Origin of the sequence: Pseudomonas sp. Marseille-Q5115 (assembly GCF_916618905.1) — a bacterium.
Taxonomy (GTDB): Bacteria; Pseudomonadota; Gammaproteobacteria; order Pseudomonadales; family Pseudomonadaceae; genus Aquipseudomonas; species Aquipseudomonas japonica_A.
Map to the genome: position 1 here is coordinate 3,850,001 of NZ_CAKAKI010000001.1, position 57,671 is coordinate 3,907,671.

A 57,671-nucleotide genomic window follows, 5' to 3' on the forward strand; every position below is an offset into this window, starting at 1 on the left:
GGCCACTAGGAAGGCGGCGTTCTCGCGCCTGGGTCCAGCGCGGATGATCAACCTGCGGATTGACGTTGGCGTAGAAGCCATATTCGTCCGGTGCTATGCCCTGCCAGGTGGTGCGCGGCTGTTCGGTAACCAGGCTCATTCGAACGATGGATTTGATCCCCTTGAAGCCATATTTCCACGGCACGATCAGGCGCAGTGGCGCACCATTCTGGTTGGGCAGCTCCCGCCCATACATGCCTACCGCCAACAAGGTGAGAGGGTGCATGGCTTCGTCCAGGCGCAACCCTTCTTCATACGGCCACTGTATATAGGAGAAGCTCGAGCGCTGACCTGGCATTGTGGCCGGATCCTGCAGGGTCTCGAAGCGCACATAGCGAGCTTTGGAGGTGGGCTCTACCTGCTTGAGTATGCTGGCCAGCGGGAAGCCAAGCCAGGGAATGACCATCGACCAGGCTTCGACGCAACGCAGCCGATAGATGCGTTCTTCAAGCTGACTGGGCTTCACGAAGTCTTCAAGTGCATATTTGCCGGGCTTGCCCACTTCCCCATCAACAACGATCGACCAAGGTTCGGTTTTCAGGCTACCCGCGTTTTGCGCAGGGTCGCCCTTGTCGGTACCGAACTCGTAGAAGTTGTTGTAGTGGGTGGCATCCTTGAAGGGAGTAATGGCTTCGCCCTTGGCCGTGATTGCCTGCCAATGGGTTTGCTTGAGTTTTTCCTGGAACCAGGCCGCAGGCTTGCCGGGTTCGACGCCTTCGTACGCGGACGCGCTGGAGGAGTCCGCCCAGGCCGGAAGCGATGCCCCGGCTGCCAACGCGGCAGCGCCTGCCATAAGGGTTCGGCGAGAGAGATAGGCAGCTTGAGGGGTAATTTCAGATTCGTGGCAGGCGGATGCCTGGCTAACCTTGATAAGCATTGGGCACACTCCGAGCGATCAGTTGCTGGATCGTGAGACGAAGTGTGCCCTGATTTATTTCATCTGTGCCGACGAAGGCGCAACAAATGTTGGATCGGCCCGGATGCCGCATAGATGAGGAAGATCAACAGAAGGATCTTCGGCGGGTCGATGAACACAACGGCGAACACCAGCACAACCGCCAGGATGGCAACAAAAGGCACCCTCCCCTTCAAGTCGAGCTCCTTGAAGCTGTTGTACTTGATGTTACTGACCATCAGCATGCCGGCACCGGCCACCAGGATAGCCACCAGGAACGACAGCTTGGCTCCAGGGATTTCCAGGTCGCTCATCGCCCACACTGTCCCGGCCACCACCCCTGCCGCCGCAGGGCTCGCCAGGCCAATGAAGTAGCGCTTATCCGCCTTGCCTACCTGAGTATTGAAGCGGGCCAGCCGCAGGGCAGCACCGGCAACGTAGATAAAGGCGACCATCCAGCCCACCTTGCCCATGGCACCCAGTGCCCAGACGAACGCCAGCAGCGACGGCGCCATTCCGAAGGCAACCATATCGGACAGCGAATCGTACTCCGCGCCGAACGCGCTTTGGGTATTGGTCATTCGCGCTACACGGCCATCAAGGCCATCGAGCACCATCGCGACGAAGATCGCAATGGCGGCAAAGGAGTAATACTTCACTGCCTCGGCCGAATTGCCCGCGCTCAAGGCGCTCTGGGCTGTGATCGAGTTGATGATGGAATAGAAACCGGCAAACAGGTTTGCGGTAGTGAAGAGGTTAGGCAGCAGGTAGATCCCACGGTGCCGCACTCTACGCCCTTCGGCATCCTGACCCTCTTCAACATGCTCGTCGACAGGGAGCAGGCTATCGGCGTCGGGGACCGTGTTCGGCTCTTCAGGGCGTTCGCTCATAAACAGTACCTTGCAACGTGTGAAAAATTTCGACAGACGCTCGAGACGAGGGTTCGTCCGCAAACGTTGCAGCTTTATACCAGAAGGCCACGCTGGAAACGAAAAAACGCGGCCGAGGCCGCGTTTTCCGTTGTAACAAAGCGCGATCAGTTCTTGGCTTTGTCGACGATCTTGTTCGCCGAGATCCAAGGCATCATCGAACGCAGTTGCTCACCGATCACTTCGATGCCGTGCGCTGCGTTGTTACGGCGGCGAGCGGTCATGGACGGGTAGTTGGCGGCGCCTTCAGCGATGAACATCTTGGCGTACTCACCATCCTGGATGCGCTTGAGTGCATTGCGCATGGCCTGACGGGATTCGGCGTTGATCACTTCCGGGCCGGTAACGTACTCGCCGTACTCAGCGTTGTTGGAGATCGAGTAGTTCATGTTGGCGATGCCGCCTTCGTACATGAGGTCAACGATCAGTTTCAGCTCGTGCAGGCATTCGAAGTAGGCCATTTCCGGGGCGTAGCCAGCTTCTACCAGGGTTTCGAAACCGGCTTTCACCAGTTCTACCGCACCGCCACACAGAACGGCCTGCTCGCCGAACAGGTCGGTTTCGGTTTCGTCCTTGAAGGTGGTTTCGATGATGCCGGTACGCCCACCGCCCACGCCGGCAGCGTAGGACAGCGCGACGTTCTTGGCATTGCCCGAAGCGTCCTGGTAGATAGCGATCAGGTCAGGAATACCGCCGCCCTTGACGAACTCGGAGCGAACGGTGTGGCCCGGTGCCTTGGGGGCGATCATGATCACGTCCAGGTCGCTACGCGGAACAACCTGGTTGTAATGGATGGCGAAGCCGTGGGAGAAGGCCAGGGTCGCGCCCTGCTTCAGGTTCGGCTCTACTTCGTTCTTGTACAGTACCGACTGGAATTCATCCGGGGTGAGGATCATGACCAGGTCAGCAGAAGCAACGGCGCTGGCCACGTCAGTGACTTTCAGGCCATGGGCTTCAGCCTTGGCGACGGTAGCCGAACCCTTGCGCAGGCCGACGACGACATCAACACCGGAGTCTTTCAGGTTGCACGCCTGAGCATGGCCCTGGGAGCCGTAACCGATGATGGCGACTTTCTTGCCCTGGATGATGGACAGGTCACAGTCTTTGTCGTAGTAAACTTTCATGAAATTCCCCTGATTATCCTGGCCCTTGGGCCGCCTGCAAAAATGATTTGATTAAATGCTGAGTACTTTGTCGCCGCGCGCGATACCGGTAACGCCACTGCGCACGGTTTCGAGAATGGACGCGGTGCCGACGGCCTGGATGAAGCTGTCGAGCTTGTCGCTGGTACCTGTGAGCTGAACGGTATAAACGCTGCTGCTCACATCCACGATCTGCCCGCGGAAGATGTCGGTGGTGCGCTTGACCTCGGCGCGCTGAGCGCCGGTCGCCTTCACTTTCACCAGCATCAGCTCACGCTCGATGTGTGCACTTTCCGAAAGGTCGACCAGCTTCACCACTTCCACCAGCTTGTTGAGGTTCTTGGTGATCTGCTCGATCACCTCATCATGGCCGATGGTGGTGAGGGTAAGGCGCGACAAGGTCGGGTCTTCGGTCGCGGCAACGGTCAGGCTTTCAATATTGTAGTTGCGCTGCGAGAACAGGCCGACCACCCGGGACAGTGCGCCCGGTTCGTTTTCCAACAGCAAAGAAATGATGTGCCGCATGGTCAGGTACGCTCCGTCTTGCTCAGCCACATGTCACGCATCGAGCCATCCTTGATCTGCATCGGATAGACGTGCTCGCTGGTATCCACCTGAATGTCCAGGAACACCAGGCGGTCTTTCATGGCAAAGGCTTCGGCCATCATGGGCTTGAGGTCCTTGAGGTCGGTAATGCGCATGCCGACATGGCCGTAGGCCTCGGCCAGCTTGACGAAATCTGGCAGCGACTCCATGTACGAATGCGAATGGCGGCTGCTGTAGTTCATGTCCTGCCACTGGCGCACCATGCCCAGTACGCCATTGTTCAGGTTCACGATCTTCACCGGCAGGCCGTACTGCATGCAGGTAGAGAGCTCCTGGATGTTCATCTGGATGCTGCCCTCTCCCGTCACGCAGGCAACGTCGTTGTCCGGGAAGTTCAGCTTCACACCCATGGCAGCTGGGAAGCCGAAGCCCATGGTGCCCAAGCCACCCGAGTTGATCCAGCGGTTGGGCTTGTCGAACGGGTAGTACTGGGCCGCGAACATCTGATGCTGGCCCACGTCGGAGGTCACGAACGCATCGCCCTGGGTAACATCCCACAGAGTACGAATCACGGTTTGAGGCTTGATCAGCTGACCATCGCCTTGCTCGTAGGGGAACAGGCCGCGCTCGCCACGCCATTCGTCGATCTGCTTCCACCAGGCGGCAACCGCTTCCTTGTCCGGGGTTTGCCCCAGCTCTTTATAAGCGGCAACCATTTCAGTCAGCACGCTTTCTACCGGGCCCACGATTGGCACATCGGCCTTGATCGTCTTGGAAATGGACGCCGGGTCGATATCCACGTGAATGATCTTGGCGTTAGGGCAGAACTTGGCCGCGCCATTGATCACACGGTCGTCGAAGCGCGCGCCCACGGCGAAGATCACATCGGCGTGGTGCATGGTCAGGTTGGCGGTGTAGCTACCGTGCATGCCAAGCATGCCGACGAACTGACGATCAGTGCCTGGGTACGCGCCCAGCCCCATCAACGTGTTGGTGACCGGAGCGTTCAGCAGCCGCGCCAGCTCGGTGAGTGGCGAAGACGCACCGCCAAGGATCACCCCGCCACCGGCATAGATAACCGGGCGACGCGCGGCCACGAGCATTTCGGCGGCCTTGCGGATCTGGCCCGAATGGCCCCGCACGGCAGGTGAATAGGAGCGCAGCTTCACCTTTTTGGGGTAGACGTATTCGAATTTCTCCGCCGGGTTGGTCATATCTTTCGGGATATCGACCACAACCGGGCCAGGCCGGCCAGACTCAGCCAGGTAGAACGCCTTCTTCAGGATCTCCGGAATTTCCGAGGGATGCTTGATCATGAAGCTGTGCTTCACGATAGGCCGGGAGATACCGATCATGTCGGTTTCCTGGAAGGCGTCGGTGCCTACCATGGTGCTCGGAACCTGACCAGACAGCACCACCATGGGGATCGAGTCCATGTAGGCCGTGGCGATCCCGGTAATGGCGTTGGTTGCGCCAGGGCCGGACGTTACCAGCACCACACCCGCCTTGCCGGTGGCGCGGGCATAACCGTCGGCCATGTGAGTAGCGGCCTGCTCGTGGCGAACCAGGATGTGCGAGACATCAGGCTCTTTGAACAGGGCATCGTAAACATGAAGGAGAGCACCGCCAGGGTACCCGTAGATGTGCTTGACACCCTCGTCACGCAAAAAGCGGACGATCATCTCAGCGCCGGATAAGAGCTCCACGTTGTTCACCTCAAAAACGCCAGAATACCGCCGGGAGGCGGGTCCATTAGGTTTACTGCCAAGCAGAGCATGAGCGACGGTGGTCGCCGACTACGTCAGCACTGACTGAGCAAGTATTGGGACTTCCCCAAAGTGTTGCGGGGGTTTCCCACCCAGCGCGAGGTAACGCGTTGCGGGTGTAACAGGTCGGCGCGGGTATGCGCCTCATGATCTGCTGAGCGGGTCTGCTTCTGGCAGTCCCTTCACAGCGGACTTTGGATTGTTGTGAATAGCCCCTCGCAAGTCAAGTCATCTGTCGCCTTTCTGCTTCTGTGGTAATTTTGCGCAAAGCCCTTTGGACGAACGGAGCGGACATGCGCCTTACATGCCTGGTGGCCAGCGTGATGCTGGCAGCAATGGGGTCGCTGCAAGCGGCCCAGGTATACAAATGGGTGGATGCCAACGGCGTGACTCACTTCGATGCCAAGCCGCCGACCGGCCAGGCGGCCACGCCTATCGACACTCACGCGCCGCCGCCTGCCAGCCCTGCGAAAGGTTCGCAGAACGAGGACGACGTGGATAACGATCCCGAGCAGAAAGCCGCAAACGATCGTGTTCGGCAGCAGGTGACAGAGCAGGAAGCGCAGACGAAGGAGTTCTGCGACCAGGCGCGTACCAACCTCGCCCAGTTGAACAACAACCCGAGGGTGCGCCAGGAAGTGGATGGCGAATTAAGGCGCCTGACCGAGGAAGAGCGGCAGGCGAAGATTACCGAAACCCGCAAGGCCATCGCTGATCAGTGCCACTGACCGGCAGCCCTTCCCTGCAGTCAGGCCTGGCTGGCGCCAGTGATGAGAAGGTCGAACTCGCGCAGGCAGGCCATGAGGGCAAGGCCCTGACCGGGCCTGCTGGCGTAGACCATTTCAGCCATGGCGAGGATGCCGGAGGCATTTGGCAAGGCCAGGCCGTTCTCCAGGATTAGCTTCATTCGTGGCAGGAAGATCCATTGCAACCACTCCTCGAAGCTGAGCGTGTCCACGCAGAACGGCTCCACACTGGCCAGTGCCTGCTCGCTGGGCGGCTGGGCGGCCCACCATCCAGCCTGACGAAGGGCGCGTTCGATCAGCAAAAGCTGATCGGCAATGGCAGGAAAACGAGCGTCCATTTCCTTGGTCACCCTCGCGCATTCTGACGGGCCTGCGCCGCGCCTGCCGCATCACCCTGTTTCTCGCGCGCCTGCGCGATGGTTTCCCACAGCCGCGCCTGGAGATCCGGGCGCCCATTGGCGTAGCTCAACGCCCGCCGGGCAAACTGCTCGGCCTGGGCAGCGTCACCCTGTGCCAACCTTACCTGGGCGAGACGAAACAGCACCTGAGGCTCACGCGGCGCTATGCGCTGGGCACGCTCCAGGCTGGACGAGGCGCCATTAAGGTCGCCGCCGCCCTGCTGTTGCTGGGCGGTAGTGAGCAGCGCCAACACCGGGCCGTCCAGCTGCTCATCCGCTGCCAGGCCTCCGCTGGAACGCGTGGCCGCAGGAATACCGCTCGGGGCAGACGGCGCAGGTGTATACAGGCTGCCGCTGGCCGCAGGCGTGGGCGGTGTATAGGCAGGGCCATTGGTTACCGGCCCCGGAGTGATCGGGCTGGTACTGATAGGCGCTGCGCTGGCCTGAATCGGAGCACTGGAGGTGGGCACCATCACCATGACGCCGCTGTCTTCGGGGGCAGCCTGCGTAGGGGCCGCCGCGACCGGAGCGCGGTAAGCGGTATTACGGTTGGCCGACACGCGTTCGCTATTAGAAACCCGCGCGCTTTGATCAACTACAGGTATCGAGCCGTGAGGCACGCTTGCACAGCCTTGCAACAGGACTGTCGCGGTCAGCATTGAAAACCACAACTTCTTCACGTCAGTTCCTCAGTCAATTCAGCCAGCCCTTGATCCAGTCCATCACCGGAGCCGCCGGGGACTCGGAGCCGGAATTACATGCCACGCCAGGGGCTGGTTCACTACCTCGAATATAAGGCATCTGCACGGCGTTCGGGCAGCCTTCCGCCGAGCCTTGCCCAGTCTGGGCGTCCACCCAGGCGAGCACGACGTTATCCGGTACCGCCATGTTCAGCGGGAGCGGATCGGCCTTGCGCATGAAATTGGTCCACACCTGCAAGGCGCCGGTGGCACCGGTGTAAGGGGTTTTACCGTTGTCGTCGCGCCCCATCCACACCACCGCCAGCAAATCCTGGCTGAAGCCGGCGAACCAGCTGTCGCGTGAATCGTTGGTAGTGCCGGTTTTCCCGGCCAGGTTCAACGACGAGGGCAACACATTGTAAACCGAGCGCGCGGTACCTTCGCGCACCACACGCTGCATGGCGGTCTGGATCAGGTAAATGCTGCCTGGATCGAAACGCTGCTGGATCTGGAAGGGGTAACGCTTCAACGGCTGGCCTTCGGCGGTCAACACGCTGCGAATACCCCGCATCGGCGTGTTGTAGCCACCGTTGGCAATGGTTTGATAAACCGTCGCCACTTGCATCGGCGTGAGCGCGCCTGCGCCCAGCAACATGGAAGGGTACGCCGGCCAGTTCACATCCACGCCCAGTTTGCCAAGGGTTTTGAAGACATTGGGAATGCCGAGATCAAGGCCGAGGCGAGCACTGGAGAGGTTGTAGGAATGCGCCAGCCCCTGGTAAAGGAAGATGGTGCCGTTGGAGCCTTTTTCGTAGTTCTGCGGCGACCACACCTGCCCATCGGCGCCCTTCACCGAGAAGGGTTCGTCCTTGATCCAGCTGGTAAGCGTGTACTGGCTGGGTTTTTCAAGGGCGGTAAGGTAGATCGCCGGCTTCACCAGCGAGCCGATTGGCCGCACCGCATCCAGGGCCCGGTTGAAGCCGGCAAACCCTGCCTGGCGGCTACCCACCAACGCTTGTACCTCACCACTTTCCGGATTGGTCACCACCATTGCGGTTTCCATCGCGTCACCGCCCTTGCGGGCCGAGAAGCGCTTGAAGCTCTCGCTGACGGCCGCTTCGGCTTTCATCTGCAGGATGGGGTCGAAACTGGTGAATATCCGCAGGCCTTCGCCAGTAAGGTCTTCATCCCGGTAATCTTCGCGCAGCTGGCGCTTGACCAGGTCCAGGAAGCCCGGGAACGAACTGTCTGCCAGGCTACCGCGCTGGGTAACGCCCAAGGGCATTTTCTTCGCGGCGGCCACGGCCTCGGGTGTGGCCACGCCCTGCTCCTGCAGCAGGTCGAGCACCAGGTTACGGCGCTCCAGCGCCCGCTCGGGATATCGACGGGGGTTGTAATACGAAGGGCCTTTTACCATTCCGACCAGCAATGCAACCTGGTGCAACCGGAGCTCTGACAGGGGCTGGCTGAAGAAGAACTGGCTGGCCAGGCCAAAGCCGTGCACGGCCCGTTGGCCATCCTGACCGATGAACACTTCGTTCAGGTAGGCCTCGAGGATTTCCTGCTTGCTGTAATGCAGCTCAAGCAGCACCGCCATCATCGCTTCGGTCAGCTTGCGGCTGAGGCTGCGCTCGTTGGTGAGGTAGAAGTTCTTCACCAGCTGTTGCGTCAGGGTGCTGCCGCCCTGGCGCATCTGCCCCGAGGAGGCGTTGATGTATACCGCCCGCGCGATGGACTTCGGCGATACACCGAAGTGGTGGTAGAAGTCGCGATCTTCTACGGTCACCAGGGTGTCGATCAGGTAAGGGGGCACCTGATCGAGCTTGATGAGAATCCGGTCTTCGAGGTTTTTCGGGTAGATCCCGCCGATCAGCAACGGCTCGAGCCGCACCACGGGGAGCTTTTCGCCGCCGTTGCCAGCCAGGTCGCCAACGTAGTCGCCATTGAAGCGCACCCGAACCGGCCGGGCCTGCTCCAGCCCCTCATAGAACTGGAAACCACGGGTATTGAGCGAGACAGTATTGCCGGCCACCGCAACCTGCCCGGGACCATCCACGGCATTGACGCGGCGATAACCCAGGGCGTCCAGTTCGGTAAGAAAGTCTTTGAGTTCGAGCTTTTGCCCCACGAACAATTCGAGCGGCCGGCCATACACCTTGGCGGGGATGGTCCAGCGCTTGCCGGAAAACTTCTCCTGCACCACGGCATCGAGGTAAATGGCAACGCCAGCCAGCGCCACAAGGCCGACCAGGCTGAGCTTGAGCAGCCAGCCGAGCCACGTGCGGGCGCGATTTGAAGCGGGACGAGAGGGTTTGCGGGGGGATCGGCTACGAGTCATGGCGGCGGATTATACGCAGTTTGCCCCCCCACAAACAGAAACGTTGTTACGGTTTGCACCACCGGCGGTAGCCGCCATAATGAACGGCAATGCCCCTCGACCGCATAAGGATTTTCCGTGAGTCAAGCCCTCGTTGCCGCGCTGCAGAACCCGGCGCTTTACCCTCACCCGGTTGAAGCGTTCGAGCTGATCGAAACACATATCTCCTGGGTTATCCTGACCGGCCCCTACGCCTACAAGATCAAGAAGCCGGTGAATTTCGGTTTCCTGGACTTCACCACCCTTGCCGCGCGCCAACACTTCTGTCAGGAAGAGCTGCGGCTCAATCAGCGCCTGACCGAGGGGCTTTACCTGGATGTGCTGAGCGTGACCGGGAGCGAGCAGGCTCCGGCCCTGGACGGCGAAGGCCCGGCAATTGAATACGCCCTGAAAATGCGCCAGTTCCCGCAAAGCCAGTTGTTGAGCACACTCCAGGCCAATGGCGAACTGGGCAACGAGCATATCGACGCGCTTGCGCAACAGATCGCCGAATTCCACCTGGCCGCACCGCGGGTTCCGCTGGAGCGCAGCGAAGGTACGCCCGAGAGCGTGATGGCCCCGGTGAGCCAGAATTTCGAACAGGTTAGGCCGTTCCTGTCCGACCGCGCCGACCTGGTGCAGCTGGATGCACTGCAGGCCTGGGCGAGCGCAGAGTACGACCGCCTCCTGCCGCTGCTGCAGGCACGCAAGGCCGAAGGGTTCATCCGTGAGTGTCATGGGGATATTCACCTGGGCAACGCAACGATCATCGATGGCAAGGTAGTGATCTTCGACTGCATCGAGTTCAACGAGCCCTTCCGCTTCACGGATGTGTACGCAGATATCGCTTTCCTGGCCATGGACCTCGAAGACCGTGGCCTCAAGTGCCTGTCCCGCAGGCTGGTAACCCGCTACCTCGAGATCACTGGCGACTACGCAGGCCTGCCGCTTCTCAATTTTTACAAGGCTTACCGCGCCATGGTGCGGGCCAAGGTCGCGCTGTTCAGCATGCCGGCCAACGCCGATGGCCTGCAGCGCGCAACCTCGCTGCGCCAATACCGGAACTACGCCACGCTGGCAGAAAGTTACAGCGCCATCCCGTCCCGCTTCCTTGCCATCACCAGTGGTGTGTCCGCCGTGGGCAAGAGCCATGTGGCACTACGGCTGGTCGAAGCACTGGGCGCCATTCGCTTGCGCTCGGATGTAGAGCGAAAGCGCCTCTACGCTGAAGTGGACACCGATGCGCTCTACAGCGAGCAGGCCAGCGAAGCGACCTACCACAAACTGCACGCGCTGGCTGCGCAGATACTGAGCGCAGGCCTTCCGGTGGTCCTCGACGCCACCTACCTCAAGCAGTCACAGCGTGCCGCAGCGCAGGCGGTTGCCCAGGCCCAGGCGGTGCCGTTCTTCATTCTGGATTGCAGCGCTCCCCTGGCAGTGATCGAAAGCTGGCTGGCCCAACGTCAGGCTCAGCAGAACCCGGACCCTTCCGATGCCACACTTGACGTGATCGCGGCACAATCACATAGCCGAGATCCACTCTCCGGAGAGGAGCGGCTAGCGGCGAAAGCGGTCAATACCCATGACGCCAGCAGCGTCGACGCCGTGATCGAAGCGATTCGCAGCCGACTGCCGGGGCTCTGACCTCAACGGCGCGTGAACCAGTCCACACCTTCGGCTTTCGGGTGGTGTCATTATGATGGCGCCACCTTCCCAACGGAGACGCTGCCATGACCCAGCCCAAACTGATCGATTCGCCCCTTTTCGCACTCGTGAGGGAAGAACAGATCGAGGCCTTTAACGAGGCGAAGCGCCGCGAGGGGGCGGTGGACTTCACTGGGGGAGACTTCCGAGGCCTGGACCTGCGCAACCTGGAGGCAGACGGCCTGAACCTCAGCGACGCCTACTTCCGCTCCGCCGACCTCAGGGGCATAGACTTTCGCAATGCTTGCCTGGAAGGCGCCTCGCTCGCCCATGCGCAAATCTCCGGGGCGTATTTCCCGCCGGAACTGAGCGCAGACGAAATCCTGATGTCCGTCAACTTCGGAACCCGGCTTCGGTATCGCACCAAATGACCCTCGGCTAAAGTCCGCTGAGGGGACAGCCCCCTGATCAGGAGCCTGGATGAACGACGAGCTGCAGGAACTGCGAAATTTGGGCAAGACCTCCGCCCAATGGCTCCACGCTGTTGGCATCCACAGTGCAGCCGACCTGCGCCGGCTTGGTGCCGTGGACGCTTATCGCGCTGTAAAAACTCGAGGCTTCCGTGCTTCAAAAGTACTGCTTTATGCCATCGAAGGCGCGCTTCAAGGGGTTCACTGGAGTGACCTGCCTGCCGAGCGCAAGGAAGCCTTGAACAAGGCCTTCAACGCTTCGCCCTCGCCTCGTCCGAACAACTGACCACGCGCCAAGCGCGCACGCTGAGAATGAATCATGTATCTAGTTGGGGAGCAGTCGGCCTACGCCGAAGAATGGATCACACGCTTGCAAGGGTTGCCTTCGCGGCTGTTGGAAGGCGCGCCAGCCAGTGATTCACCGCTGGAATTATCGGCTGACACACTCCTCGGATCGCATATACGGCCCGACCAGCTTTACCTGATCGAGGCCGGGCTTGTGCAAGTGGCCTTGAACGACCGCAATCTGTTCTATCTCAGCGAGGGTGATGTGCTCAACCTTGCACCGGCGCCTGAAGGCCTGGAATGCCGCTATCGCGCCCAGGCGCCTCTGCGCCTTGTTCCTTTTGATCGCCCCACCGCCCTGGCTCACATTGGGGCCGCGGGTAAAAGCGAGCTGCTGGCCGATTACCTGGGGGGGCATGCCTGGTTACTCGCCGAAGCCGTTACCCGGCTGAAACAGCCCGAATACCGTAGCGCCAGCGGCTTCAAACATGTGGCCGGTGGTGAAGTGCTCATCCGCCAGGGGGATGAACCGGATCATGTATTCATCATCATCGACGGTCACGCGGAGGTATTTGTCGACGGCCTGAAGGTGGGAGATGTTGCCAAAGAGGAAATTTTCGGCGCGATGGCAGTGTTCACCGAGGAAAAGCGCACCGCCACCGTGATTGCGAGCACCGCTTGCACAGTAATGATGATCCCGAAGGATCAATTCCTTGCGATGACGCAGTCCAATCCAAAAATTGCACACAGCCTTATCGAGAGCATGGCCAAGAAAATCAATGTGTTAAATCGCCAGCTCACAGGATCTGGCCTGGAGCCGCAATAAGCCCGCGAAAATGCACTTGACTCTCAAATGAGAATAGTTATGATTAGCGCAACTGGTCGCGAGATCAGCCGATAAGCAGCCCGGTGGTTCGGACTCAGCTTATCTCCTCATCAGGCTAATCACGGTTATTGACCCGGCTCTTGCCGGGTCTTTTTTTGCCTGTAAAAAATGTACCTCGCTCAATCCAGCTGAAGGCTGAGCCGGCGGTCAATGAACACTTCCTCCGGCGTAAGGTGTACGCCGTAGGCGAGCACCTCTACACCTTCACTGGCAGCGAGGCGAAGCGCCTGGGCATAGGTGTCATCGATTTCCCAGGCTGGGCGAACGCTCTCGATACCGCTCAGATTCACGCAAAACAGCTGTACTGCCCGTACGCCGCGCCTGGCCAGCGCGGCCAGCTCACGCAAATGTCGCGCTCCCCGCTGGGTCACGGCATCTGGGAAGGCCGCAACTGTGGTGCCATCGAAGCCCAGGGTTACGCTTTTCACTTCCACATAGGCTTCGCTTGAGGCAAAGCCAAGGTGAAAGTCTACCCGGCTGTTTTCTTCTCCATACCGCACCTCGCGGCGCAGCTGGGTATACCCCGCCAGTTCCGGAATCATCCCGGCCAGCAACGCTTCCTCCACCAGCCGGTTGGCTCGCCCGGTATTGATACAGGCCAAGCGCCCTTGGGGTGTTTCCACGATTTCCCAGGTACCGGGCAGCTTGCGCGAAGGGTCGCTCGAGCGGCTGAACCATACCCGGCAGCCAGGCGCCATGCAGTTGAGCATCGAGCCGGTGTTCGGGCAATGCACAGTGAGCTGGCTCCTATCTGCCAGTTCGATGTCTGCGAGAAATCGCTTGTAGCGGCGCAGCAAGGTGGCAGGCTCCAAGGGCGGGTCGAAACGCATCAGCCTTGCCACCGTTGCAGGCCACGGGCAATTCGCTCAACGGCCTGCTCCAGCCGAGGCAACGCCTGGGTGTAGGCGAAGCGCACATGCTGGCGCGCCAGGTGCCGGCCGAAATCGAGGCCGGGTGTGAACGCCACGTGCTCCTCTTCGAGGAAGAACCGGGAGAATGCAAAGGCATCACCACCGAAGCGGCTGATATCCGCGTACAGGTAGAACGCCCCTTGGGGCTCCACTGCAATGTCGAACCCCAGCCCGCGCAGGGCTGGCAGAAGAAAATCTCGCCGCTGTCGAAACGCCTCGCGGCGGCTTTCGAGAATTTCCAGCGTATCGGGCTCGAAACACGCCAACGCCGCATGCTGAGCAATGCTCGGGGCGCTGATGTAAAGGTTCTGGGCCAGTTTCTCCAGCTCAGGCACGGCAGCTTCAGGCGCCACCAGCCAGCCCAGCCGCCAGCCGGTCATGCCGAAGTACTTGGAGAAGCTGTTGAGCACAAAGGCCTCGTCGTTCACTTCAAGTACGCTGTGTGCATCCATGCCATACGTGAGGCCATGATAGATTTCATCCACCACGAGATGGCCATCTCGAACCTCCAGCGCCTCGCTCAACGCTTTCAGTTCGCTCAGCCCAAGCACGGCGCCCGTGGGATTGGCCGGCGAGGCCACCAAAGCCCCCACGGAACGGTCATCCCAGTGCTCGGCGACCAGCCGCGAGTTGAGCTGGTAATGGTCCGCAGGCCCTACGGGCACCAGCTTCGCCTCGCCCTCGATCAGCCTGAGAAAGTGCCGATTACACGGATAGCCCGGATCTGCCAGCAGCCAATGCCGGCCCGGGTCGACCAGCAAGGCACTGGTAAGCAGCAGCGCGCCAGAGCCCCCGGGGGTCACCATGATGCGCGCCGGATCGATGTCCAACCCGTAGCGCTGGCCATAAAACCGGGCGATGGCCTGGCGCAGCGCCGGCAACCCTCGTGCGGCGGTGTAGCCGGTATGGCCGGCAGCAAGCGCAGCCTGCCCCGCCACCACGATGGGTGCGGCGGTGACAAAGTCCGGCTCGCCGATTTCCAGGTGAATCACGTCATGGCCGGCTGCCTGAAGCTCGTTCGCGCGAGCCAGCAGGGCCATCACATGGAAGGGTTCGATCGCGCGGCTGCGCGCGCTGTAAGGCTTGGCCATGACGCGGTCTCGAGTTGCCTGGCAGAGCGGCGATTCTACGGCAAGCTCGCCCGAAAATGCGCGCTTTCGGGGCATAGTTGAATGAACCGCCGTCCCGGTTGTCCAACCGCGTTGCAGCAGCAAATCAGGCTAGACAACCGGGAGTGGCGCACCCGGATTCGATCTGGTAAGTTCGCCCGCTTGCAGTCGCGGGGCCGGCGGGCGCCGGAGATGGATCATCCCGCGCAGTGGATTAGAAGAGCGAGAGGCGGTCATTCATGCCCACCAATGAAAACCAGCAAAACAGTCCCGAGCTTGTTCGCGGCTTCAAACCCTATGAGGAAAAAAAGGGCGAGGAGTACATGAGCGAAGCGATGCGAGCTCATTTCACGCAAATCCTGAATCAATGGAAACAAGAATTGATGCAGGAAGTCGACCGCACCGTGGACCACATGAAGGACGAGGCAGCCAATTTCCCGGACCCGGCAGACCGTGCCAGCCAGGAAGAGGAGTTCAGCCTCGAACTGCGGGCCCGCGACCGCGAGCGCAAGCTGATCAAGAAGATCGACAAAACCCTGCAGTTGATTGAAGACGAAGAATACGGCTGGTGCGACTCTTGCGGGATCGAAATCGGGATTCGCCGCCTTGAGGCGCGCCCAACCGCTGATCTGTGCATCGATTGCAAAACCCTCGCTGAAATCAAGGAAAAACAGGTCGGCAAGTGATCTGAGTCGGGGGCGCTCCAGCCGCGCGCCCCTGTTTGGCCGGCATAACGGCATCCCATCGGCCCTTTCCTCATGAATTCCTCGCGCACAGGTCGCTTCGCCCCTACGCCTAGTGGCTTGCTTCATTTCGGCTCGCTGGTCGCCGCCCTCGCTTCGTTCGCCGATGCCCGTGCCCAAGGTGGCCAATGGCTTGTGCGTATGGAGGACATCGACCCTCCGCGCGAAGCGCCAGGCGCGAAAGCCGCCATTCTCGAAACCCTGCACGCCTACGGCTTTGAGTGGGACGGCCCGGTGCTCTACCAAAGTGAACGCTCGAACAGGTACCAGGCGGTCATCGACCACTGGCTGCGCCAGGGCCTGGCCTACGCTTGCACCTGTTCACGCAAGGCGCTGGAGCCCTACGCCGGCGTTTACCCAGGCTTTTGCCGCAACGCGGGCCACTCGCCAGAGGGCGCTGCCATACGCCTGCGAGTGCCGGAGCTGCGCTATGGCTTCCAGGACCGCCTGCAGGGCCATTTCGAGCAGCACCTGGGTACGGAAGTGGGCGATTTCATCATCCGCCGACGCGACGGCCTATACGCCTATCAGTTGGCGGTGGTGATCGATGACGGCGACCAGCAAGTCACGGACATCGTTCGCGGGGCCGACCTGCTCGATTCCACGCCCCGTCAGCTATACCTTCAGGAGCTGTTGGGCCTTCCCTCGCCTACATACTTGCATGTGCCGCTGCTGGTGCAGCCAGACGGCCACAAGCTGGGCAAAAGCTACCGCTCGGCACCGCTCACCGCGGCAGACGCCCGAAGCCAACTGTTACGCGCCCTGCGCACACTGGGCCAGAAGCCGCCCGCCGAACTGCAAAGCGCGCAGCCCAGGGAGATACTTCAGTGGGCGGCAAGCCATTGGAGCGTCGATGCACTGCCTGGCGTGCGCACGCTCGCCGAAGCCTCGCTCCTCTGATGCGCCGCGTGCCTGGCGCTGTAGGCAGCCAGGCAGGCATCCGCTAACATCCCGGCACCCCGCCGGGGTACGTCTGAAGCCGACCGGGAAGTGAAGAGGCCAGCATGTATATCTATCGCTTGGTGTTGCTGCTGGTCGTTGGCATCTATCTGTTCTCGCCGGCCATCATGGACTGGTGGATAGAACCCACCGGCGCCTGGTACCGCCCCTACCTGCTGTGGCTGATCCTCATCGTGGTCACCTTTATCCTGCAAAGCCAGAGAGATGCCGATGAGCTTTAGCCTTACCCAGATGATCCTGATCAGCGCCGCCTACCTGCTGGTGCTGTTCGGCGTGGCGTGGGTAAGCGAGCGAGGCATGATCCCTCGTTCGATTATCCGGCACCCCCTTACCTACACGTTATCGCTGGGCGTGTATGCCAGCGCCTGGGCGTTCTATGGCACCGTGGGGCTGGCCTACGAATATGGCTACGGCTTCCTGGCGTGTTACCTGGGCGTGTCGGGCGCCTTCCTGCTGGCGCCGGTATTGCTATATCCCATTCTGAAAATCACCCGTACCTACCAGCTCTCTTCGCTGGCAGACCTGATTGCCTTCCGGTTTCGCAGCACCTGGGCCGGCGCGCTGACCACCCTGTTCATGCTGGTTGGGGTGTTGCCTCTGTTGGCCCTGCAGATACAGGCCGTGGCGGACTCCATCGGCATTCTGACCCAGGAGCCTGTAAAGGACCGGGTAGCCTTGAGCTTCTGCGCGCTGATCACCCTGTTCACTATTTTCTTTGGCTCACGCCATATCGCCACGCGGGAAAAGCACCAAGGGCTGGTATTTGCCATCGCCTTTGAATCCATCATCAAGCTGATCGCCCTGGGCGGGCTCGGCCTGTACGCGCTGTATGGCGTGTTCGGCGGCCCTCATGAGCTGGAGCTGTGGCTGCTGCAGAACCAAATGGCGCTGGCGGCGCTGCATACGCCACTTCAGGAAGGCCCGTGGCGGACCCTTCTGCTGGTGTTCTTCGCATCCGCCATCGTAATGCCGCACATGTATCACATGGCCTTTACCGAGAACCTGAACCCTAGAGCATTGGTAAGCGCCAGCTGGGGCCTGCCGCTGTTTCTGTTGTTGATGAGCCTGGCGGTGCCGCTGATTCTGTGGGCGGGGCTCCGCCTGGGTGCCACTACATCGCCAGAATACTTCACCCTCGGCATTGGCATCGCGGCCAACAACAAGGCGCTTGCCTTGCTGGCCTATGTAGGCGGGCTGTCGGCGTCCAGCGGGCTGATCATCGTGACCACCCTGGCGCTGTCCGGCATGGCGCTCAACCACTTGGTGTTACCGCTGTACCAGCCTCCCGCGGGCGGCAGCATTTACCGCTGGCTGAAATGGACCCGTCGCGGCCTGATCGTGGCCATCATCATGGCGGGATACGCGTTCTACCTCATGCTCGGCACTCGCCAGGACCTTGCCCACCTGGGGATCGTGGCGTTTGTAGCCACCTTGCAATTCCTCCCCGGCGTGTTGTCAGTCCTGTACTGGCCCACGGCCAACCGCCGCGGCTTTATCGCCGGGTTGCTTGCCGGCGTGGCGGTATGGTCACTGACCATGTTGATGCCACTGGTGGGTGACGTGGACGGGTTCTATATCCCCGTGCTGGACATGATCTACGTGCTGGACGATACCAGCTGGCACATGGCAGCCATCGCGTCGCTGGCCGCCAACGTACTGCTGTTTACGCTCGTGTCGGTGTTCACCGATGCCAGCGCGGAGGAAATCAGCGCCGCAGAGGCCTGCGCGGTGGACAACGTTCGGCGCCCGCAACGGCGCGAACTGCACGCGGCGTCTCCGCAGGAATTTGCGACCCAACTGGCCAAGCCGCTGGGCGCACGCGCCGCGCAAAAGGAGGTGGAGCAAGCGCTGCGCGATCTCTATCTGCCATTCGATGAGCGCCGCCCCTACGCCTTGCGCCGTTTGCGCGACCGTATCGAGGCTAACCTCTCCGGCCTCATGGGGCCCAGCGTTGCCCAAGATATCGTCGAGACGTTCCTGCCCTACAAGTCCGGCGGCGAAACCTACGTCACCGAAGACATCCACTTTATCGAAAGCCGGCTGGAGGACTACCACTCCCGCCTCACCGGCCTTGCCGCCGAACTCGATGCCCTGCGCCGCTACCATCGGCAAACGCTTCAGGAGTTGCCCATGGGGGTGTGCTCACTGGCCAAGGACCGGGAAATCCTGATGTGGAACAAGGCCATGGAAGAGCTCACCGGTATTTCGGCGCAGCGTGTGGTTGGCTCACGCCTGGCTACTATCAGCGAGCCTTGGCACGAACTGCTGCAAAGCTTCATCGAAGGCACCGACGAACACCTGCACAAGCAGCGCCTGGCACTGGACGGGCAAATCCGCTGGCTCAACCTTCACAAGGCGGCGATCGACGAGCCGCTCGCGCCGGGTAACAGCGGCCTGGTACTGCTGGTCGAAGACCTCACAGACACACAGATGCTCGAAGACAAACTGGTGCATTCCGAGCGGCTGGCGAGTATTGGCCGGCTGGCCGCCGGTGTGGCCCATGAAATCGGCAACCCGATCACCGGCATTGCCTGCCTGGCGCAAAACCTGCGCGAAGAGCGCGAGGAGGATGGCGAAATCACCGAGCTGTCCAACCAGATACTGGAGCAGACCAAGCGGGTGTCGCGCATTGTCCAGTCGCTGATGAGCTTTGCTCACGCCGGTAGCCATCAGAACAGCGAGGAAGCCGTGAACCTGGCCGAGGTTGCCCAGGACGCAATCGGCCTGCTGGCCCTCAACCGACGCAATTTCGAGGTGCAGTTCTACAACCTCTGTGACCCGGACCATTGGGCCGAAGGCGATCCCCAGCGCCTGGCCCAGGTACTGATCAATCTGCTGTCCAATGCCCGGGATGCCTCGCCGGCCGGCAGCGCCGTGCGGGTGCGCAGCGATGCCAGCGAACACACCGTAGACCTGATCGTCGAAGACGAAGGCACCGGGATTCCCAAAAGCATCATGGATCGGCTGTTCGAACCCTTTTTCACCACCAAGGATCCAGGCGAAGGCACGGGGCTGGGCCTCGCGCTGGTCTATTCGATTGTGGAGGAGCATTATGGGCAAATCACCATCGACAGCCCGGCTGACCTAGAAAAGCAAATCGGAACCCGTATCCGGGTAACCCTGCCACGCCACGTCGAAGCGACGTCCGCCGTTAACTGAGACCGTCGAGAGAACCGAATCAGATGCCGCACATTCTCATCGTCGAAGACGAAACCATTATTCGCTCTGCCTTGCGTCGCCTGCTTGAACGGAATCAGTATCAGGTCAGCGAAGCGGGGTCTGTGCAGGAAGCACAGGAACGTTTCACCATTGCCTCGTTCGACCTCATCATCAGCGACTTGCGGCTGCCAGGCGCACCGGGCACCGAGCTGATCCGCCATGGCGAAGGCCGGCCGGTGCTCATCATGACCAGCTACGCCAGCCTGCGCTCCGCCGTGGATTCCATGAAGATGGGCGCGGTGGATTACATCGCCAAGCCCTTCGACCACGACGAAATGCTTCAAGCCGTGGCGCGGATTCTCCGTGAGCGCCAAGGGCCGGCTTCGGCCGGTGATCCGCAAAAAGCCGCGCCACGCGGTAACGACAAGCTGGCAGGCAACCCTCAGGGTGAGATTGGCATTATCGGCTCCTGCCCGCCCATGCAGGACCTGTACGGCAAAATCCGCAAGGTGGCGCCTACGGATTCGAACGTGCTGATCCAGGGCGAATCCGGCACCGGCAAGGAACTGGTCGCTCGCGCGCTGCATAACCTGTCCCGGCGCGCCAAGGCGACGATGATTTCGGTGAACTGCGCGGCCATCCCGGAAACCCTGATCGAGTCCGAATTGTTCGGCCATGAAAAAGGTGCGTTCACCGGTGCCAGCGCGGGCCGCGCCGGCCTGGTAGAAGCGGCGGACGGCGGCACCCTGTTCCTCGACGAGATTGGCGAACTGCCTCTTGAGGCTCAGGCCCGCCTGTTGCGCGTATTGCAGGAAGGCGAGATTCGCCGGGTAGGCTCGGTGCAGTCACAAAAGGTGGATGTGCGCTTGATCGCAGCTACCCACCGAGACCTGAAAAGCCTCGCCAAGGTTGGCCAGTTCCGCGAAGACCTTTACTACCGGCTGCACGTGATCGCCCTGAAGCTGCCGCCGCTGCGAGAGCGTGGCAGCGATGTGATCGAAATCGCCAATGTGTTCCTCGCCCGGCAGGCTGCGCGCGCGGGCCGTGACGGGCTTCGCTTCGGGCCCGACGCCGAGAGCGCCATCCGGCACTACGGCTGGCCCGGCAACGTCCGCGAGCTGGAGAACGCGGTGGAACGGGCAGTGATCCTCAGTGAGAGCAATCAGATTTCCGCCGACTTGCTGGGCATAGACATCGAGCTTGGCAGCCTGGATGAAGACGATGACTTCCCGGCGGCCAACACTGCCCAGCCATCGAACAACCATGAGCCGACCGAGGACCTTTCGCTGGAGGATTATTTCCAGCATTTCGTGCTCGAGCATCAGGACCACATGACCGAAACAGAGCTGGCGCGCAAGCTGGGAGTCAGCCGCAAATGCCTGTGGGAGCGTCGGCAGCGGTTGGGTATCCCCCGCCGTAAATCCAGTGTGGCCAACGAAGGCTGAGAAGGTGTTACCGCCCTGGCACATCACGTAACAAAGCCGGGGCATACGGTAACGGTTTTTCTCTGTAGCGCATCTGGCAAACCACTACCTTTGGGCCCAAACCCTTGAAAACAAAGGGTTTTCAAAAGTTGGCACAGCATCTGCTATATCTACAGTACAAGAACAACAACAAGCGCCAAGACACATAATAAAAACAACACGAATCGACTCACGCATAACAAAAACAAGACGGCATGAGGCGTAGCTAACTGATTCTTTTGGAGAGGTATTGTTTCGGATTTTCCGCGACCAGGCTGAGAACAACAAAAACTGCGCTACAGCAGTGCCTGAACTGGTTGGACCCACGGGTCGTCACAATACGGCGTTCAAAGCAATCCGTTTGCTCTTTGCTCCCCTTTTGGGAGAAGCCCCTGGCAAAACGCCTGATGGGCTGGGCACTCAACAAAAACAAAAAGCCCGCGCAAGAATAAAAACGAGCAAGCAACGACTTTGCAGGGGAGCTTCGGCTCCCCTTGTCGTGTCCGTACCAGCCCATTTCGCGGCCTCCTACACCATCCCGTCACTAAATGCTAGAATCCCCGCCCATCATGCGGTCACTCCTGGTATGACCGATCATCCCTTCATACAGTGCATCCCATGCTGAAGAAGCTGTTCCAGTCTTTCCGTCCCCCGGCCCGTCAGGTCCACCATCAACGTAGCACGCCCGAAGTGCTGAACAGCGGCACCCATGGCCTGCAGCGTCAGCAGTTCAGCCGCCACGCCGTAGGCATCGTCGAACGCCTGCAGCAAGCCGGTTATCAGGCTTATCTGGTAGGCGGCTGTGTCCGCGACCTGCTGCTGAATATCACACCCAAGGACTTCGACGTTGCCACCAGTGCCACGCCCGAGCAGATCCGTGCGGAATTCCGTAACGCCCGGATCATCGGCCGGCGTTTCAGGCTCGTGCATATTCATTTCGGCCGCGAGATCATCGAAGTCGCTACCTTCCGCGCCAACCACCCGGAAGACGACGAAACGGCTACCAGCCATCATTCGTCGCGCAACGAAAGCGGGCTGATCCTGCGAGACAACGTTTACGGCACCCTGGAAGAAGACGCGCAACGGCGCGACTTCACCATCAATGCGCTGTACTACGACCCGGTCAGCGACCGTATTCTGGATTACGCCAATGGCGTGCACGACGTGCGCAACCGCCTCGTGCGGCTGATCGGCGAGCCCCGTCAGCGGTATCAGGAAGACCCGGTGCGCATGCTCCGCGCGGTGCGCTTCGCCGCCAAGCTGGACTTCGGCATCGAGCGCCACACCATGCTGCCCATCCGCGAAATGGCCGAGTTGCTGCAGGACATCCCGGGCGCGCGCCTGTTCGAGGAAGTGCTCAAGCTGTTCCTGTCCGGCCAGGCGACCGATACGTTCGAGATGCTGGTGGACCTCAACCTGTTCGAGCAGATGTTCCCGGCGAGCGCCGACGCGCTGGAACATAACCCTACCTATACGCACACGCTGATCCGCAACGCGCTGGTCAACACAGACCTGCGGGTGCAACAGGGCAAGCCGGTCACGCCGGCCTTCCTGTTCGCGGCCCTGCTGTGGCCTGCATTGCCAGCGCGGGCCCTGCAGTTGCAGGCCAAGGGCATGCCGCCGATCCCTGCCATGCAGGAAGCTGCCCACGACGTGATTGCCGAGCAGTGCCAATACATTGCCATTCCCAAGCGTTTCACCTTGCCCATCAAGGAAATCTGGGACATGCAGGAGCGCCTGCCGCGGCGCAGCGGCAAGCGCGCCGATGCCCTGCTGGACAACCCTCGCTTCCGCGCCGGTTATGACTTCCTGCTGTTGCGCGAAACCGCCGGCGAAGAAACCGACGGCCTGGGCGAATGGTGGACGGACTACCAGGACGCTTCCGACACGGAGCGCCGTAACATGATCCGCGACCTGGGCAGCCGGGAAGACACCGCCAGCGCGGGCGCACCAGTGCGCAAGAAACGCCGCAGCAATACCCGGCGCAAAGGCGACAGCATCGCCGAATGAAAGCCATGGAGCGGGTATTCGTGGGGCTGGGCAGTAACCTGGCCGCTCCCGCCCAGCAATTGCGCCAGGCTATCGACAGCCTTAGCCACCTGCCCGGTTGCGCGCTGGCAGGTACCTCGGGCTTGTACATGAGCGATTCGCTACTGCCGGGCCAGCCCCGGTACAGCAACGCGGTCGCGGCACTGGACACGGCCCTTGAGCCGTTGGAATTGCTGGACGCGCTGCAAGCCATCGAAAACAGCCAGGGCCGTGTGCGCGCCGAACGCTGGGGGCCGCGGACGCTGGACCTGGATATCATCCTGTTCGGCGAGCGGCAAATCGACGTTCCCCGGCTGCGGGTGCCTCACTACCACCTGCACGCTCGACCGTTCGTCCTCTATCCCTTGGCCGAGTTGGTCGATGAGCGCTTCATTCTGGCAGATGGCCGTAGCCTGGCTTCTCTGTTGAGCGAGTGCCCTTTCGAAGGCCTGGAGCGCGTAGGCAACCTGGCGTAGCACCGAAGGGCTGCCGGTAACACCGGTAACGCTCAAGTGTGACGCCTGGATTGACTTCCCAAGGGTGGCTCACGACTATAGGCGGCCTGTCGGCTTCCGGCAGGCACAAACCGGTAACGCAGGGCCGCTGCCTGCCCCCGCGCCCTGCGTATACCTGCGCACCGCTACCCAGATACACGTGTTGCCTCGCCCTTGTGGCAAGGCCGACCGAGGATTGGAATTCATGCCAGCGATAACCCTGACCACCCTCAGCGCCCTGAAGGCCAAGGGTGAAAAAATAACAATGCTGACCTGCTACGACGCTACCTTCGCCAAAGCAGCCAGTGATGCTGGGGTTGAGATACTGCTCATCGGGGACTCCCTGGGCATGGTCCTGCAAGGCCATGACAGCACCCTCCCGGTTACCAACGCAGAAATGGCCTATCACACCGCTTGTGTAAAACGCGGTAACACCGACGCATTGATCCTCGCCGACCTGCCCTTCATGGCCTGCGCTACGCTCGAACAGGCATTCGCCAACAGCGCCGCGCTGATGCAGGCGGGCGCACACATGGTGAAGGTCGAAGGCGCCGCATGGCTGGGCGAGACCATCCGCCTGCTGGCTGAGCGCGGTGTGCCGGTGTGTGCGCACATGGGCCTTACGCCGCAATCGGTGAATGTGCTGGGCGGCTACAAGGTGCAAGGCCGGCTCGAAAGCCAGGCGCGGCAGATGCGCGCCGACGCCATCGCCCTGCAGGACGCTGGCGCGGCAATGATTTTGCTCGAATGCGTACCGAGCGAACTGGCCGCAGAGATTACCCAGGCCGTTCGCGTGCCAGTGATCGGTATCGGCGCTGGCCCCGCCACCGACGGCCAGGTGCTGGTGCTTCATGACATGCTGGGCCTGTCACTCAGTGGCCGCGTGCCCAAGTTCGTCCGCAATTTCATGACCGGCCAGCCCGACATCCATAGCGCGCTGCGGGCCTACGTGGCCGCGGTCAAGGATGGAAGCTTCCCTGCCCCCGAACACGGATTCAACGCATGAACACAGTAAAAACCGTACTCGAGCTGCGTGCCGCCGTGGCACGGGCGCGCGCGGAAGGTAAACGGATCGGCTTCGTGCCTACCATGGGCAACCTGCACAGCGGCCATGTGGCGCTGGTGACCAAGGCCTGCCAGCGCGCAGATTTCGTAGTGGCGAGCATTTTCGTGAACCCTCTGCAGTTTGGCGCCAACGAAGACCTGGACAGCTATCCCCGCACACTGGCCGCGGATCAGGAAAAGCTGCTGGACGCCGGCTGTAACCTGCTGTTCGCGCCCACCGTGAGCGAGATGTACCCCAGCGGCACAACCACTCAAACCCGCGTCAGCGTGCCCGAACTGTCCCAGGAATTGTGCGGCGCGAGCCGTCCGGGGCATTTCGAAGGCGTGGCCACAGTGGTCAGCAAGTTGTTCAACATGGTGCAGCCAGACCTGGCTGTGTTCGGCCAGAAGGACTACCAGCAGTTGGCCGTGATCAAGGCGATGGTGCGGGACCTGAACTTGCCGGTGCAGATTATTGGCGAGCCCACGGTGCGCGCGGAAGATGGCCTGGCCTTGTCCTCCCGCAACGGTTACCTCAGCGTGGAACAACGCGCCATCGCGCCGGCGATCCACCGCAGCCTGGAGGCTATCGCCACAGCACTTGCGCAGGGCAATCGCGACCTTCAGGGGTTGATGACCGAGCACCGCAAGCGCATCGTGGACAGCGGCATGCGCCTCGACTACCTGGAAATTCGCCACGCCGACACCCTGCGCGCCGCAACGGAGCAAGACGTGGAGCTGGTGATCCTTGCCGCCGCTTACCTGGGCAACACCCGGTTGATCGACAACCTGCGGGTAAGCCTGAGCCCGGCCGCCTGAGGAAAAGGTTATCGGGCACGGCGCGACAGCGCCTGCTACCTTCCGGTGACATAAGATAGTATCGGAAACGCTTGGATGCAGGCGCAGACAGCGCCCCGCCCAAGCGTTACCGTGATGCTCCGGCCAAACGCTGCCTTGTGCTCTGGCAGCTCAAATACAAAGCAACCCGGCCGCCCCCCGTAGTGTCCAAGAGGCTGACCAAGTAAAAGGAAACTTGCAGAGATGGCGTACTACCGCAATCCTCATGACGTGACCACCCTTCCCGCCTGGCAGGCGCTCAAAGAGCACCGCGCCGCCATGCAGCATTTCAGCATGCGCGAAGCCTTCCAGGCCGACCCCGAGCGCTTCGGCACTTTCTCGCTCAGCGCCTGTGGCTTGTTCCTCGACTATTCCAAGAACCTGATCACCAAGGAAACCCGTGACCTCCTGGTGCAGCTGGCCAATGAGGTGAAGCTGACCGAAGCGATCAACTCGATGTTCGATGGCGAGATCCTGAACGCCTCCGAAGGCCGCCCGGCCCTGCATACTGCCTTGCGCCGCCCCATCGGCGACAAGTTGAAGGTGGGTGGCACCAACATCATGCCCGAAGTGCACAAAGTGCTTGGGCAGATCACCGAACTGGTTACCCGCATCCACGATGGCCTGTGGCGCGGTTACACCGAAAAACCCATCACTGATGTGGTGAATATCGGTATTGGTGGTTCTTTCCTCGGCCCTGAGCTCGTCTCTGAAGCCTTGTTGCCTTACAGCCAGAAAGGCGTGCGTTGCCATTATCTGGCCAATATCGACGGCAGTGAATTCCACGAGCTGTCGGCGAAACTTCGGGCCGAAACCACTCTGTTCATCGTGTCGTCGAAATCCTTCGGCACGCTGGAAACGTTGAAAAACGCCCAGGCCGCCCGGGCCTGGTACCTGGCGCAGGGTGGTTCGGAGGCCGAGCTGCACCGGCACTTCATCGCAGTGTCCAGCAACAATGCCGCCGCGGTCGCCTTTGGTATCCGTGAAGAAAACATCTTCCCGATGTGGGACTGGGTAGGTGGGCGTTACTCGCTGTGGTCGGCCATCGGCCTGCCGATTGCGCTGTCCATCGGTACCGCCAACTTCAAGGAATTGCTGTCCGGCGCGCACACCATGGATCAGCATTTCCAGACCGCCCCGTTCTCGAGCAACATGCCGGTGCTGCTGGCGTTGCTGGGGGTGTGGTACGGGAATTTCTGGGGCGCGCAAAGCCACGCGATCCTGCCGTACGACCATTACCTGCGCAACATCACCAAGCACTTGCAGCAGCTGGACATGGAATCCAATGGCAAGAGCGTGCGCCAGGATGGCTCTCCCGCTGTCACCGACACCGGCCCTGTGATCTGGGGCGGAGTGGGCGCCAACGGGCAACACGCCTATCACCAGCTGCTGCATCAAGGCACCCAGGTGATCCCCGCAGACTTCATCGTGCCGGTGGTGAGCTTCAATCCGGTCGCCGACCATCATCAATGGCTGTTCGCCAACTGCCTGTCTCAAAGCCAGGCGCTGATGCTGGGTAAAACCCGGGCCGAAGCCGAGGCCGAGCTGCGCGCCAAGGGTGTGGCAGAGGCCGAAGTGGAGCGGCTGGCACCGCACAAGGTCATCCCGGGCAATCGGCCGAGCAATACGCTGGTGGTGGAACGTATCAGCCCTCGCCGCCTGGGTGCGTTGGTGGCCATGTATGAACATAAAGTGTTCGTGCAAAGCGTGGTGTGGGGTATCAACGCCTTCGACCAGTGGGGCGTGGAACTGGGCAAGGAGCTCGGTAAAAACGTGTACCAGCGCTTGATCGGTGACGTAGAGGAGCCAGCAGAAGACGCCTCCACTCAAGGCCTGATCGACTTCTTCCGCAGCCGTCACCGCGGCTGAACCGCTGGATGATCGAAGCCCTCCGGCGCAGGGTCGAACGTCAGGTGCTCAGCCTGACCGGCCTGGCGCTGGGGTCGCTCGCCCCCTGGCAACCCGGGCCAGGGTCCGTATGCCGCCAACGCATGGGAATGCCGGGTTAGTACTGCGCCTTACGTAGGCGCAACGGATACAAATATGCCAACATGCGCCCACTCCGCTATCTCCAGCCTACCCAGGCCAGCTAAAAACAATGAGGATCGAAGCGCATGAAAGAGGTCGTTATCGTCGCTGCCAAGCGCACCCCCGTGGGCAGTTTCCAAGGGGCCTTGGCGGCCGTTTCCGCGGTTGAGCTAGGGGCAACGGTGATCCGCCAGTTGCTCAGCGACACCGGCCTGGCACCGGCAGAAGTGGACGAGGTCATTCTCGGCCAGGTGCTCACCGCCGGCGCAGGCCAGAACCCTGCGCGGCAGTCCTCCATCGTGGCGGGGTTACCGCCTTCCGTTCCAGCCATGACAGTGAACAAGGTCTGCGGTTCTGGCCTCAAGGCATTGCACCTGGCTACGCAGGCCATTCGTTGCGGCGACGCGGATGTGATCATTGCCGGCGGGCAGGAAAGCATGAGCCTGGCCAATTACGTGCTGCCAGGCGCCCGCACCGGGCTTCGCATGGGCCATGCCACCATGGTGGACACGCTTATCAGCGATGGCCTCTGGGATGCCTTCAATGATTACCACATGGGCATCACGGCGGAGAACCTGGTCGAGAAATATGGCATCAGCCGGGAAGACCAGGACACCTTCGCCGCGGCGTCCCAGCACAAGGCCGCCGCGGCGGTGGAGTCTCGCCGCTTCCATAGCGAAATCACCCCTGTCAGCGTGCCCCAGCGCAAGGGTGAGCCGCTGCAGATCGTCGATGACGAACAGCCTCGTGCCGGTACCACCGTTGAAGCGCTGGCCAAGCTCAAGCCCGCTTTCAAAAAGGACGGCTCGGTCACTGCCGGAAACGCCTCTTCGCTGAACGACGGCGCAGCGGCTGTCATTCTCATGAGCGCTGAAAAAGCCGCAGCCCTTGGCTTGCCAGTGCTGGCGCGCATTGCCGGCTACGCCAACGCCGGGGTAGACCCCGCCATCATGGGCATCGGCCCGGTCAGCGCCACCCGGCGGTGCCTCGAAAACGCAGGCTGGGCCCTTGAAGACCTCGACCTGATCGAGGCCAACGAAGCATTCGCGGCCCAGGCCCTGGCGGTTTCGCGCGAACTGGGCTGGGACATGAACAAAGTGAACGTGAACGGCGGTGCGATCGCGCTCGGGCACCCCATTGGTGCCTCCGGCTGCCGTGTACTGGTTACCCTCCTGCATGAAATGATTCGCCGGGACGTGAAGAAAGGGCTGGCCACGCTTTGCATCGGTGGCGGCCAAGGCGTAGCCCTGGCCATCGAACGGCCCTAACAAGCTGCAAGCGGCAAGGTGTAAGAAAGAGCGCCGCGTATTGCTCTTACTTGCGGCTTGAAGCTTGAGGCTTGGAGCTGCCGCCGGGAACCCAACGGCTGCGTTACACTCCAACGCACCTTTCCTGATCAAGCGAAGCCGACATGCCCATCAGATTGCTACGCATTGGCGCCGGGGTGCTGCTTGCTCTCGCGTTGTATGCCCTGTTGGGGTTCTGGGTTGCGCCGGTCGTTGCCCTGCGCATTACCAACGACAAGCTCGCCGAGCTGGCCGCCGTGCCGGCGCGCCTGGAGCAGATCCGGTTCAACCCGTTCACCTTGCAGCTGGAGCTGTACGGCCTCAGGTTCGGAGAAGCAGGGGCCGAGCAGGTGGGGTTCCAACGGCTGGCAGCCAACTTACAGGCCGATAGCCTGTGGCGCCGCCAGGTACACCTGGCAAGTGTTGAACTCACTCAGCCGAAAGTCCAGGTATTGATAGCCGCAGACGGCACGCTCAACCTTGCCCAACTGTTCAAGCCTTCCAACGCCCCCGAGCAGCCGGCGACCACCGAGAACGACTCGCCGTTCCCGGTCACGATTGACACACTGGCGCTGAGCCAAGGCTATGTGCACTTCCGTGATGCCCGCTCGAAGGCACCGGTGGAATTCACCTACGACGCAATGGACTTTCAGCTTCGGCACCTGACCACGCTGCCCAAGGGCGACGCGGAAATGGAGCTCACGGCGCGGGGCCCGTTGGTAGGGAAGCTGGAGTGGGCCGGGCGCTTCTCGCTGTTCCCGTTTACCTCCAAGGGCCACCTCACGCTTGCCAATGCTCCCTTGCAAACATGGTGGCCTTACGTGCAAGCCGCTGCGCCCTTGAAGCTGGAGCAGGGGCAAGTGAGCGCCGATCTTGATTACAGCCTGGACCTGACCCAGCAGGCCCAGGTGGTTGTGAGCAACGCGCGGTTGAGCCTGGCACCCTTCGCCATGGCCAGCCCCGACGGCAAACCCCTGGTACGGCTGAAAGCGCTGGACGTAACCGGCGCCTCTTTCGATCTCGCACAGCGGCATGTGACGCTTCCCAGCATCGCGGCCCAGCAACTGGAAACCTGGGCCGCACGCGAGGCCGATGGCCAGCTTGACTGGCAAAGGTTGTTCAGCGCGCCAAACCCACCCGCACCGGCCGCCCAGCCGCCCGCACCCACCGCCGAGGCGCAGCCGTGGCGGATCACGCTCAACGATGCGCGCCTGACCGACGCCCGTGTGCACCTCGCGGACAGGTCGGCCGCCGACCTGGTTGAGCTGGACCTTGCCCCACTGAACGTACACGTGAGCGGTTACGACAGCAGCAATGGCCAGCCAGTACACGTGGACATCGATACCGGTGTCGGGCGCCAAGGCAAGCTGCAGGCCAAGGGACAGCTGTCGCTGAGCCCCGTGAGAGGGGAGTTCGCGGTTACCACTCGGGACATCGACCTGCGCATCGCCCAGGCCTATATCACCCCCTTCATGCGCCTGGAATTGCGCAGTGGCATGCTCGACAGCGACTTGAACGTAGCGCTGAGCAATACCGCGCCGCTGGCGTTTACCGTCACCGGCAAGGCCCAGGTGAATCAGCTGCATACGCTGGATACCCTCAAGTCCCGGGACTTCCTGCGCTGGGCCCGCCTGAACCTGGACGGTATCGACTACCGCCACGGCGAGGGGCTGAGCATCGATCAGGTCACCCTGGCGCAGCCCTACGCCCGCTTCATGATCAATGAAGATCGCAGCACCAACATTGACGACCTGCTGGTCCCGCAGCCCGCCGCTCCGGCGGTACCGCGGGCGCCAACCGAGCCCTCGAAGCCCCTTGCCATACGCATCGGTGGCATCGCTTTCAGCGACGGCTCCGCCAACTTCGCGGATTTCAGCCTCACCCCCAACTTTGCCACGGCCATCCAGCAACTCACTGGGCAGGTAGGCACCCTGGACAACCAGCGCCCTCTCGCTGCGCGCGTCGACATCAAAGGCCGGGTGGATCGCTATGCGCCGGTCACAATCGAAGGTAGCCTCAGGCCGTTCGACCCTCTGGCGAGCCTGGACATCGCGACCCATTTCCGCCGGGTAGAGCTGACCACGCTTACCCCTTACTCAGGGAAATTCGCCGGGTACCGCATTCGCAAGGGCCGGCTGGACCTGGACCTTCACTACCAAATCACCAAGGGGCAGCTTAAAGCCGACAACAACCTGGTGGTGGAACAACTGGAGCTCGGGGAAAAGGTGGACAGCCCCGATGCGGTCAACCTGCCCATCAAACTGGCGATCGCTTTGCTCAAGGACAGCCATGGGCGGATTTCGATTGCACTGCCCGTGTCGGGCGATTTGAACAATCCGCAGTTCAGCGTGATGCCGGTGGTGTGGCAAACCTTGCGTAACCTGATGGTACGTGCGGCTCAGGCCCCATTCAGGCTGCTCGGTAGCCTGGTACAGGGCGGCGGCGGTGAAGACCTCGGCACCGTCACCTTCGAGCCCGGCAGCAGCGAGCTGGACGCTCAGGCCAAGGCCGACCTGCTCAAAGTGGCGGGCGCCTTGACCCAGAAACCTGAGCTACGCCTTGAGGTGGAAGGCGCGAGCGCGGCAGCGAGTGACGGGCCGCTGATTGCAATGCAACGGCTGGAGCGGGAATACCAGGCCATGTGGTACAAAATCCTGCAGCGGCGCGGCGACAAGGTGCCGGCACAAGCGGCGCAGATCACCGTACCAGCCGAGGAGAAACCGGCGCTGCTGGAAGGTATCTACCGCACTCGCCTCAAGCAACAACCGCCTGCGGATTGGCAGGCGCTAGCGGCAGCGGAGCGGCAGCAGAAGCTTCAGGTGGCGGTTATCGATTCATGGCGCGATAACAACACCCTCCTCCGTCAATTGGGCCAGGCACGCGCCGCCAGCATCAAAGACTTTATGGTTGCCCAAGGCAAACTGTCGGATGACCGGGTTTACCTGATCGATGCCCGGCTGGAAACGCCTGGGCCCAATGGCCGAGTGACCAGCCTGCTGCATCTTGACGTGGCCCCGTAACAATCGGGCTTCACCCTTCAGAAACGAGAAAGCCCCGCAAGTGCGGGGCTTCTTTTTACAACCGACCGGGATCAGTTGGTTTTCAGGCCATCAGCCGAAACGGCTTTCACGCCTTTGATCTTCTTGGTGATCATGACCGCGGTGTCTTTCTGAGCTTCGCTCAGGGCAACCGTAGAGGACAGGGAAACCACACCCTTGTTGGTCTCAACCTTGATGTCAGTCCCTGGAATGCCTTTTTCGGTAACCAGGTCGGATTTGACCTTGGTGGTGATCCAGGTATCGGAGGTCGCTTCCTTGGCCTGCTCCACTTCACCTGCTGCCAGCATCATAGGAGATTGCGCGGCTTGAGTGGTTTGGGCAAAGGCGACATTGGTCAGGCCCATCGCCATGACGGAAGCAGCTGCGGCAGCGATAGCGAGTTTTTTCATGGGAGTCACTCCTGTTCTTTTGGATATCCCGTAGCCTGTTGGCCACTGAGTGACAGTAGTGTTGCAGTCGCCGTGCCAACGTTTCGCTTGATTATTAACCTATATAAATCAGTGACTTATGATTTCAAGCATCGGAATGCCATCGTGCAAGCTGCAATCACTGTCGAAAATTTGCGTGCAAGTTGCAGGGACATGAATCGCCGAAAACCGGATAAAAAAAGCCCCGCCGAAGCGGGGCCCTTTCATTACGTGCAGTCGATCAGGTGATCAAACGCCCGAAGCTTCCGCCGCAGGTACGTCCTTGATCGAAAGCTTGATACGGCCGCGGTTGTCCACGTCCATTACCAATACCTTCACTTCCTGGCCTTCCTTCAGCACGTCGGTCACTTTCTCAACGCGCTGATCGCTCAGCATCGAGATGTGCACAAGGCCGTCCTTGCCTGGCAGGATGTTCACGAATGCGCCAAAGTCGACGATGCGCTCAACCTTACCCACGTAGATCTTGCCGATCTCGGCTTCTGCGGTGATGCCCAGTACGCGCTGGCGGGCAGCTTCAGCAGCTTCCTTGGTTTCGCCGAAGATCTTGATCGTGCCGTCGTCTTCGATATCGATCGAAGCCTTGGTTTCTTCGCAGATGGCGCGGATGGTGGCGCCGCCCTTGCCGATCACGTCACGGATCTTGTCGGTGTCGATCTTCATCGCGATCATGGTAGGCGCGTTGGCGGACAGCTCGTTACGCGACTGGCCAATCACCTGGTTCATCTGGCCGAGGATGTTCAGGCGCGCTTCCAGGGCCTGGCCCAGGGCGATTTCCATGATCTCTTCGGTGATGCCGTTGATCTTGATGTCCATCTGCAGTGCGGTAACGCCCTTGGCGGTACCGGCAACCTTGAAGTCCATGTCGCCAAGGTGGTCTTCGTCACCCAGGATGTCGGTGAGGATGGCGAATTTCTCGCCTTCTTTCACCAGGCCCATGGCGATACCGGCCACAGGGGCCTTCATCGGTACACCGGCGTCCATCAAGGCCAGGGAAGCACCGCACACCGACGCCATGGAGCTCGAACCGTTGGACTCGGTGATTTCCGACACCACGCGGATGGTGTAGGGGAACACGTCGGAGTCCGGCAGCATGGCCTGGACGCTGCGGCGGGCCAGACGGCCGTGGCCGATTTCGCGACGGCCAGCACCGCCCATGCGACCACACTCGCCTACCGAGAACGGCGGGAAGTTGTAGTGCAGCATGAAGGGGTCTTTCTTCTCGCCTTCGAGGGTGTCCAGCAGCTGTGCGTCACGGGCGGTGCCCAGGGTCGCTACTACCAGTGCCTGGGTTTCGCCACGGGTGAACAGGGCCGAACCGTGGGTCTTGGGCAGTACACCTACTTCGATGTTCAGCGGGCGAACGGTACGGGTGTCACGGCCATCGATACGCGGCTTGCCATTCACGATGTTTTCGCGAACGGTGCGGTATTCGATCTCGCCGAAGATTTCCTTCACTTCGGCGGAGCTTGGCTGGCCTTCCTCACCGGAGAATTTGGCAACGGCCTGGTCGCGCAGTTCGCCCAGGCGAGCATAGCGATCAGCCTTGACGGTGATGGTGTAAGCCTCGGAGACAGCAGCACCGACTTCACCACGGATGGCGTTCAGCAGCTCGGTGTTCTCGGCCTTGGGGGCCCAGTTCCAGGTAGGCTTGGCGGCTTCAGCGGCCAGTTCCTTCACAGCGGTGATCACCGACTGGAATTCGTCGTGGGCGAACAGCACGGCGCCCAGCATCTGGTCTTCGGTCAGTTCCTTGGCTTCGGATTCAACCATCAGCACGGCGTCGGCGGTACCGGCCACGACCATGTCGAGGCTGGAAGCGGCCAGTTGCTCATAGGTCGGGTTCAGCAGGTAGCCGGTGCTTTCATGGAAAGCGACACGGGCAGCGCCGATCGGGCCTTCGAACGGAATACCGGAAATGGCCAGGGCAGCCGAGGTACCGATCATCGCAGCGATGTCCGGATCGGTCTTCTTGCTGGTGGAAACGACGGTGCAGACAACCTGCACTTCGTTCATGAAACCTTCGGGGAAAAGCGGGCGGATCGGACGGTCGATCAGCCGGGAAGTAAGGGTTTCTTTCTCGGACGGGCGGCCTTCGCGTTTGAAGAAGCCACCAGGGATCTTGCCGGCTGCGTAGGTTTTTTCCTGGTAGTGAACAGACAGCGGGAAGAAGCCCTTGCCTGGATCGGCCTGCTTGGCACCTACCACGGTGACCAGAACGGTCACGTCGTTGTCGACGGTGACCAGCACGGCGCCGGAGGCTTGACGGGCAATGCGGCCAGTCTCGAGGGTTACGGTCGATTGACCGAACTGAAATTGCTTGATTACCGGGTTCACGGTTTCCTACCTTCCATTTGCTCTTGGGGGAATCTGTACCAGGCCAGTATGCCGTTGCCTACCGGGCCTCGAATAGTTGGGCGCCAACGGGTTTCGGCCCGTACCACGTCCGGATGACGCTGGGCCCGGATATCACCGGCCCCATAAAACTTGAGGCTGGAAACCCGCCCCTCTCGAACACAAGGCTCGAAAGAGACGGGTCGCCAACCTCATTGAGTTGCCCAGCCCCTGCACCGATTGCGCATCAAGCGCGACCGTTGCGAGGCCGTGCACACCACTGGCCGGGCCGCTATCAGCGACGCAGGCCCAGGCGACCGATCAGGGCGCTGTAGCGAGTGACGTCCTTGCCCTTCAGGTAGTCCAGCAGCTTGCGACGCTGGTTAACCATACGGATCAGGCCACGACGCGAGTGGTGGTCTTTGCCGTTGGCCTTGAAGTGGTCCTGCAGCTTGTTGATGTTGGCGGTCAGCAGGGCTACCTGCACTTCCGGGGAACCGGTGTCGCCAGCAGCTTGCTGATATTCACCAACGATACGAGCCTTGTCTTCAACGCTGAGTGCCATGAGGCGTTCTCCATTTCACGGAACCGCCAGGCGATTCCAATAGGCCAGGGGAAACCCCTGTCGTTTAATAGGAGGAGTGACCGCGCCTAATGACAGCCACCCTCGTTCGGTCATTCAGACCGAATCAGTCGACGCGGCGCAATACGCCCGTCTTCGCTCACTTCACCGATACCGATGAAGCGACCGTTGTGATCCTGTACGCGCACCATGCCAAAGGCCGGAGCCTCCGGGGCACGAACCGGCTGCCCGTGGAGCCAGTAGAACGCACTGTGTTCCGAGAACTGCAGCAGCGGCCAATCCTGAAGGCCGCTGTCGGCCGGCAGGAGGAACTGGTCCAGCGCCTCGTTGCCACCCTCGGCATGCGCCTGTTCCAGGGCTTCGAGCGTGATCGTTTGCGCGAGCTTGAACGGCCCCGCCTGTGTACGTCGCAGCTGCGCAACATAAGCCCCGCAACCGAGCCGCTCGCCGATATCCTCGACCAGGGTTCGAATGTAGGTGCCTTTGGTGCAATGCACTGCCAGCGTAGCCCGGGTTTGCTCTACCGCCAGCAACTCAAGGCTGCCAATAGTAACAGAACGCGCTTCGCGCTCCACTACTTCCCCGGCACGTGCAAGTTTGTACAGCGGCTGCCCGTCACGCTTGAGCGCCGAGTACATCGGCGGAACCTGCTGGATAGGGCCGCGGAAGTGGGGCAATACCGCTTCGATGTCAGCACGACCGACGGTCACCTCACGCTCGCGCAGTACCTCACCTTCCGCATCGGCGGTGGTGGTGGTAACGCCCAATTGCATGACGGTCTCGTAGCCCTTGTCGGAATCGAGCAGGTACTGCGAGAACTTGGTCGCCTCCCCGAAGCACAGCGGCAATACGCCGGTGGCCAGAGGGTCGAGGCTGCCGGTGTGCCCGGCCTTCTCGGCATTGAGCAGCCAACGCACCTTCTGCAGCGCCGCGTTGGAGGTAAAGCCCTGGGGCTTGTCCAGCAGGATGATGCCGCTCACGTTACGGCGGATACGCTTGACCTGAGCCACCTGTCAGTCCTCGCCCACATCTTTGGGCTCGGGAGAGGCCGGCGCGTGCTGACTGTCCTCGGCGACCGCGCGCTCAATCAGGGCAGAAAGGTGCGCCCCGCGTGCCACGCTTTCGTCATAGTGGAAGTGCAGCTGCGGAACGCTGCGCAGCTTCATTTCCCGGCCCAATTGCGTGCGCAGGAAACTGCCCGCCGCGTTGAGCACCTTCACGCTCTGCTTGACCTGTTCGCCGCCGTCGTCACCCATCACGGTGATATAGACCTTGGCGTGGCCAACGTCGCGTGTGACTTCTACCGCGGTGATGGTGACAAGGCCCACGCGTGGGTCTTTCACTTCACGCCGAATGAGTTGCGCCAGTTCGCGCTGCATCTGATCGCCGATGCGTTGGGTACGGCTATATTCTTTTGCCATGGCAAGACTACCTGTATCGACCCCCCGCATCGCGGGCGGCTTGAAAGCGGCAAACGCCCGACCCAGCGAGTAGCCGGACCGGGCGTTGCGTTAAGGGCGGGCGCTGGGCCTTCCCTGAGTACAGCTTAGAGGGTACGAGCTACCTGGACCTTCTCGAAGACTTCGATCTTGTCACCGACTTTCACGTCGTTGTAGCTCTTCACGCCAATACCGCACTCCATGCCGGCGCGCACTTCGGACATGTCGTCCTTGAAGCGGCGCAGCGACTCGAGTTCGCCCTCGAAGATCACCACGTCTTCGCGCAGTACGCGAATCGGGCGATTACGGTGAACGATACCTTCGAGCACCATACAGCCGGCAATGGCGCCGAATTTCGGCGAGCGGAACACGTCACGTACTTCGGCGATGCCGAGGATGTTCTCGCGGACATCGCTGCCAAGCATGCCGGTAAGGGCCTTCTTGACGTCTTCGATGATGTCGTAGATCACGTTGTAGTAACGCATGTCCAGGCCTTCCTGCTCGACGATCTTGCGAGCGCCGGCATCGGCACGCACGTTGAAGCCGAACACGACTGCGTTGGAAGCAAGGGCCAGGTTGGCATCGCTTTCCGTGATACCACCTACACCACCAGCCACGACGCGAACCTGCACTTCGTCGTTGCCCAGGCCGCCGAGGGCGCCCTGCAGGGCTTCCAGAGAACCACGCACGTCGGCCTTGAGCACGATGTTGAGGGTTTTCTTCTCTTCCTGGCCCATGTTCTCGAAGATGTTCTCGAGCTTGCCGGCGTGAGCACGAGCCAGCTTGACCTCGCGGAACTTGCCTTGACGGAACATGGCAACTTCGCGGGCTTTCTTCTCGTCGCCCACTACGCTCATTTCGTCGCCGGCGTCCGGGGTACCGTCCAGGCCGAGAATCTCGACCGGGATGGATGGGCCCGCTTCTTTCACGTTCTTGCCGTTCTCGTCGAGCATTGCGCGGATGCGGCCGAAGTTCGAGCCTACCAGCACCATGTCGCCCTGACGCAGGGTACCGTCCTGAACCAGAACGGTGGCAACCGGGCCGCGGCCCTTGTCCAGGCGGGACTCGACTACAACACCACGGCCAGGTGCAGCCGGGCTTGCCTTGAGCTCGAGTACTTCAGCCTGAAGCAGAACGGCTTCGAGCAGTTCGTCGACACCGGTACCCATCTTCGCGGAGACCGGAACGAAAGGAGTATCGCCGCCCCACTCTTCGGAAGTCACGCCCTGCACCGACAGCTCGCTGCGGATACGGTCCAGGTCTGCGCCCGGCTTGTCGATCTTGTTCACTGCGACAACCAGCGGTACACCGGCAGCCTTGGCGTGCTGAACGGCTTCGATGGTTTGCGGCATCACGCCGTCGTCCGCCGCCACCACGAGGATGACGATGTCGGTCGCCTTGGCACCACGAGCACGCATGGCGGTAAACGCGGCGTGGCCAGGGGTGTCGAGGAAGGTAACCATGCCACGGTCGGTTTCGACGTGATAGGCACCGATGTGCTGAGTGATACCACCGGCTTCGCCAGCGGCAACCTTGGCACGACGGATGTAGTCGAGCAGCGAGGTTTTACCATGGTCAACGTGGCCCATGACGGTAACCACCGGCGCGCGAGCGACGGTTTCGCCTTCATAGCGCAGCGATTCGGCCAGGGATTCTTCCAGGGCGTTGTCGCTGACCAGCTTGACCTTGTGGCCGAGCTCTTCGGCGACCAGCTGAGCGGTGTCACGGTCCAGCACCTGGTTGATGGTAACCGGGGTGCCGAGCTTGAACATGAACTTGACCACTTCAGCGCCCTTGACGGACATCTGCTGCGCCAGGTCGGACACGGTGATGGTTTCGCCAATCACCACGTCACGAACAACCGGGCCAGTCGGGCTCTGGAAGCCATGCATGTTGCGCTTCTTGAGCTTGGACTTGCCACGGCCACCGCGACGGAAGCCATCGCTCTCTTCGTCGGTGGTACGTGGGGCGGCACGCGGGGTAGGCGCCTTTTCTTTCACAGTCGCGCGGTGCGGCTGGTTCTTGCGGTCGCCACGACGGTCGTCGTCGGTGGTTGCCTTGGGCTTGTCCGGACGGCGGGCGTCGTCGCGCTTGCGCACTTCAGCGACCTGCGTCGGCTGTGGCGCACGCTCAGGTGCAGCGGCCGGCTCGGGAGCACGGGCAGCAGGTGCCTGGGCAACCGCGTCAGCCACAGGCTGGCTGGCCTCGACGGCAGGCGCGGCCTTGCGGGCTTCTTCTTCAGCGCGCAGGCGAACCTGATCATTGATCTTGTCGCGAGCAGCGTTTTCAGCAGCGCGGCGCTCTTCGAGTTCGCGGCGTTGTTGAGCCTCGATCTCCTCAGGGCTTTGCTTGACGAAGGTCTTCTTCTTGCGGACCTCGACACTGATGGTCTTGCTGCCGGCCACGCGCAATGTGCTGGTGGTCTTGCGTTGCAGGGTAATCTTGCGGGGTTCTTCCACTTTTGCCTTGTGACTGCTTTTCAGGTGCGCCAACAGCGCTTGTTTTTCGGTATCGGTCACAACCTGGCCGGCGTCGGTATGTGGTAGCCCCGCCTCACGCATCTGTTGCAACAGGCGCTCCACCGGTGCGGCGACCTCTTGGGCCAGTTCTTTCACCGTGACTTGCGTCATGCACTTCTCTCCTCAGGCCGCGCCAGTTACTCGAACCAATGGGCTCGGGCGGCCATGATCAACTTGCCGGCACGCTCTTGGTCGATGCCGTCGATGTCGAGCAAATCGTCAATAGACTGCTCGGCCAGGTCTTCGCGGTTGATTACGCCGCGTACCGCCAATTCCTTCGCAAGGTCCGCGTCCATACCTTCCAGGGAAAGCAGGTCTTCGGCCGGATGGGCGTCAGCGAGCTTTTCCTCGGAAGCGATGGCAGCGGTCAACAGGCGATCCTTGGCCCGAGCACGAAGCTCATTGACGATCTCCTCATCGAACCCATCGATGTTGAGCATTTCTTCCAAAGGCACGTAGGCGATTTCTTCCAGGCTGGTGAAACCTTCGTCAACCAGAACCTGGGCGAGCTCTTCGTCGACTTCGAGTTGCTCGACGAAATTGCGCAGGATGTCGCCGGTTTCGGCCTGTTGTTTAGCCTGGATATCGGACTCGGTCATGACATTCAGCGTCCAGCCGGTCAGCTGGCTGGCCAGACGAACGTTCTGCCCGCCGCGGCCGATGGCCTGGGCGAGGTTGTCAGCCGCAACGGCGATATCCATGGCATGCGCGTCTTCATCAACGATGATGGCCGCGACTTCCGCCGGGGACATTGCGTTGATGACGAACTGTGCAGGGTTGTCGTCCCAGAGGACGATGTCGACACGCTCGCCACCCAGCTCGCCGGACACCGCTTGTACGCGGGAACCACGCATACCGATGCACGCGCCCTGAGGGTCGATGCGTTTGTCCTTGGAGCGGACCGCGATTTTCGCGCGGGAACCCGGATCGCGGGAAGCGGCCATCACTTCGATGAGGCCTTCTGCGATTTCCGGTACTTCGATACGGAAGAGCTCGATGAGCATTTCCGGAGCAGTGCGCGACAGGATCAGTTGCGGGCCGCGGTTCTCGCTGCGAATTTCCTTGAGCAGCGCGCGAAGACGCACGCCAACACGGAAGGTTTCGCGGGAGATGATGTCTTCACGCGCCAGCAGCGCCTCGGCATTGTTGCCAAGGTCCACGATGACGTTGTCGCGAGTCACCTTCTTTACGGTGCCGGAGATGATTTCGCCAACCTTCTCGCGGTAGGCATCGACCACCTGGGCACGCTCGGCCTCGCGCACTTTCTGCACGATAACTTGCTTGGCGGTTTGCGCGGCGATGCGACCGAACTCGATGGAGTCGATCTTTTCCTCGATGATGTCGCCTGCAACCGAGTCAGGCTTGCGAGCCTGAGCCTGGTCGACAGCCAGCTGGATGGCCGGGTCGTCGAAGTTTTCGTCCTCGACGACGGTCCAGCGGCGGAACGTCTCGTAGCTGCCGGTGTGGCGGTTGATCGCCACGCGCAGATCTACTTCGTCCTCGAACCGCTTCTTGGTAGCGGTAGCCAGGGCGATTTCCAGTGCTTCAAAAATGACCCCCGCCGGTACGCCCTTTTCATTGGATACCGATTCAACAACCAGCAGTACTTCTTTACTCATCGTACGCCTCGCCTTTCGCAAGCCTTTGGATTCCGCGATTCACGCAGAACCCGAAACGTCTCAGTCAAAACTGGGAATAATGTTTGCTTTATCGATGGAATCGATCGGCAACAAGAATTCATGGTCATCGACCTGGACCACCACATCCTGTTCTTCCACACCGCGAAGCAGGCCCTGAAAATTGCGCCGACCTTCGAAAGGCGTGCGCAACTTGATTTTTACCTGGTCGCCGGCATGGGCAGCGAACTGCTCCAGCGTAAACAACGGGCGATCCATGCCTGGAGAGGAAACTTCAAGCGTGTACTCGACAGCGATCGGGTCTTCGACATCAAGTACCCCGCTGACCTGACGACTGACGATTTCGCAGTCCTCGACAAGCACACCGCCTTCCTTATCAATAAAAATACGTAGCAGTGAGTGGCGACCCTGGGATATGTACTCTATACCCCAACATTGATAACCAAGCGCCTCGACCACTGGGGCCAGCAGGGCCTGCAACTGTTCTAGCTTGCTCGACAACTGAACCCCCTCGTGCATGCTTTGCAAATAAAAAATGGGCGAAACGCCCACACTGGAAACGCCGCCGGAGAGCGACGCATGTGCTGATCAGCTAACAAAAAGCCCCTGAACAGGGGCTCCGCTAAAGCTGGTTGCGGGGGCTGGATTTGAACCAACGACCTTCGGGTTATGAGCCCGACGAGCTACCAGACTGCTCCACCCCGCGACATAACTGGCCCGAAAGTATACGGCTTCGGCCCTGAACGGTCAATCAACAGCGCTGGAACAAGAAAGCCCGCAAAAATGCGGGCTCCTTGTATATGGTACCGAGAAGGGGACTCGAACCCCTACACCCTATGGGCACAACCACCTCAAGGTTGCGTGTCTACCAATTCCACCACCTCGGCAAAACTCTTAAAACCCGTTACTTCTGCTCTTGAGCTGGAGGAACATCGTTAGTGTTCGCTCCGCCTTTCTGCTCATTGAGCACCGGGACATCATCTGCCGCCGGCTTTTGCTGAGGTACTTCGAGCACTGCTGGATTTGGAAGCCCTGCCTGACTCAACTGGTGAGCCTTTTCCTTAGCAAAGTATCCTAACCCCAAGCTGGTCAAGAAGAAACATGCAGCGAGTATACCAGTAAACTTGCTTAGAAAGGTAGAGGAACCTTGGCTTCCGAACACAGTATTTGAAGCACCTGCGCCGAAAGATGCTCCTGCTTCTGCACCTTTCCCCTGCTGAAGCAGCACGAGGACAACTACCCCGAGCGCACCCAACAGGTGAAACACTACAACGACGTTTTCCAGCATGTTGTCAGCTTCCCGCGGCGCGACAGATCGCACCGAACTCATCTGCATTCAGGGCGGCACCACCAATCAGCCCCCCGTCGATATCCGGCATACGGAACAGATCAGCCGCGTTGGCCGCCTTTACGCTGCCGCCGTATAAAAGCCGCACGCCTTGTGCGACTTCAGCATTCCTGGCTGCCAGCCTGGCCCGGATCGCATGATGCACTTCCTGAGCCTGCTCTGGCGTTGCCGTCAAACCTGTGCCAATCGCCCATACCGGCTCGTAAGCAATGACTGCCTGGGAGAAGACCTCTACACCAAGCGCGTCCATGACGCTGTCGAGCTGTGCCCCGACCACATCGAAAGTCCGTTCGGCTTCGCGATCCTCGAGGGTTTCGCCTACACAGAGCACCGGAACCAGCCCGGCCTCTTGCGCAGCCTTGAACTTCGCAACAAGAACGCCTTCAGCCTCGCCCAGAATCTGCCTGCGTTCCGAATGCCCTATCAGGACAAGCGAACAACCTGCATCCTTGAGCTGGCTCGCTGCAACTTCACCAGTAAGGGCACCTGGCCCCGACTGGGTAGCAACGTTTTGCGCCCCTACTGCAACGCCAACCTCTCGCAACGCTTCAACCGCTTCGCTGACGTGGAGGAATGTCGGGAAAACCGCGACGTCTACTGTCGCTGAAAACTCCTGACTTTTCAACCCCTTGAGCAGCTCCGCCACGCTGGAGCGGGTACCGTTCATTTTCCAGTTACCAGCTACCATCAAGCGACGCATGCTTTACCCCGTCGGTCAAAGTGGGCGCAGATGTTACCCAGAACAAAGCGCAGTGGCAAGCCTTCAGATCGCAAATCAGGCGCAAACTTCCTCCACAAGCCTGGCGAGCTCTTCGGCATAGCGGCGAACCTGCACCTCTTCATCGCCTTCGACCATCACACGCACGAGCGGCTCGGTTCCAGACTTGCGCAGCAGCACACGGCCGCGACCGCCCATGGCCGCGGTCACGCGTTCGCACGCCTGCTCCACCGCCGGATGGCTTGTTGGGTCCTGCCCGCCACCGAAACGTACGTTGATCAGCACCTGGGGGCACTTGCGCAGGCCGTGACGGGCCTGGGCAAGCGTTTCGCCACGGCGCTTGAGCGCAAGCAGCACCTGCAGCGACGCGATGATCGCGTCCCCGGTGGTGGTGTGCTGGGAGCAGACGATATGCCCGGAGTTTTCACCGCCCAGTGGCCAGTGGCGCTCGGACATCTCGGCGATGACATAGCGATCGCCCACCTTGGCCCGCGTGAACGGGATGTCGTGATCCTGCAATGCCAGCTCCAGCCCCAGGTTGCTCATCAGCGTGCCGACCACGCCACCTTCCAGCCGCCCGCGCTCCTTGAGGTCCCGGGCAATGATGAACAGCAGTTCGTCGCCGTCGACGATGGCACCGGTATGGTCGACCATGAGCACGCGATCGCCGTCACCGTCGAAGGCGATACCCATGTCCGCATGGCCAAGCAGTACAGCGGCCTGCAGGGCTTCCATGTGGGTGGAGCCGCAGTTTTCGTTGATATTCAGGCCGTCCGGTTGGGCCGAGATGACGGTAACCTGGGCCCCCAGCTCACGGAACACGTTGGGGGCGACTTTATAGGTGGCGCCGTGCGCGCAGTCCACCACCAGCTTGAGCCCAGCGAAATCGGTGCTTGTGGGAACACTGCTCTTGCAGAATTCGATATAGCGGCCGGCGGCGTCGTTGATACGCGACACCTTGCCCAGGCTGCCCGACTCGGCGACTGTCATCGGCTGATCCATCAGTTCTTCGATCATCAGTTCGATGTCGTCCGGCAGCTTGGTGCCCTGCCCCGAGAAGAATTTGATCCCGTTGTCGTGGTGCGGGTTATGCGAGGCACTGATAACGATGCCCGCTTCGGCATGGAAGGTACGGGTGAGGTAGGCAATGGCTGGCGTAGGCATAGGCCCCAGCAGCATCACGTCCGCACCGGCGGCCGACAGGCCGGCTTCGAGCGCGGATTCGAACATGTACCCGGAGATGCGTGTGTCCTTGCCCACCAGAACTCGGCATGCGCCCATCTTGCGGAACGCCATGCCCGCAGCCCAGCCGAGCTTGAGCATGAAATCCGGTGTGATTGGGTATTGACCGACGCGGCCCCGAATTCCATCGGTGCCAAAATACTTCTTGCTCATAGGTGCTCCGTTCGTTCTTATTCCGCCGCGTCGACCGCTGCGATCATGCGCACCACGTCTACTGTTTCAGCAACGTCGTGAACGCGAAGGATCCGCGCGCCTTTGGCCATCGCCAGCCCCGCCAATGCCAGGCTACCAAACAGCCGCTCGGTTACAGGCTTGCCCAGCGCCTGGCCTACGATGCTTTTGCGCGAAACGCCCACCAGCAACGGCCGCCCAAGCACGTGCAAGCCTTCCAGGTGCTTGAACAGGCTCAGGTTGTGAGCATGCGTTTTCGCAAAGCCGAACCCTGGGTCCAGGATGATCCGCGACGTGTCTATGCCCACATTCTGACAGGCAAGCATGCGCCCGGCGAGAAAATCAGACACTTCGCCGACCAGATCAGTGTAGTGAGGATTGTCTTGCATATCGCCGGGCTCGCCGAGCATGTGCATCAGGCATACCGCAGCGTAAGTACCTGCCGCTGCCTCCAGCGCACCGGGCCTGCGCAACGAGCGCACGTCGTTGATCAAGCCCATGCCTCTGGCGGCGCTTTCGGTAATGACTTCTGGGGTGGACGTGTCCACGGAAATCACGACATCCAGTTCGCCAGCTATGGCCTCGACTACTGGACATACGCGGTCCAGCTCTTCCTGGACGGACACCGCCGATGCGCCCGGGCGAGTGGACTCCCCGCCCACGTCAATCAGCGTGGCGCCCGCATCGACCATGGCACGGGCATGAGCCAGCGCGCGGTCGAGCCCCTTGAAGCGGCCACCGTCGGAGAAAGAGTCGGGGGTAACGTTGAGAATACCCATGACATGGGTACGTGATAAATCAAGAACCCGGTTACCGCAAGGTAACCGGGTCGAGTACAGCGCAGAGGTCATGCGAGGCCTTAGTGTTGAGCGGCGGGCCCGCCGATGGGCGCCTCCGGACGCTCGCTGCCTTTGGCCGCGGTTCCGGAAGAGCCGGAGCCTCCGGTCCAGTCCCGAGGTTCGCGCACCGGCCTGCCGGCCATGATGTCTTCGATCTGATCCGCGTCAATGGTCTCATATTTCATGAGCGCATCGGCCATGACATCGAGCTTGTCGCGGTTGTCCGCCAGGATCTGCTTGGCGGTGGTATAGCAGTGATCGATGATACTGCGAACTTCAGAGTCGATCATCTTCGCGGTTTCGCCCGACAGGCTGCCGTTCTGCGAGCTGCCGCCACGGCCCAGGAACACCTCGCCTTCTTCCTCGGCATACATGAGCGGGCCCATCTTCTCGGACAGCCCCCACTTGGTCACCATGTTCCGGGCGATCTGGCTGGCGCGCATGATGTCGTTGGACGCGCCCGTGGTCACCCCATCGAAGCCCAGGGTCATTTCCTCGGCGATACGGCCACCGTAGAGGGAGCAGATCTGGCTGATGAGGGCACGCTTGGACAGGCTGTAACGATCTTCCTCGGGAAGGAACATGGTCACGCCCAGGGCGCGGCCACGAGGAATGATCGACACCTTGTACACCGGGTCGTGCTCGGGAACGATACGACCGACGATCGCGTGCCCTGCTTCGTGATACGCGGTGTTGCGCTTTTCCTTGTCCGACATGACCATGGTTTTGCGCTCGGCGCCCATCATGATCTTGTCCTTGGCAAGCTCGAACTCACGCATTTCAACGATACGCTTGCCTGCACGAGCCGCGAACAGCGACGCCTCGTTGACCAGGTTGGCCAGGTCGGCGCCCGAGAAGCCAGGTGTGCCGCGCGCGATAACGCCAGCGTTCACATCGTCGCCCATCGGCACTTTACGCATGTGCACTTTCAGGATCTGCTCGCGGCCGCGGATATCCGGCAAACCGACCACTACCTGGCGGTCGAAGCGGCCTGGGCGCAGCAATGCCGGGTCCAGCACGTCAGGACGGTTGGTGGCTGCAATGACGATGATGCCGTCATTCATTTCGAAGCCGTCCATCTCCACCAGCAACTGGTTGAGGGTTTGCTCGCGCTCGTCGTGACCACCGCCCATACCGGCGCCACGGTGGCGGCCGACGGCGTCGATTTCGTCGATGAAGATGATGCAAGGCGCGTGCTTTTTAGCCTGTTCGAACATGTCCCGAACGCGGCTTGCGCCGACACCCACGAACATTTCAACGAAGTCCGAACCGGAAATGGTGAAGAACGGTACTTTCGCCTCGCCCGCAATAGCCTTGGCAATAAGGGTTTTACCGGTACCCGGCGGGCCGACCATCAGCACACCGCGCGGGATTCGCCCACCCAGGCGCTGGAACTTGCCGGGGTCGCGAAGGAACTCGACCAGTTCGCCCACTTCTTCCTTGGCTTCGTCGCAGCCCGCCACGTCGGCGAGCGTTGTTTTCACCTGGTCTTCGGAAAGCAGCCTGGCCTTGCTCTTGCCAAAGCTCATGGGGCCACCCTTGCCACCTGCCCCGCCCTGCATCTGCCTCATGAAGAACATGAACACGGCAATGATGACGAGTATGGGGAAGCTGGCGACCAGCAGTTGCGTCCAGATACTTTGCTGCTCGGGCTGCTTGCCTTCGATCACGACCTTGTTGTCCACCAGGTCGCCGATCAGGCCGTTGTCCTGGATCGCCGGGCGGATGGTCTTGAAGTTGTCGCCGTCGTTGCGCTTGCCGGTGATGACGTAACCGTCGACCTGCACGCGCTCAATCTTGCCGTCCTTCACCTGTTGGATGAAATCGGAGTAATTGAGGGTTTGCGGCTCGTTGGGGCTCGAGAAATTGTTCATCACCGTCACCAGAACGGCGGCGATGATCAGCCACAGGATGAGATTCTTTGCCATATCGTTCAATTCGCTACCCTCTGAAGCCAGTCTCTGAGACCTAGCGCCAGGCTTCGTATGATGTCCATCGGCCTAACTTACTACACAACCGTAGGCATGCGCAGACGCTGCTTGTAACGCTTTGTGAAACTTTTGACTGCGTAATAGTCGCTTATGCTTCACAGCGACCACCATTTGAAAAAAGCTATCGCCAGCCACAAGCCCGTTGTGAGTGTAGCTGTCAGCCCTTGAACCCGCGCGCCAGAAGGTATTGCTCCCTGGAACGATCTCGCGACGACAGCGGTTTACGCATCTGGACCTTTTCGAACTTCTGCCGAACGGTCTTGAGGTACGTATCGAAGCCCTCACCCTGGAAAATCTTGATGAGAAAATCGCCGCCTGGCTTGAGCACCCGGTCGGCCAGGTCCAGTGCCAACTCGCACAGGAACATGGCACGCGGCATGTCCACCGCGCTCAATCCACTCATATTGGGGGCCATATCGGAAATAACAAGGTCGACTTCGCTACTACCCACCGCCTGGAGGATTTGCGCGAGCACAGCCTCCTGGGTGAAGTCCCCCTGGATGAAGGTCACGTCGGGGATGCTGTCCATTTCAAGGATGTCCGAAGCGATCAGCCGCCCTTGGCCACCGATCAGCCGGCTGGTGACCTGCGACCAGCCACCCGGCGCCGCGCCGAGGTCGATAACCGACATGCCGGGGCGGATCAGCCGGTCCTTCTCCTGGATTTCCAGCAGCTTGTAGCTGGCCCGTGAGCGATAGCCGTCTTTTTGCGCCATCTTCACGTAGGGGTCGTTGAAATGTTCTTTCAGCCAGTTATGGCTTGTCTTGGAACGGGCCACAGGGCACCTCTGGGTAAGACGGCGATGCGTGTCGCTGGGCTTGGACCGGCACGCTCGGGTAAAATGGCCGCCGTTTTATACGGTTTCATTCAAAGGGTCAGATTATGCCGCTCAATACAGAGCAGAAAAAGCAGTACAAATCCATCGGTCACCACCTCAAGCCGGTATTGATCGTAGCCGACAACGGCGTTACCGAAGGGGTCGCGGCCGAGCTGGAGCGTGCCCTGGCCGACCACGAACTGATCAAGGTGAAGGTCAACATCCTGGACCGTGAGCAACGGCTGGAGACGATCACAAGCCTTTGCCAGGCCGGGCGTGCGGAGCTGGTTCAGGTGATCGGCAAGATGGCGCTGGTGTACCGTCGCAATCCACAGCCGAACAAGCAGCTGTCGAATATTCACCGGTTTCATTGATACCGGCCGACGCCTGCTCTGATGGCATTGCATTGATACATTCGCGGGCTGTGCCCGCTCCTACGCATGGCGTAGGAGCGGGCACAGCCCGTGAACGTTTGTGTCAGAGGTGCAACACCTCGATGATTTCGTACTCCACGGTACCACTCGGGGTTTTCACCACCACGATGTCGCCTTCTTCCTTCCCGATCAGGGAACGAGCGATAGGCGAACCGACCGAAATCTTGCCCGCCTTGATATCGGCTTCATCCTCACCAACAATCTGATACTTCAAGCGATCGTCGGTTTCGGTGTTGGCGATTTCCACGGTGGTACCGAAGATCACCTTGCCGGTCGGCTCGATGGTGGTGACGTCAATCACCACGGCATTCTGCAAGCGGCCTTCGATGTCACGAATGCGCGCCTCCACCATGCCCTGCTGCTCGCGGGCAGCATGGTACTCGGCATTCTCCTTCAGGTCGCCCAGCTCCCGCGCCACGCCAATGTCATGGCTCAGCTTGGGGCGCACAACCTTGGAGAGGTGAGCATGTTCCTCTTCCAGGGCGCGGTGGCCCTGGACAGTCATCGGGTATTTATTCATGCGTTGAGTCCTGCGTGTAGATCCTGCAAGCGGCGCACCGTTTTCTCGGGGCCGAATTTCAGTGCCTCACAGATGGCTTCGCCCGCGGCAATGGTCGTGGTGCAGTAAATCTTGTGCTGCAGGGCGTTACGGCGGATGGAGTACGAGTCGGCGATCGACTGACGGCCTTCGGTGGTGTTGATGATCAAGGTCACTTCGTCGTTCTTGATCATGTCGACCACGTGCGGGCGCCCTTCTGTGACCTTGTTCACGCGGCGCACCTTCAGGCCTGCTTCTTCGATCACCTTGGCGGTGCCGGAGGTGGCCACGATCTGGAAGCCTAGTTCGATCAACTGCGAGGCTACGCCAGCCACGAAGGGTTTGTCGTCGTCACGCACGCTGATGAAGGCGGTACCGCCGGTAGGCAGCACTTCGCTGGCACCCATCTGGGCCTTGGCGAAGGCTTCACCGAAGGTGTCGCCAACACCCATCACTTCACCGGTGGATTTCATCTCTGGGCCCAGGATCGGGTCCACACCTGGGAACTTGGCGAAGGGGAATACCGCCTCCTTCACACTGTAGAAGTTCGGGATGATTTCCTTGGTGAAGCCCAGCTCCTTCAGGGTTTTACCGGCCATCACACGCGCCGCGATCATGGCCAGGGAAGTGCCGATGCACTTGGACACGAACGGCACGGTACGCGAGGCGCGCGGGTTGACCTCGATCACGTAGATCTTGTCGCCCTGCAGCGCCAGCTGCACGTTCATCAGGCCGACAACACCCAGCTCCAGGGCCATTTTCTTGACCTGCTCGCGCACTTCGTCCTGCACATGGGCAGGCAGCGAGTACGGTGGCAGCGAGCACGCCGAGTCACCGGAGTGAACACCGGCCTGCTCGATGTGTTGCATGATGGCGCCGATGACCACGTCGGTACCGTCGCACACCGCATCCACGTCCATCTCGATGGCGCAGTTGAGGAAGTGGTCCAGCAATACCGGGCTGTCGTTGGATACCTGTACGGCTTCACGCAGGTAGCGCTTGAGCTCATCGAGCTCGTAGACGATTTCCATCGCGCGGCCGCCCAGTACATAGGACGGGCGAACCACCAGCGGGTAGCCGATGGTGCCAGCGGCGCGAATGGCTTCTTCCTCGCTGCGAACGGTGGCGTTCGGCGGCTGCAGCAGGTTCAGGCGCTGCACCATCTGCTGGAAGCGCTCACGGTCTTCGGCGCGGTCGATGGCGTCCGGGCTGGTACCGATGATCGGTACGCCGGCTTCTTCCAGCGCGCGCGCCAGTTTCAGCGGGGTCTGGCCGCCGTACTGCACGATCACACCCTTGGGTTTCTCGACCCGGACCACTTCCAGTACGTCCTCGAGGGTAAGCGGCTCGAAGTACAGGCGGTCCGAGGTGTCGTAGTCGGTGGAGACGGTTTCCGGGTTGCAGTTGACCATGATGGTTTCATAACCATCGTCACGCAGCGCCAAGGCCGCGTGCACACAGCAATAGTCGAACTCGATGCCCTGGCCGATACGGTTCGGCCCGCCACCCAGGATCATGATCTTGTCGCGGCTGGACGGGTTGGCCTCGCACTCTTCCTCGTAGGTGGAGTAGAGGTAGGCGGTGTCCGTGGCGAACTCGGCGGCGCAGGTGTCCACGCGCTTGTAGACCGGGAAGATCTCCAGCTTGTGGCGATGGCGACGCAGGTTTTTGTCCGTCACACCCAGCAGCTTGGCCAGGCGCTGGTCAGAGAAACCTTTGCGCTTGAGGCGGAACATCAGTGCTTTGTCGATATCGGCCAAGCCCAGGGTTTTGACCTTTTCCTCATCCTTGATCAGGTCTTCGATCTGAACCAGAAACCAGTGGTCGATGCTGGTCAGGGCGAAGATTTCGTCACAGGTCATGCCCGCGCGGAAGGCATCGGCCACGTACCAGATGCGCTCGGCGCCAGGCACGGTCAGCTCGCGCTTGAGGATGCTGTGGTATTCCGGGTTGCTCGGCTCCACTTTCGGGTCCAGGCCGCACACGCCTACTTCCAGGCCACGCAGGGCCTTCTGCAGCGATTCCTGGAAGGTCCGGCCGATAGCCATCACTTCACCCACCGACTTCATCTGCGTGGTGAGGCGAGCGTCTGCCTTGGGGAATTTCTCGAAGGCGAAGCGCGGCAGCTTGGTGACCACGTAGTCGATGGACGGCTCGAACGAGGCCGGGGTTTTGCCGCCGGTGATGTCGTTCTGCAGTTCGTCGAGGGTGTAGCCCACTGCCAGCTTGGCCGCGACCTTGGCGATCGGGAAGCCGGTGGCTTTGGAGGCGAGCGCCGAGGAGCGTGATACCCGTGGGTTCATTTCGATCACGACCATGCGGCCGGTGTTCGGGCAGATGCCGAACTGAACGTTCGAGCCGCCGGTTTCCACGCCGATTTCACGCAGCACCGCCAGCGAGGCGTTGCGCATGATCTGGTATTCCTTGTCGGTCAGCGTCTGTGCCGGCGCGACGGTGATCGAGTCGCCGGTGTGCACGCCCATCGGGTCGAAGTTCTCGATGGAGCAGACAATGATGCAGTTGTCCTTCTTGTCGCGGACAACTTCCATTTCATACTCTTTCCAACCGATCAGCGATTCGTCAATCAGCAGTTCCTTGGTCGGCGAGAGGTCCAGGCCGCGGGCGCAGATTTCTTCGAACTCTTCGCGGTTGTACGCGATGCCGCCACCGGTGCCGCCCATGGTGAACGAGGGCCGGATGATGCACGGGAAGCCCAGGGTTTCGAGGACCGCGTTGGCTTCTTCCATGCTATGGGCGATGCCCGAGCGCGGGCAGGCCAGGCCGATGGCTTTCATGGCCTTGTCGAAGCGCGAGCGGTCTTCAGCCTTGTCGATGGTGTCGGCATTGGCGCCGATCATTTCCACGCCGAACTTCTCCAGAACGCCTTCGCGCTCCAGGTCCAGGGCGCAGTTGAGCGCGGTCTGGCCACCCATGGTCGGCAGCAAGGCATCCGGACGCTCGGCTTCGATGATCTTGGCAACGGTCTGCCACTTGATCGGCTCGATGTAGGTCGCATCGGCCATGGCCGGGTCGGTCATGATGGTGGCGGGGTTCGAGTTGACCAGGATCACCCGGTAACCTTCCTCACGCAGCGCCTTGCAGGCCTGAGCGCCGGAGTAGTCGAACTCGCACGCCTGGCCGATGACGATCGGGCCGGCGCCAAGAATCAGGATGCTTTTGATGTCTGTACGTTTTGGCATGGTTGTCACTCAATTCCGCGTATCGGTCGGCGGGCCCGGTTGCGGCGGGCGGCCGAGAACAATCAGGGGCGGCGCCAGGCCTGCCCGCGTAACCCCGGAAGGGTAACGGAGCGGGCCCAGGGCTATTGGCAGTTAGCGGCGCTTGGCCATCGAATCGATGAAGCGATCGAACAGCGGGGCCACGTCGGTCGGGCCCGGGCTGGCTTCCGGGTGCCCCTGGAAGCTGAACGCGTCCTTGTCGGTAAGCTCGATCCCCTGCAGGGTGCCGTCGAACAGCGACTTGTGGATGGCACGCACGTTGCCCGGCAGTGTGCTTTCGTCTACCGCGAACCCGTGGTTCTGGCTGGTGATCATCACCACACCGCTGTCCAGATCCTGCACAGGGTGGTTGGCGCCGTGGTGGCCAGTGTCCATCTTCACGGTGCGGGCGCCCGCGGCCAGGGCCAGCAGCTGGTGACCCAGGCAGATGCCGAACACCGGGGTATCGGTTTTCAGGATTTCCTGAATCGCCTCGATGGCGTAGTCGCACGGCTCGGGATCGCCAGGGCCATTGGAGAGGAACACGCCGTCGGGCTTGAGCGCCAGCACTTCGTTGGCAGGCGTTTGCGCCGGCACTACGGTCAGGCGGCAGCCGCGGGCAACCAGCATGCGCAGGATGTTCAGCTTCACGCCGTAGTCGTAGGCGACCACGTGGTAAGGCAGCTCTTCGTCCTTCATCACCGCATGGGTGTCAGTGGCCAGGGCCCATACGCCTTCGCGCCACTGGTAGGACTCCTTGGTGCTCACTTCCTTGGCCAGGTCCATGCCCTTCAGGCCCGGGAACGCACGGGCGGCGGCGATGGCGGCTTCTTCGGAAATGTCGTCACCGGCCAGGATGCAGCCGTTCTGCGCGCCTTTTTCACGCAGCAGGCGGGTCAGGCGGCGGGTGTCGATACCGGCGATGGCCACAACGTTGTTGGCCTTGAGGTAGTCCGACAGGGACTGGGTGTTACGCCAGTTGCTGGCGACCAGTGGAAGGTCCCGGATGACCAGGCCTGCCGACCATACGCGATCAGCCTCGGCGTCCAGCGCGGTGGTGCCGGTATTGCCGATGTGCGGGTAGGTCAGGGTGACGATCTGCTGGGCATAGGAAGGGTCTGTGAGGATTTCCTGATAGCCGGTCATTGCGGTGTTGAACACCACCTCTCCGACGGTCTGGCCGTCGGCTCCGATCGCTTCACCGCGAAAGATGCTGCCGTCGGCAAGGGCGAGTATGGCTGGCTTAGTCAAGAAGACCTCCGATAAATCAAGCCTGAAAGGGCGATCGCAGGTTGTAAAAAAGCGGAGAGACGTATTGACACGTCACCCCGCTTCTTCATCGAATTATCTGCGCGCTTTTAGTGGACACACTAAAGCTGTAGCTTACAGAAAAGCGACATTTTGGTCCACCCACTGCACGCTTTTAATTCACAGGCCGTCGGATGGGCCTATTAACTCGCAGGAAGCTTTTCTACCGCAGGTCGAGAACATCCTGCATGTCATACAGCCCCGCAGCCCGACCATCCAGCCACATGGCCGCGCGCACGGCGCCTTTGGCGAAGGTCATGCGGCTGGAGGCCTTGTGGGTGATCTCGACGCGCTCGCCTTCGGCGGCGAACAGCACCGTATGGTCACCCACCACGTCGCCAGCGCGCACGGTGGCGAAGCCGATGGTCTGGCGGTCACGGGCGCCGGTCTGGCCTTCGCGGCCGTACACCGCCACTTCCTGAAGGTCGCGACCCAACGCATTGGCTACCACTTCTCCCATGCGCAGGGCGGTACCCGAGGGGGCATCGACCTTGTGACGATGGTGGGCCTCGATGATCTCGATGTCCACTTCATCGCCGAGCACCCGGGCAGCGGTATCCAGCAGCTTCAAGCACAGGTTTACGCCTACGCTGAAGTTGGCCGCGAACACGATAGGGATGTCTTTGGCGGCATCCGCCAAGCGTTCTTTTTCTTCCGGGCTGAAGCCGGTGGTGCCGATGACCATGGCCTTGCCGGCCTTGCGGCAGAAGGCCAGGTTTTTCAGCGTGACCGATGGGTGGGTGAAGTCGATGAGCACATCGAACTCCTCCGCCACCTTGGCCAGGTCGCCGGATACTGGCACGCCAATACGGCCGAGCGCGGCCAACTCACCGGCATCCGCGCCCACCAGAGTGCTGTCAGGCCGGTCGATGGCGGCGGTCAGGCCAGAACCCGGCGTTTGCTGGACCGCTTCGACCAGGGTTTTGCCCATGCGCCCGGCGGCGCCCATCACAGCTATACGTCGCATCAGTGAATCCTTTTATACGTTCGCTTCAGAGGTCGCCAAAGAAGCGCTTCATGCCCTCGAACCAGCCACTGGCCTTGGGCGAGTTCGTGGTATTGCCTTCCAGGGAAGCCCGAAACTCTTCCAGCAGCTCACGCTGACGGCGGTCGAGGTTGACCGGGGTTTCGACCGCAACGCGGCACAGCAGGTCGCCGGGCGAACCACCGCGCACCGGTGCTACACCCTTGCCGCGGAGGCGGAACTGCTTGCCGGTTTGAGTGCCTTCCGGGATCTTGAGCTTCACGCGGCCATCGAGCGTGGGCACTTCCAGCTCGCCGCCGAGCGCCGCGTCGGTGAAGCTGATCGGCACTTCGCAGTAGAGGTTTTTGCCGTCGCGCTGGAAGATCGAGTGCTCGCGCACATTGATGACCACATAGAGGTCGCCGGTGGGGCCACCCTGAGTGCCCGCCTCGCCTTCGCCCGACAGGCGAATACGGTCGCCGGTATCGACCCCTGGCGGCACCTTGACCGAAAGGGTCTTGAATTCTTCGACGCGGCCTTCGCCATGGCAGCCTTCGCACGGGTCGGAGATGATCTTGCCCTGGCCATGGCAGCGCGGGCAGGTTTGCTGCACCGAGAAGAAGCCCTGCTGCATGCGCACCTGGCCGATACCGGCGCAGGTAGGGCAGCTGATCGGCGAAGAGCCTTTCTTGGCGCCGCTACCGTCGCACACCTTGCAGTTGACCAGCGTGGGCACGCGAATGCTGACGGTAGTGCCGCGTACAGCTTCTTCGAGGTCCAGCTCGAGCGTGTAGCGCAGGTCGCTGCCACGCTGGGCGCCTCCACGGCCGCCGCCACGCCCGCCACCGCCGCCGAAGAAGTCGCTGAACACGTCGCCGAAGATATCGGAGAAGTTGGCGCCGCCGAAGCCCGGGCCACCGCCGCCCATCTGCGGATCTACACCGGCATGACCATACTGGTCGTAGGCGGCGCGCTTGCTGGCATCCGAGAGCACCTCATAGGCCTCGTTGGCTTCCTTGAAGCTTTCTTCCGATGCCTTGTCACCCGGGTTGCGGTCGGGGTGATGCTTCATCGCCAAGCGGCGATAGGCCTTCTTCAGGTCGGCTTCGCTCGCGCCCCGCTCTACCCCCAGTACCTCGTAATAGTCACGCTTAGCCATATGGTTTTTTCACACCCTGAATAATTTTCGCCAATGCCCGCCGAACCGAGCCGGCAAACGTACGCAAGCGGCAAGGCCAATGGCCATGCAGCCTGCGCTCTGGCCTGCCCCCGCGCCGCAATTGCGGTCACGGGCCACTGCAGCCAGCCGGAGCACCCGCCGCGGCGAGTGCTTGAAATTCCTGTATCCCAGACACGCCAACGCGGGGACCAAGGCCCCCGCGCGGCGACATGCTACCAGTCACCGCGCTTAAGCAGGGAACCGGCCGATCACAAGCAATTGCTTACTTGTTGTCTTTCACTTCTTCGAACTCGGCATCGACCACGTCGTCGTGCTTCTTCGGTTCTTCACCGGCTGGCTGGGCAGGCGCTTCCTGACCGGCGTCGGCGTACATCTTCTGGGCAACCGGAGCGGTGACTTTCGACAGCTCTTCGATACGCGACTCGATCGCAGCCTTGTCGTCGCCCTTCACAGCGGTTTCCAGCGCGGTAACAGCCGTTTCGATCGCGGCTTTTTCCTCGGCGGTCACCTTGTCACCGGCTTCGCTCACCATCTTGCGAGTGGAGTGCACCAGTGCATCACCCTGGTTGCGCGCAGCAGCCAGCTCTTCGAACTTGCGGTCTTCCTCGGCGTTGGCCTCGGCGTCACGCACCATTTGCTGGATCTCTTCTTCGGACAGGCCGGAGTTGGCCTTGATCACGATGGACTGCTGCTTGCCGGTGGCCTTGTCTTTCGCGCCCACGTGCAGGATGCCGTTGGCGTCGATGTCGAAGGTCACTTCGATCTGAGGCACGCCACGCGGTGCTGGCGGGATGTCGCTCAGGTCGAACTTGCCCAGGGACTTGTTCTGCGAGGCTTGCTTGCGCTCACCCTGCAGTACATGGATGGTCACTGCGCCCTGGTTGTCGTCTGCGGTCGAGAACACCTGCGACTTCTTGGTCGGGATGGTGGTGTTTTTCTCGATCAGCGGGGTCATCACGCCGCCCATGGTTTCGATACCAAGGGTGAGCGGGCTCACGTCCAGCAGCAGCACGTCTTTCACGTCACCGGCCAGTACCGCACCCTGGATGGCAGCACCCATGGCCACGGCTTCGTCCGGGTTCACGTCCTTGCGTGCTTCCTTGCCGAAGAAGTCGCTGACGGTTTTCTGAACCAGCGGCATGCGGGTCTGGCCGCCGACCAGGATCACGTCGTTGATCGAACCGACGTCGATGCCAGCGTCCTTCAGTGCGATACGGCAAGGCTCGATGGTGCGCTGCACCAGGTCTTCGACCAGGGCTTCGAGCTTGGCGCGCGAGATCTTCACGTTCAGGTGCTTCGGCCCGGTGGCGTCGGCAGTGATGTACGGCAGGTTGACGTCGGTCGACTGCGAGGACGACAGCTCGATCTTGGCTTTTTCAGCGGCTTCTTTCAGGCGCTGCATCGCCAGCGGGTCACCCTTGAGGTTCATGCCGCTTTCTTTCTTGAACTCGTCTACCAGGTAGTCGATCAGGCGGATGTCGAAGTCTTCACCACCCAGGAAGGTGTCGCCGTTGGTGGCCAACACTTCGAACTGGTGCTCGCCGTCGACTTCAGCGATTTCAATCACGGACACGTCGAAGGTGCCGCCACCCAGGTCATACACGATGACGGTGTGGTCGCCCTTGGCCTTGTCCATGCCGTAAGCCAGCGCAGCAGCGGTAGGCTCGTTGATGATGCGCTTGACGTCCAGGCCCGCAATGCGGCCGGCGTCTTTGGTCGCCTGGCGCTGGCTGTCGTTGAAGTAAGCAGGAACGGTGATGACCGCTTCAGTCACTGCTTCGCCGAGGTAGTCTTCGGCGGTTTTCTTCATCTTCTTCAGCACTTCGGCCGAGATTTGTGGCGGTGCCATCTTCTGGCCGTTCACTTCCACCCAGGCGTCACCGTTGTCGGCCTTGGCGATCTTGTACGGGACCATCTTGATGTCTTTCTGTACAACGTCTTCTTCGAACTTGCGGCCGATCAGGCGCTTTACCGCGTACAGGGTGTTGTGCGGGTTGGTGACCGCCTGACGCTTGGCCGACTGGCCCACCAAGATTTCGCCATCGTTGGCGTATGCAATGATC

The 57,671-nt window shown here is 61.1% G+C and carries 48 protein-coding genes and 2 tRNA genes (2 of these 50 running past the window's edge); 18 read left to right on the top strand and 32 right to left on the bottom strand.

Translation table 11 applies throughout. From position 1 onward, the window contains the following. From msrP to LG385_RS17665, 5 genes are all read right to left on the bottom strand, one after another. On the bottom strand, positions 1-916 hold the 5' portion of the coding sequence (gene msrP / locus LG385_RS17645) for a protein-methionine-sulfoxide reductase catalytic subunit MsrP (protein WP_225775305.1). Its footprint begins 98 nt before the window's first position; the window shows 916 of its 1,014 coding nt (coding positions 1-916); the start codon lies at positions 914-916; the stop codon falls past the left edge of the window. A gap of 59 nt (positions 917-975) precedes the next feature. Continuing rightward, positions 976-1,824: a CDP-diacylglycerol--serine O-phosphatidyltransferase gene (pssA, locus tag LG385_RS17650; protein WP_225775306.1), complete on the bottom strand. Its 849-nt coding sequence runs from the start codon at positions 1,822-1,824 to the stop codon at positions 976-978. Positions 1,825-1,970: 146 nt separating this feature from the next. Beyond that, on the bottom strand, positions 1,971-2,987 hold the full coding sequence (ilvC, locus tag LG385_RS17655; RefSeq protein ID WP_181117761.1) for a ketol-acid reductoisomerase: 1,017 nt from the start codon (positions 2,985-2,987) through the stop codon (positions 1,971-1,973). A 51-nt stretch (positions 2,988-3,038) separates the two neighbouring features. Next, positions 3,039-3,530 (bottom strand): acetolactate synthase small subunit, encoded by a 492-nt coding sequence (gene ilvN / locus LG385_RS17660; protein ID WP_181117760.1) that lies wholly within the window; start codon positions 3,528-3,530, stop codon positions 3,039-3,041. Positions 3,531-3,532: 2 nt separating this feature from the next. Continuing rightward, the gene (locus LG385_RS17665) at positions 3,533-5,257 is read right to left on the bottom strand and encodes an acetolactate synthase 3 large subunit (RefSeq protein WP_181117759.1); all 1,725 of its coding nucleotides are present in this window, start codon (positions 5,255-5,257) and stop codon (positions 3,533-3,535) included. A gap of 353 nt (positions 5,258-5,610) precedes the next feature. Between LG385_RS17665 and LG385_RS17670 the strand changes: the two genes are divergently transcribed. Then, the gene (locus LG385_RS17670; RefSeq protein WP_225775307.1) at positions 5,611-6,045 is read left to right on the top strand and encodes a DUF4124 domain-containing protein; all 435 of its coding nucleotides are present in this window, start codon (positions 5,611-5,613) and stop codon (positions 6,043-6,045) included. 20 nt (positions 6,046-6,065) lie between these two features. Here LG385_RS17670 and LG385_RS17675 read toward each other — a convergent pair whose 3' ends face one another. Genes LG385_RS17675 through mrcB form a run of 3 tightly spaced genes read right to left on the bottom strand, consistent with a single transcriptional unit; the run spans position 6,066 to position 9,479 of the window. Beyond that, positions 6,066-6,401, bottom strand: coding sequence for a YqcC family protein (locus tag LG385_RS17675; RefSeq protein WP_181117757.1), 336 nt, complete (start codon positions 6,399-6,401; stop codon positions 6,066-6,068). An 8-nt stretch (positions 6,402-6,409) separates the two neighbouring features. Continuing rightward, positions 6,410-7,141 (bottom strand): tetratricopeptide repeat protein, encoded by a 732-nt coding sequence (locus LG385_RS17680; RefSeq protein ID WP_225775308.1) that lies wholly within the window; start codon positions 7,139-7,141, stop codon positions 6,410-6,412. Between the two features lie 13 nt (positions 7,142-7,154). Beyond that, positions 7,155-9,479, bottom strand: coding sequence for a penicillin-binding protein 1B (gene mrcB / locus LG385_RS17685; protein WP_181117756.1), 2,325 nt, complete (start codon positions 9,477-9,479; stop codon positions 7,155-7,157). A gap of 117 nt (positions 9,480-9,596) precedes the next feature. Here mrcB and LG385_RS17690 point away from each other — a divergent pair, with 117 nt between their 5' ends. The 4 genes from LG385_RS17690 (at position 9,597) to LG385_RS17705 (ending at position 12,722) form a co-directional block, all read left to right on the top strand. After that, positions 9,597-11,141, top strand: a complete 1,545-nt coding sequence (locus tag LG385_RS17690; protein WP_225775309.1) for an AAA family ATPase — start codon at positions 9,597-9,599, stop codon at positions 11,139-11,141. 86 nt (positions 11,142-11,227) lie between these two features. Then, complete coding sequence (locus LG385_RS17695; protein ID WP_225775310.1) at positions 11,228-11,572, top strand: pentapeptide repeat-containing protein; 345 nt, start codon at positions 11,228-11,230, stop codon at positions 11,570-11,572. 49 nt (positions 11,573-11,621) lie between these two features. Next, on the top strand, positions 11,622-11,897 hold the full coding sequence (locus tag LG385_RS17700; RefSeq protein WP_181117753.1) for a TfoX/Sxy family protein: 276 nt from the start codon (positions 11,622-11,624) through the stop codon (positions 11,895-11,897). Between the two features lie 33 nt (positions 11,898-11,930). Continuing rightward, positions 11,931-12,722, top strand: coding sequence for a cyclic nucleotide-binding domain-containing protein (locus LG385_RS17705; protein WP_225775311.1), 792 nt, complete (start codon positions 11,931-11,933; stop codon positions 12,720-12,722). Positions 12,723-12,901: 179 nt separating this feature from the next. On the opposite strand, the gene sfsA is transcribed toward LG385_RS17705, so the two are convergent. Beyond that, positions 12,902-13,612, bottom strand: a complete 711-nt coding sequence (gene sfsA, locus LG385_RS17710) for a DNA/RNA nuclease SfsA (protein WP_225775312.1) — start codon at positions 13,610-13,612, stop codon at positions 12,902-12,904. After that, complete coding sequence (locus LG385_RS17715; protein WP_225775313.1) at positions 13,612-14,784, bottom strand: pyridoxal phosphate-dependent aminotransferase; 1,173 nt, start codon at positions 14,782-14,784, stop codon at positions 13,612-13,614. Before LG385_RS17715 ends, sfsA begins: the two co-directional genes overlap by 1 nt. 257 nt (positions 14,785-15,041) lie before the next feature. Here LG385_RS17715 and dksA point away from each other — a divergent pair, with 257 nt between their 5' ends. The 12 genes from dksA (at position 15,042) to LG385_RS17775 (ending at position 31,864) form a co-directional block, all read left to right on the top strand. After that, the gene (gene dksA, locus LG385_RS17720) at positions 15,042-15,488 is read left to right on the top strand and encodes an RNA polymerase-binding protein DksA (protein ID WP_181117749.1); all 447 of its coding nucleotides are present in this window, start codon (positions 15,042-15,044) and stop codon (positions 15,486-15,488) included. A 72-nt stretch (positions 15,489-15,560) separates the two neighbouring features. Beyond that, positions 15,561-16,445, top strand: a complete 885-nt coding sequence (gluQRS, locus tag LG385_RS17725; RefSeq protein WP_225775314.1) for a tRNA glutamyl-Q(34) synthetase GluQRS — start codon at positions 15,561-15,563, stop codon at positions 16,443-16,445. 104 nt (positions 16,446-16,549) lie between these two features. Next, entirely contained in the window at positions 16,550-16,726 is a 177-nt protein-coding gene (locus LG385_RS17730; protein ID WP_003250005.1) for a hypothetical protein, read from the top strand. Beyond that, positions 16,710-19,664, top strand: a complete 2,955-nt coding sequence (locus LG385_RS17735; RefSeq protein ID WP_225775315.1) for a sensor histidine kinase — start codon at positions 16,710-16,712, stop codon at positions 19,662-19,664. The genes LG385_RS17730 and LG385_RS17735 overlap by 17 nt, the downstream gene beginning before the upstream one ends. 23 nt (positions 19,665-19,687) lie before the next feature. Next, positions 19,688-21,109: a sigma-54-dependent transcriptional regulator gene (locus tag LG385_RS17740; RefSeq protein ID WP_225775316.1), complete on the top strand. Its 1,422-nt coding sequence runs from the start codon at positions 19,688-19,690 to the stop codon at positions 21,107-21,109. Between the two features lie 636 nt (positions 21,110-21,745). Next, on the top strand, positions 21,746-23,137 hold the full coding sequence (locus tag LG385_RS17745; RefSeq protein WP_181117745.1) for a polynucleotide adenylyltransferase PcnB: 1,392 nt from the start codon (positions 21,746-21,748) through the stop codon (positions 23,135-23,137). A gap of 5 nt (positions 23,138-23,142) precedes the next feature. After that, positions 23,143-23,631 (top strand): 2-amino-4-hydroxy-6-hydroxymethyldihydropteridine diphosphokinase, encoded by a 489-nt coding sequence (gene folK / locus LG385_RS17750; RefSeq protein WP_225776277.1) that lies wholly within the window; start codon positions 23,143-23,145, stop codon positions 23,629-23,631. 223 nt (positions 23,632-23,854) lie between these two features. Further along, the gene (gene panB / locus LG385_RS17755; protein ID WP_225775317.1) at positions 23,855-24,655 is read left to right on the top strand and encodes a 3-methyl-2-oxobutanoate hydroxymethyltransferase; all 801 of its coding nucleotides are present in this window, start codon (positions 23,855-23,857) and stop codon (positions 24,653-24,655) included. Then, a complete protein-coding gene (gene panC, locus LG385_RS17760; RefSeq protein WP_225775318.1) occupies positions 24,652-25,512 on the top strand; it encodes a pantoate--beta-alanine ligase in 861 nt (286 codons plus the stop codon). The genes panB and panC overlap by 4 nt, the downstream gene beginning before the upstream one ends. 222 nt (positions 25,513-25,734) lie before the next feature. After that, a complete protein-coding gene (pgi, locus tag LG385_RS17765) occupies positions 25,735-27,399 on the top strand; it encodes a glucose-6-phosphate isomerase (protein ID WP_225775319.1) in 1,665 nt (554 codons plus the stop codon). Between the two features lie 245 nt (positions 27,400-27,644). Then, entirely contained in the window at positions 27,645-28,826 is a 1,182-nt protein-coding gene (locus LG385_RS17770; protein ID WP_225775320.1) for an acetyl-CoA C-acetyltransferase, read from the top strand. 143 nt (positions 28,827-28,969) lie between these two features. Beyond that, the gene (locus LG385_RS17775; protein WP_225775321.1) at positions 28,970-31,864 is read left to right on the top strand and encodes a DUF748 domain-containing protein; all 2,895 of its coding nucleotides are present in this window, start codon (positions 28,970-28,972) and stop codon (positions 31,862-31,864) included. 71 nt (positions 31,865-31,935) lie between these two features. Here the strand turns inward: LG385_RS17775 and LG385_RS17780 are convergent, their stop codons facing one another. The 16 genes from LG385_RS17780 to rlmE form a co-directional block, all read right to left on the bottom strand. Further along, positions 31,936-32,292, bottom strand: a complete 357-nt coding sequence (locus LG385_RS17780) for a BON domain-containing protein (RefSeq protein WP_225775322.1) — start codon at positions 32,290-32,292, stop codon at positions 31,936-31,938. A gap of 267 nt (positions 32,293-32,559) precedes the next feature. After that, on the bottom strand, positions 32,560-34,665 hold the full coding sequence (pnp, locus tag LG385_RS17785) for a polyribonucleotide nucleotidyltransferase (RefSeq protein ID WP_181117738.1): 2,106 nt from the start codon (positions 34,663-34,665) through the stop codon (positions 32,560-32,562). 292 nt (positions 34,666-34,957) lie between these two features. Continuing rightward, the gene (gene rpsO, locus LG385_RS17790; protein ID WP_225775323.1) at positions 34,958-35,227 is read right to left on the bottom strand and encodes a 30S ribosomal protein S15; all 270 of its coding nucleotides are present in this window, start codon (positions 35,225-35,227) and stop codon (positions 34,958-34,960) included. A gap of 110 nt (positions 35,228-35,337) precedes the next feature. Continuing rightward, on the bottom strand, positions 35,338-36,255 hold the full coding sequence (gene truB / locus LG385_RS17795; RefSeq protein WP_181117736.1) for a tRNA pseudouridine(55) synthase TruB: 918 nt from the start codon (positions 36,253-36,255) through the stop codon (positions 35,338-35,340). Between the two features lie 3 nt (positions 36,256-36,258). Next, the gene (rbfA, locus tag LG385_RS17800; RefSeq protein ID WP_181117735.1) at positions 36,259-36,666 is read right to left on the bottom strand and encodes a 30S ribosome-binding factor RbfA; all 408 of its coding nucleotides are present in this window, start codon (positions 36,664-36,666) and stop codon (positions 36,259-36,261) included. A 125-nt stretch (positions 36,667-36,791) separates the two neighbouring features. After that, entirely contained in the window at positions 36,792-39,314 is a 2,523-nt protein-coding gene (infB, locus tag LG385_RS17805) for a translation initiation factor IF-2 (protein ID WP_225775324.1), read from the bottom strand. Positions 39,315-39,340: 26 nt separating this feature from the next. Then, complete coding sequence (gene nusA, locus LG385_RS17810) at positions 39,341-40,822, bottom strand: transcription termination factor NusA (RefSeq protein WP_181117733.1); 1,482 nt, start codon at positions 40,820-40,822, stop codon at positions 39,341-39,343. Between the two features lie 60 nt (positions 40,823-40,882). Beyond that, complete coding sequence (gene rimP, locus LG385_RS17815; RefSeq protein WP_181117766.1) at positions 40,883-41,341, bottom strand: ribosome maturation factor RimP; 459 nt, start codon at positions 41,339-41,341, stop codon at positions 40,883-40,885. Positions 41,342-41,469: 128 nt separating this feature from the next. After that, positions 41,470-41,546, bottom strand: a tRNA-Met gene (locus LG385_RS17820). 95 nt (positions 41,547-41,641) lie between these two features. Next, a tRNA-Leu gene (locus tag LG385_RS17825) sits at positions 41,642-41,727 on the bottom strand. A 17-nt stretch (positions 41,728-41,744) separates the two neighbouring features. After that, positions 41,745-42,128, bottom strand: a complete 384-nt coding sequence (gene secG / locus LG385_RS17830; RefSeq protein WP_181117732.1) for a preprotein translocase subunit SecG — start codon at positions 42,126-42,128, stop codon at positions 41,745-41,747. A 4-nt stretch (positions 42,129-42,132) separates the two neighbouring features. Beyond that, entirely contained in the window at positions 42,133-42,888 is a 756-nt protein-coding gene (gene tpiA / locus LG385_RS17835; protein ID WP_225775325.1) for a triose-phosphate isomerase, read from the bottom strand. 75 nt (positions 42,889-42,963) lie between these two features. Then, on the bottom strand, positions 42,964-44,301 hold the full coding sequence (gene glmM, locus LG385_RS17840) for a phosphoglucosamine mutase (protein WP_225775326.1): 1,338 nt from the start codon (positions 44,299-44,301) through the stop codon (positions 42,964-42,966). A gap of 17 nt (positions 44,302-44,318) precedes the next feature. After that, positions 44,319-45,170: a dihydropteroate synthase gene (gene folP / locus LG385_RS17845; protein WP_225775327.1), complete on the bottom strand. Its 852-nt coding sequence runs from the start codon at positions 45,168-45,170 to the stop codon at positions 44,319-44,321. A gap of 8 nt (positions 45,171-45,178) precedes the next feature. Continuing rightward, positions 45,179-47,086 carry an ATP-dependent zinc metalloprotease FtsH gene (gene ftsH / locus LG385_RS17850; protein ID WP_181117728.1) on the bottom strand — a complete coding sequence of 636 codons (1,908 nt, stop codon included), beginning with the start codon at positions 47,084-47,086 and terminating at the stop codon, positions 45,179-45,181. A gap of 220 nt (positions 47,087-47,306) precedes the next feature. Next, positions 47,307-47,927, bottom strand: coding sequence for a 23S rRNA (uridine(2552)-2'-O)-methyltransferase RlmE (gene rlmE / locus LG385_RS17855; RefSeq protein ID WP_181117727.1), 621 nt, complete (start codon positions 47,925-47,927; stop codon positions 47,307-47,309). A gap of 104 nt (positions 47,928-48,031) precedes the next feature. On the opposite strand from rlmE, the gene yhbY reads away from it, so the two are divergent. Next, complete coding sequence (gene yhbY, locus LG385_RS17860) at positions 48,032-48,340, top strand: ribosome assembly RNA-binding protein YhbY (RefSeq protein WP_181117726.1); 309 nt, start codon at positions 48,032-48,034, stop codon at positions 48,338-48,340. A gap of 103 nt (positions 48,341-48,443) precedes the next feature. Here the strand turns inward: yhbY and greA are convergent, their stop codons facing one another. The 6 genes from greA to dnaK all read right to left on the bottom strand — a co-directional run. Then, positions 48,444-48,920 carry a transcription elongation factor GreA gene (greA, locus tag LG385_RS17865; protein WP_225775328.1) on the bottom strand — a complete coding sequence of 159 codons (477 nt, stop codon included), beginning with the start codon at positions 48,918-48,920 and terminating at the stop codon, positions 48,444-48,446. Further along, the gene (gene carB / locus LG385_RS17870) at positions 48,917-52,138 is read right to left on the bottom strand and encodes a carbamoyl-phosphate synthase large subunit (RefSeq protein ID WP_225775329.1); all 3,222 of its coding nucleotides are present in this window, start codon (positions 52,136-52,138) and stop codon (positions 48,917-48,919) included. The genes greA and carB overlap by 4 nt, the downstream gene beginning before the upstream one ends. A 132-nt stretch (positions 52,139-52,270) precedes the next feature. Next, positions 52,271-53,407: a glutamine-hydrolyzing carbamoyl-phosphate synthase small subunit gene (gene carA / locus LG385_RS17875; RefSeq protein WP_181122767.1), complete on the bottom strand. Its 1,137-nt coding sequence runs from the start codon at positions 53,405-53,407 to the stop codon at positions 52,271-52,273. A gap of 220 nt (positions 53,408-53,627) precedes the next feature. Further along, positions 53,628-54,431 (bottom strand): 4-hydroxy-tetrahydrodipicolinate reductase, encoded by an 804-nt coding sequence (gene dapB, locus LG385_RS17880; protein ID WP_181117721.1) that lies wholly within the window; start codon positions 54,429-54,431, stop codon positions 53,628-53,630. Between the two features lie 25 nt (positions 54,432-54,456). Next, the gene (gene dnaJ, locus LG385_RS17885; RefSeq protein WP_181122762.1) at positions 54,457-55,587 is read right to left on the bottom strand and encodes a molecular chaperone DnaJ; all 1,131 of its coding nucleotides are present in this window, start codon (positions 55,585-55,587) and stop codon (positions 54,457-54,459) included. A gap of 283 nt (positions 55,588-55,870) precedes the next feature. Beyond that, on the bottom strand, positions 55,871-57,671 hold the 3' portion of the coding sequence (dnaK, locus tag LG385_RS17890; protein WP_181117719.1) for a molecular chaperone DnaK. Its footprint extends 113 nt past the window's final position; 1,801 of the gene's 1,914 nt are visible here — the last part of the coding sequence; its start codon lies beyond the right edge, outside the window — the gene reads right to left on this strand; it ends in the stop codon at positions 55,871-55,873.

Excerpts from the sequence above, each read along its gene's own strand:
- LG385_RS17740 (WP_225775316.1), top strand. The coding sequence starts at position 19,688 with ATGCCGCACATTCTCATCGTCGAAGACGAAACCATTATTCGCTCTGCC.
- ftsH (WP_181117728.1), bottom strand. The coding sequence starts at position 47,086 with ATGGCAAAGAATCTCATCCTGTGGCTGATCATCGCCGCCGTTCTGGTG.
- folP (WP_225775327.1), bottom strand. The coding sequence starts at position 45,170 with ATGACCTCTGCGCTGTACTCGACCCGGTTACCTTGCGGTAACCGGGTT.
- ilvN (WP_181117760.1), bottom strand. The coding sequence starts at position 3,530 with ATGCGGCACATCATTTCTTTGCTGTTGGAAAACGAACCGGGCGCACTG.
- mrcB (WP_181117756.1), bottom strand. The coding sequence starts at position 9,479 with ATGACTCGTAGCCGATCCCCCCGCAAACCCTCTCGTCCCGCTTCAAAT.
- ilvC (WP_181117761.1), bottom strand. The coding sequence starts at position 2,987 with ATGAAAGTTTACTACGACAAAGACTGTGACCTGTCCATCATCCAGGGC.
- rbfA (WP_181117735.1), bottom strand. The coding sequence starts at position 36,666 with ATGGCAAAAGAATATAGCCGTACCCAACGCATCGGCGATCAGATGCAG.
- gluQRS (WP_225775314.1), top strand. The coding sequence starts at position 15,561 with ATGAATTCCTCGCGCACAGGTCGCTTCGCCCCTACGCCTAGTGGCTTG.
- carB (WP_225775329.1), bottom strand. The coding sequence starts at position 52,138 with ATGCCAAAACGTACAGACATCAAAAGCATCCTGATTCTTGGCGCCGGC.
- LG385_RS17730 (WP_003250005.1), top strand. The coding sequence starts at position 16,550 with ATGTATATCTATCGCTTGGTGTTGCTGCTGGTCGTTGGCATCTATCTG.
- LG385_RS17700 (WP_181117753.1), top strand. The coding sequence starts at position 11,622 with ATGAACGACGAGCTGCAGGAACTGCGAAATTTGGGCAAGACCTCCGCC.
- LG385_RS17670 (WP_225775307.1), top strand. The coding sequence starts at position 5,611 with ATGCGCCTTACATGCCTGGTGGCCAGCGTGATGCTGGCAGCAATGGGG.
- yhbY (WP_181117726.1), top strand. The coding sequence starts at position 48,032 with ATGCCGCTCAATACAGAGCAGAAAAAGCAGTACAAATCCATCGGTCAC.
- panB (WP_225775317.1), top strand. The coding sequence starts at position 23,855 with ATGCCAGCGATAACCCTGACCACCCTCAGCGCCCTGAAGGCCAAGGGT.
- nusA (WP_181117733.1), bottom strand. The coding sequence starts at position 40,822 with ATGAGTAAAGAAGTACTGCTGGTTGTTGAATCGGTATCCAATGAAAAG.
- LG385_RS17675 (WP_181117757.1), bottom strand. The coding sequence starts at position 6,401 with ATGGACGCTCGTTTTCCTGCCATTGCCGATCAGCTTTTGCTGATCGAA.
- dapB (WP_181117721.1), bottom strand. The coding sequence starts at position 54,431 with ATGCGACGTATAGCTGTGATGGGCGCCGCCGGGCGCATGGGCAAAACC.
- folK (WP_225776277.1), top strand. The coding sequence starts at position 23,143 with ATGGAGCGGGTATTCGTGGGGCTGGGCAGTAACCTGGCCGCTCCCGCC.
- infB (WP_225775324.1), bottom strand. The coding sequence starts at position 39,314 with ATGACGCAAGTCACGGTGAAAGAACTGGCCCAAGAGGTCGCCGCACCG.
- pgi (WP_225775319.1), top strand. The coding sequence starts at position 25,735 with ATGGCGTACTACCGCAATCCTCATGACGTGACCACCCTTCCCGCCTGG.
- greA (WP_225775328.1), bottom strand. The coding sequence starts at position 48,920 with ATGAATAAATACCCGATGACTGTCCAGGGCCACCGCGCCCTGGAAGAG.
- panC (WP_225775318.1), top strand. The coding sequence starts at position 24,652 with ATGAACACAGTAAAAACCGTACTCGAGCTGCGTGCCGCCGTGGCACGG.
- LG385_RS17780 (WP_225775322.1), bottom strand. The coding sequence starts at position 32,292 with ATGAAAAAACTCGCTATCGCTGCCGCAGCTGCTTCCGTCATGGCGATG.
- dksA (WP_181117749.1), top strand. The coding sequence starts at position 15,042 with ATGCCCACCAATGAAAACCAGCAAAACAGTCCCGAGCTTGTTCGCGGC.
- LG385_RS17695 (WP_225775310.1), top strand. The coding sequence starts at position 11,228 with ATGACCCAGCCCAAACTGATCGATTCGCCCCTTTTCGCACTCGTGAGG.
- LG385_RS17715 (WP_225775313.1), bottom strand. The coding sequence starts at position 14,784 with ATGGCCAAGCCTTACAGCGCGCGCAGCCGCGCGATCGAACCCTTCCAT.
- glmM (WP_225775326.1), bottom strand. The coding sequence starts at position 44,301 with ATGAGCAAGAAGTATTTTGGCACCGATGGAATTCGGGGCCGCGTCGGT.
- sfsA (WP_225775312.1), bottom strand. The coding sequence starts at position 13,612 with ATGCGTTTCGACCCGCCCTTGGAGCCTGCCACCTTGCTGCGCCGCTAC.
- LG385_RS17770 (WP_225775320.1), top strand. The coding sequence starts at position 27,645 with ATGAAAGAGGTCGTTATCGTCGCTGCCAAGCGCACCCCCGTGGGCAGT.
- tpiA (WP_225775325.1), bottom strand. The coding sequence starts at position 42,888 with ATGCGTCGCTTGATGGTAGCTGGTAACTGGAAAATGAACGGTACCCGC.
- secG (WP_181117732.1), bottom strand. The coding sequence starts at position 42,128 with ATGCTGGAAAACGTCGTTGTAGTGTTTCACCTGTTGGGTGCGCTCGGG.
- LG385_RS17735 (WP_225775315.1), top strand. The coding sequence starts at position 16,710 with ATGCCGATGAGCTTTAGCCTTACCCAGATGATCCTGATCAGCGCCGCC.
- LG385_RS17745 (WP_181117745.1), top strand. The coding sequence starts at position 21,746 with ATGCTGAAGAAGCTGTTCCAGTCTTTCCGTCCCCCGGCCCGTCAGGTC.
- LG385_RS17705 (WP_225775311.1), top strand. The coding sequence starts at position 11,931 with ATGTATCTAGTTGGGGAGCAGTCGGCCTACGCCGAAGAATGGATCACA.
- rpsO (WP_225775323.1), bottom strand. The coding sequence starts at position 35,227 with ATGGCACTCAGCGTTGAAGACAAGGCTCGTATCGTTGGTGAATATCAG.
- dnaJ (WP_181122762.1), bottom strand. The coding sequence starts at position 55,587 with ATGGCTAAGCGTGACTATTACGAGGTACTGGGGGTAGAGCGGGGCGCG.
- LG385_RS17775 (WP_225775321.1), top strand. The coding sequence starts at position 28,970 with ATGCCCATCAGATTGCTACGCATTGGCGCCGGGGTGCTGCTTGCTCTC.
- pssA (WP_225775306.1), bottom strand. The coding sequence starts at position 1,824 with ATGAGCGAACGCCCTGAAGAGCCGAACACGGTCCCCGACGCCGATAGC.